The organism is Actinoplanes sp. NPDC051851 (assembly GCF_040681165.1).
In the GTDB taxonomy this organism is placed as follows: Bacteria; Actinomycetota; Actinomycetes; order Mycobacteriales; family Micromonosporaceae; genus Actinoplanes.
Genome location: NZ_JBFAYF010000041.1, coordinates 1 through 57,671, shown reverse-complemented (window position 1 = coordinate 57,671; position 57,671 = coordinate 1). Strand labels below are relative to the sequence as shown.

The 57,671-nt window shown below is 69.8% G+C and carries 50 protein-coding genes and 1 pseudogene (1 of these 51 running past the window's edge); 16 read left to right on the top strand and 35 right to left on the bottom strand.

Going from position 1 to position 57,671, the window contains the following annotated elements; all coding sequences use genetic code 11:
• The 7 genes from AB0M08_RS31895 to mqnC all read right to left on the bottom strand — a co-directional run.
• Window positions 1–457: the 5' portion of an NADH-quinone oxidoreductase subunit C gene (locus tag AB0M08_RS31895; protein ID WP_364501276.1), read on the bottom strand. 239 nt of this gene lie to the left of the window's left edge; only the first 457 of its 696 coding nucleotides appear in the window; its start codon is at window positions 455–457; the stop codon falls past the left edge of the window.
• On the bottom strand, window positions 454–1,125 hold the full coding sequence (locus tag AB0M08_RS31890; RefSeq protein WP_364501274.1) for an NADH-quinone oxidoreductase subunit B family protein: 672 nt from the start codon (window positions 1,123–1,125) through the stop codon (window positions 454–456). The genes AB0M08_RS31895 and AB0M08_RS31890 overlap by 4 nt, the downstream gene beginning before the upstream one ends.
• 7 nt (window positions 1,126–1,132) lie before the next feature.
• The gene (locus tag AB0M08_RS31885; protein WP_364501271.1) at window positions 1,133–1,498 is read right to left on the bottom strand and encodes an NADH-quinone oxidoreductase subunit A; all 366 of its coding nucleotides are present in this window, start codon (window positions 1,496–1,498) and stop codon (window positions 1,133–1,135) included.
• A gap of 84 nt (window positions 1,499–1,582) precedes the next feature.
• Window positions 1,583–2,875, bottom strand: coding sequence for a geranylgeranyl reductase family protein (locus tag AB0M08_RS31880; RefSeq protein WP_364501269.1), 1,293 nt, complete (start codon window positions 2,873–2,875; stop codon window positions 1,583–1,585).
• Between the two features lie 118 nt (window positions 2,876–2,993).
• Window positions 2,994–3,269 carry a hypothetical protein gene (locus tag AB0M08_RS31875; RefSeq protein ID WP_364501266.1) on the bottom strand — a complete coding sequence of 92 codons (276 nt, stop codon included), beginning with the start codon at window positions 3,267–3,269 and terminating at the stop codon, window positions 2,994–2,996.
• A gap of 79 nt (window positions 3,270–3,348) precedes the next feature.
• On the bottom strand, window positions 3,349–4,050 hold the full coding sequence (locus AB0M08_RS31870; protein ID WP_364501263.1) for a demethylmenaquinone methyltransferase: 702 nt from the start codon (window positions 4,048–4,050) through the stop codon (window positions 3,349–3,351).
• 292 nt (window positions 4,051–4,342) lie between these two features.
• A complete protein-coding gene (mqnC, locus tag AB0M08_RS31865; RefSeq protein ID WP_364501260.1) occupies window positions 4,343–5,584 on the bottom strand; it encodes a cyclic dehypoxanthinyl futalosine synthase in 1,242 nt (413 codons plus the stop codon).
• A gap of 107 nt (window positions 5,585–5,691) precedes the next feature.
• On the opposite strand from mqnC, the gene AB0M08_RS31860 reads away from it, so the two are divergent.
• The 3 genes from AB0M08_RS31860 to AB0M08_RS31850 all read left to right on the top strand — a co-directional run bounded on the left by AB0M08_RS31860 (window position 5,692) and on the right by AB0M08_RS31850 (window position 10,646).
• Window positions 5,692–8,655, top strand: a complete 2,964-nt coding sequence (locus tag AB0M08_RS31860) for a DEAD/DEAH box helicase (RefSeq protein ID WP_364501257.1) — start codon at window positions 5,692–5,694, stop codon at window positions 8,653–8,655.
• Window position 8,656: 1 nt separating this feature from the next.
• The gene (locus AB0M08_RS31855; protein WP_364501254.1) at window positions 8,657–9,490 is read left to right on the top strand and encodes an SWIM zinc finger family protein; all 834 of its coding nucleotides are present in this window, start codon (window positions 8,657–8,659) and stop codon (window positions 9,488–9,490) included.
• Between the two features lie 202 nt (window positions 9,491–9,692).
• Window positions 9,693–10,646 carry an aldo/keto reductase gene (locus AB0M08_RS31850; protein ID WP_364501251.1) on the top strand — a complete coding sequence of 318 codons (954 nt, stop codon included), beginning with the start codon at window positions 9,693–9,695 and terminating at the stop codon, window positions 10,644–10,646.
• A gap of 46 nt (window positions 10,647–10,692) precedes the next feature.
• On the opposite strand, the gene AB0M08_RS31845 is transcribed toward AB0M08_RS31850, so the two are convergent.
• The 5 genes and pseudogenes from AB0M08_RS31845 to AB0M08_RS31825 all read right to left on the bottom strand — a co-directional run.
• Entirely contained in the window at window positions 10,693–12,186 is a 1,494-nt protein-coding gene (locus tag AB0M08_RS31845; RefSeq protein WP_364501248.1) for a hypothetical protein, read from the bottom strand.
• A gap of 114 nt (window positions 12,187–12,300) precedes the next feature.
• Complete coding sequence (locus AB0M08_RS31840) at window positions 12,301–13,152, bottom strand: menaquinone biosynthesis protein (protein WP_364501245.1); 852 nt, start codon at window positions 13,150–13,152, stop codon at window positions 12,301–12,303.
• Window positions 13,149–14,408, bottom strand: a complete 1,260-nt coding sequence (locus AB0M08_RS31835; protein WP_364501243.1) for an MFS transporter — start codon at window positions 14,406–14,408, stop codon at window positions 13,149–13,151. Before AB0M08_RS31835 ends, AB0M08_RS31840 begins: the two co-directional genes overlap by 4 nt.
• 48 nt (window positions 14,409–14,456) lie before the next feature.
• Window positions 14,457–15,038, bottom strand: coding sequence for a helix-turn-helix domain-containing protein (locus tag AB0M08_RS31830; protein WP_364501241.1), 582 nt, complete (start codon window positions 15,036–15,038; stop codon window positions 14,457–14,459).
• Between the two features lie 290 nt (window positions 15,039–15,328).
• Window positions 15,329–15,442, bottom strand: a pseudogene (locus AB0M08_RS31825) (helix-turn-helix transcriptional regulator); the annotation flags it as partial.
• A gap of 177 nt (window positions 15,443–15,619) precedes the next feature.
• Here AB0M08_RS31825 and AB0M08_RS31820 point away from each other — a divergent pair.
• Both AB0M08_RS31820 and AB0M08_RS31815 read left to right on the top strand, forming a co-directional pair.
• Complete coding sequence (locus AB0M08_RS31820; RefSeq protein WP_364501239.1) at window positions 15,620–17,647, top strand: AAA family ATPase; 2,028 nt, start codon at window positions 15,620–15,622, stop codon at window positions 17,645–17,647.
• 28 nt (window positions 17,648–17,675) lie between these two features.
• A complete protein-coding gene (locus AB0M08_RS31815) occupies window positions 17,676–18,542 on the top strand; it encodes an LLM class flavin-dependent oxidoreductase (protein WP_364501236.1) in 867 nt (288 codons plus the stop codon).
• Window positions 18,543–18,619: 77 nt separating this feature from the next.
• Here AB0M08_RS31815 and AB0M08_RS31810 read toward each other — a convergent pair whose 3' ends face one another.
• Window positions 18,620–19,042 carry a GNAT family N-acetyltransferase gene (locus AB0M08_RS31810; protein ID WP_364501233.1) on the bottom strand — a complete coding sequence of 141 codons (423 nt, stop codon included), beginning with the start codon at window positions 19,040–19,042 and terminating at the stop codon, window positions 18,620–18,622.
• 239 nt (window positions 19,043–19,281) lie between these two features.
• Here AB0M08_RS31810 and AB0M08_RS31805 point away from each other — a divergent pair, with 239 nt between their 5' ends.
• Window positions 19,282–20,016 carry a VOC family protein gene (locus AB0M08_RS31805; protein WP_364501230.1) on the top strand — a complete coding sequence of 245 codons (735 nt, stop codon included), beginning with the start codon at window positions 19,282–19,284 and terminating at the stop codon, window positions 20,014–20,016.
• A 132-nt stretch (window positions 20,017–20,148) separates the two neighbouring features.
• On the opposite strand, the gene fliQ is transcribed toward AB0M08_RS31805, so the two are convergent.
• From fliQ to mqnE, 4 genes are read right to left on the bottom strand one after another with little or no spacing between them, the layout of a single operon-like run.
• Window positions 20,149–20,427, bottom strand: coding sequence for a flagellar biosynthesis protein FliQ (gene fliQ, locus AB0M08_RS31800; protein ID WP_364501227.1), 279 nt, complete (start codon window positions 20,425–20,427; stop codon window positions 20,149–20,151).
• Between the two features lie 55 nt (window positions 20,428–20,482).
• Window positions 20,483–20,860, bottom strand: coding sequence for a DUF4229 domain-containing protein (locus AB0M08_RS31795; RefSeq protein ID WP_364501224.1), 378 nt, complete (start codon window positions 20,858–20,860; stop codon window positions 20,483–20,485).
• A gap of 15 nt (window positions 20,861–20,875) precedes the next feature.
• Complete coding sequence (locus tag AB0M08_RS31790; protein WP_364501222.1) at window positions 20,876–21,307, bottom strand: hypothetical protein; 432 nt, start codon at window positions 21,305–21,307, stop codon at window positions 20,876–20,878.
• Between the two features lie 19 nt (window positions 21,308–21,326).
• On the bottom strand, window positions 21,327–22,496 hold the full coding sequence (mqnE, locus tag AB0M08_RS31785) for an aminofutalosine synthase MqnE (RefSeq protein WP_364501220.1): 1,170 nt from the start codon (window positions 22,494–22,496) through the stop codon (window positions 21,327–21,329).
• A 308-nt stretch (window positions 22,497–22,804) separates the two neighbouring features.
• Here mqnE and AB0M08_RS31780 point away from each other — a divergent pair, with 308 nt between their 5' ends.
• Window positions 22,805–24,337, top strand: a complete 1,533-nt coding sequence (locus tag AB0M08_RS31780) for a C40 family peptidase (RefSeq protein WP_364501217.1) — start codon at window positions 22,805–22,807, stop codon at window positions 24,335–24,337.
• Between the two features lie 207 nt (window positions 24,338–24,544).
• Here the strand turns inward: AB0M08_RS31780 and AB0M08_RS31775 are convergent, their stop codons facing one another.
• The gene (locus tag AB0M08_RS31775) at window positions 24,545–24,859 is read right to left on the bottom strand and encodes a hypothetical protein (RefSeq protein WP_364501214.1); all 315 of its coding nucleotides are present in this window, start codon (window positions 24,857–24,859) and stop codon (window positions 24,545–24,547) included.
• Between the two features lie 436 nt (window positions 24,860–25,295).
• On the opposite strand from AB0M08_RS31775, the gene AB0M08_RS31770 reads away from it, so the two are divergent.
• The 3 genes from AB0M08_RS31770 to AB0M08_RS31760 all read left to right on the top strand — a co-directional run bounded on the left by AB0M08_RS31770 (window position 25,296) and on the right by AB0M08_RS31760 (window position 29,726).
• Window positions 25,296–26,015: a hypothetical protein gene (locus AB0M08_RS31770; protein ID WP_364501211.1), complete on the top strand. Its 720-nt coding sequence runs from the start codon at window positions 25,296–25,298 to the stop codon at window positions 26,013–26,015.
• A gap of 252 nt (window positions 26,016–26,267) precedes the next feature.
• Window positions 26,268–28,118, top strand: a complete 1,851-nt coding sequence (locus AB0M08_RS31765) for a DEAD/DEAH box helicase (RefSeq protein WP_364501208.1) — start codon at window positions 26,268–26,270, stop codon at window positions 28,116–28,118.
• A 912-nt stretch (window positions 28,119–29,030) separates the two neighbouring features.
• The gene (locus AB0M08_RS31760) at window positions 29,031–29,726 is read left to right on the top strand and encodes a putative glycolipid-binding domain-containing protein (RefSeq protein WP_364501205.1); all 696 of its coding nucleotides are present in this window, start codon (window positions 29,031–29,033) and stop codon (window positions 29,724–29,726) included.
• Between the two features lie 39 nt (window positions 29,727–29,765).
• Here AB0M08_RS31760 and AB0M08_RS31755 read toward each other — a convergent pair whose 3' ends face one another.
• Window positions 29,766–31,058 (bottom strand): hypothetical protein, encoded by a 1,293-nt coding sequence (locus tag AB0M08_RS31755; RefSeq protein ID WP_364501203.1) that lies wholly within the window; start codon window positions 31,056–31,058, stop codon window positions 29,766–29,768.
• Between the two features lie 329 nt (window positions 31,059–31,387).
• A complete protein-coding gene (locus AB0M08_RS31750; RefSeq protein WP_364501200.1) occupies window positions 31,388–31,837 on the bottom strand; it encodes an Lrp/AsnC family transcriptional regulator in 450 nt (149 codons plus the stop codon).
• A 213-nt stretch (window positions 31,838–32,050) separates the two neighbouring features.
• On the opposite strand from AB0M08_RS31750, the gene AB0M08_RS31745 reads away from it, so the two are divergent.
• Complete coding sequence (locus AB0M08_RS31745; protein WP_364501197.1) at window positions 32,051–32,326, top strand: BldC family transcriptional regulator; 276 nt, start codon at window positions 32,051–32,053, stop codon at window positions 32,324–32,326.
• Here the strand turns inward: AB0M08_RS31745 and AB0M08_RS31740 are convergent.
• From AB0M08_RS31740 to AB0M08_RS31730, 3 genes are read right to left on the bottom strand one after another with little or no spacing between them, the layout of a single operon-like run.
• Window positions 32,323–32,943 carry a UbiX family flavin prenyltransferase gene (locus AB0M08_RS31740; protein ID WP_364501194.1) on the bottom strand — a complete coding sequence of 207 codons (621 nt, stop codon included), beginning with the start codon at window positions 32,941–32,943 and terminating at the stop codon, window positions 32,323–32,325. The two genes, AB0M08_RS31745 and AB0M08_RS31740, sit on opposite strands and share 4 nt — an antisense overlap.
• A gap of 56 nt (window positions 32,944–32,999) precedes the next feature.
• On the bottom strand, window positions 33,000–33,917 hold the full coding sequence (gene mqnP / locus AB0M08_RS31735; RefSeq protein WP_364501355.1) for a menaquinone biosynthesis prenyltransferase MqnP: 918 nt from the start codon (window positions 33,915–33,917) through the stop codon (window positions 33,000–33,002).
• Window positions 33,905–35,365, bottom strand: coding sequence for a menaquinone biosynthesis decarboxylase (locus AB0M08_RS31730; RefSeq protein ID WP_364501192.1), 1,461 nt, complete (start codon window positions 35,363–35,365; stop codon window positions 33,905–33,907). The genes mqnP and AB0M08_RS31730 overlap by 13 nt, the downstream gene beginning before the upstream one ends.
• Window positions 35,366–35,463: 98 nt before the next feature.
• On the opposite strand from AB0M08_RS31730, the gene AB0M08_RS31725 reads away from it, so the two are divergent.
• Window positions 35,464–36,312 carry a hypothetical protein gene (locus tag AB0M08_RS31725; RefSeq protein WP_364501189.1) on the top strand — a complete coding sequence of 283 codons (849 nt, stop codon included), beginning with the start codon at window positions 35,464–35,466 and terminating at the stop codon, window positions 36,310–36,312.
• A gap of 299 nt (window positions 36,313–36,611) precedes the next feature.
• Here the strand turns inward: AB0M08_RS31725 and ccsB are convergent, their stop codons facing one another.
• The 6 genes from ccsB to hemL are packed head-to-tail and all read right to left on the bottom strand — an operon-like array spanning window position 36,612 to window position 42,543.
• On the bottom strand, window positions 36,612–37,571 hold the full coding sequence (gene ccsB / locus AB0M08_RS31720; protein WP_364501186.1) for a c-type cytochrome biogenesis protein CcsB: 960 nt from the start codon (window positions 37,569–37,571) through the stop codon (window positions 36,612–36,614).
• On the bottom strand, window positions 37,571–39,211 hold the full coding sequence (locus AB0M08_RS31715; RefSeq protein ID WP_364501183.1) for a cytochrome c biogenesis protein ResB: 1,641 nt from the start codon (window positions 39,209–39,211) through the stop codon (window positions 37,571–37,573). The genes ccsB and AB0M08_RS31715 overlap by 1 nt, the downstream gene beginning before the upstream one ends.
• On the bottom strand, window positions 39,208–39,987 hold the full coding sequence (locus tag AB0M08_RS31710) for a cytochrome c biogenesis protein CcdA (protein ID WP_364501180.1): 780 nt from the start codon (window positions 39,985–39,987) through the stop codon (window positions 39,208–39,210). Before AB0M08_RS31710 ends, AB0M08_RS31715 begins: the two co-directional genes overlap by 4 nt.
• Before the next feature lie 2 nt (window positions 39,988–39,989).
• Window positions 39,990–40,544 (bottom strand): TlpA disulfide reductase family protein, encoded by a 555-nt coding sequence (locus tag AB0M08_RS31705; protein ID WP_364501352.1) that lies wholly within the window; start codon window positions 40,542–40,544, stop codon window positions 39,990–39,992.
• Between the two features lie 2 nt (window positions 40,545–40,546).
• Window positions 40,547–41,203 carry a histidine phosphatase family protein gene (locus AB0M08_RS31700; RefSeq protein WP_364501177.1) on the bottom strand — a complete coding sequence of 219 codons (657 nt, stop codon included), beginning with the start codon at window positions 41,201–41,203 and terminating at the stop codon, window positions 40,547–40,549.
• Window positions 41,200–42,543 (bottom strand): glutamate-1-semialdehyde 2,1-aminomutase, encoded by a 1,344-nt coding sequence (gene hemL, locus AB0M08_RS31695; protein ID WP_364501175.1) that lies wholly within the window; start codon window positions 42,541–42,543, stop codon window positions 41,200–41,202. Before hemL ends, AB0M08_RS31700 begins: the two co-directional genes overlap by 4 nt.
• Window positions 42,544–42,678: 135 nt before the next feature.
• On the opposite strand from hemL, the gene AB0M08_RS31690 reads away from it, so the two are divergent.
• Entirely contained in the window at window positions 42,679–43,005 is a 327-nt protein-coding gene (locus AB0M08_RS31690; protein ID WP_364501172.1) for an STAS domain-containing protein, read from the top strand.
• 44 nt (window positions 43,006–43,049) lie between these two features.
• Here AB0M08_RS31690 and AB0M08_RS31685 read toward each other — a convergent pair whose 3' ends face one another.
• The 5 genes from AB0M08_RS31685 to AB0M08_RS31665 form a co-directional block, all read right to left on the bottom strand.
• Window positions 43,050–43,847, bottom strand: a complete 798-nt coding sequence (locus AB0M08_RS31685; RefSeq protein ID WP_364501169.1) for a hypothetical protein — start codon at window positions 43,845–43,847, stop codon at window positions 43,050–43,052.
• Entirely contained in the window at window positions 43,844–44,347 is a 504-nt protein-coding gene (locus tag AB0M08_RS31680) for a SigE family RNA polymerase sigma factor (RefSeq protein ID WP_364501349.1), read from the bottom strand. The genes AB0M08_RS31685 and AB0M08_RS31680 overlap by 4 nt, the downstream gene beginning before the upstream one ends.
• 86 nt (window positions 44,348–44,433) lie before the next feature.
• A complete protein-coding gene (locus AB0M08_RS31675) occupies window positions 44,434–45,942 on the bottom strand; it encodes a pectate lyase (protein ID WP_364501166.1) in 1,509 nt (502 codons plus the stop codon).
• 91 nt (window positions 45,943–46,033) lie between these two features.
• A complete protein-coding gene (locus tag AB0M08_RS31670) occupies window positions 46,034–46,582 on the bottom strand; it encodes a response regulator (RefSeq protein ID WP_364501163.1) in 549 nt (182 codons plus the stop codon).
• Window positions 46,575–50,972, bottom strand: a complete 4,398-nt coding sequence (locus AB0M08_RS31665; RefSeq protein ID WP_364501161.1) for a HAMP domain-containing protein — start codon at window positions 50,970–50,972, stop codon at window positions 46,575–46,577. The genes AB0M08_RS31670 and AB0M08_RS31665 overlap by 8 nt, the downstream gene beginning before the upstream one ends.
• A 111-nt stretch (window positions 50,973–51,083) precedes the next feature.
• Between AB0M08_RS31665 and AB0M08_RS31660 the strand changes: the two genes are divergently transcribed.
• Both AB0M08_RS31660 and AB0M08_RS31655 read left to right on the top strand, forming a co-directional pair.
• Window positions 51,084–53,132 carry a SpoIIE family protein phosphatase gene (locus AB0M08_RS31660; protein ID WP_364501159.1) on the top strand — a complete coding sequence of 683 codons (2,049 nt, stop codon included), beginning with the start codon at window positions 51,084–51,086 and terminating at the stop codon, window positions 53,130–53,132.
• A 41-nt stretch (window positions 53,133–53,173) separates the two neighbouring features.
• A complete protein-coding gene (locus AB0M08_RS31655) occupies window positions 53,174–53,791 on the top strand; it encodes a dihydrofolate reductase family protein (protein ID WP_364501156.1) in 618 nt (205 codons plus the stop codon).
• Here the strand turns inward: AB0M08_RS31655 and AB0M08_RS31650 are convergent.
• A complete protein-coding gene (locus AB0M08_RS31650; protein WP_364501153.1) occupies window positions 53,788–54,915 on the bottom strand; it encodes an FAD-binding oxidoreductase in 1,128 nt (375 codons plus the stop codon). The genes AB0M08_RS31655 and AB0M08_RS31650 overlap by 4 nt on opposite strands.
• A gap of 70 nt (window positions 54,916–54,985) precedes the next feature.
• Between AB0M08_RS31650 and AB0M08_RS31645 the strand changes: the two genes are divergently transcribed.
• On the top strand, window positions 54,986–57,100 hold the full coding sequence (locus AB0M08_RS31645) for a S9 family peptidase (protein WP_364501151.1): 2,115 nt from the start codon (window positions 54,986–54,988) through the stop codon (window positions 57,098–57,100).
• Window positions 57,101–57,671 lie beyond the last annotated feature (571 nt).

The window sequence follows — 57,671 nt, the reverse complement described above, 5'->3', positions numbered from 1 at the left end:
CGACGGCCGCCTCCAGGCGCACCCTCCGGCGGTACGTCATCGAGGTCAGTTGGTACGCGACGTGGAAGCGGCGCTCGTCGGAACCCAGGTAGTCGACGCAGTCCACCGACGAGCAGAGCTCGAAGCGCAGCGACTCGTCGTCACGCATTACCTGACAGACATCCGTGATTCTCTCGGGCCTGATGTGAAGTGTGAGTTCCGCCCTATCCACGACCACCTTCTCGATGGCCTCGGAGAACGCCGGATAAGCTTCCTCCAACGCGTCATAGACGTCGTCGAAATACCCGCCGTATGGCCGTGGGCTGTCAAAAACAGCAGGCCGGGGGCGGACCAGACGACCGAAACCGGAGACGTCGCCGGTGCCCTTGACGCCGAACATCCCTTTGTCCGGGTTGGGCGGAGGCGGTGCTGTTTCGGGAGCAGAACCGTTACCCTCAGTTCCGGGTTGAATACTCATTTGGCGCCTTCCCGCAAATGCGGCTGGAGCTTCATCCAGTTCTCGATCCGCAATTGCTCTTCACGGCCTTCCTTGACGGCCTGCGTCCATTCCGCGCGGCGGGTTTTGTCCACGCGGTACGACGACGGCATGGCACCCGGGGCGACGATCGGCAGTTTCCCCTCGGCGCGACGCTGTTCGAGCATCTTGCGGCCGTTGGGACCGAGTGGCTGGGCCATGACCTTCTCGCGCATCTTGAGGATGGCGTCGATCAGCATCTCCGGCCGGGGCGGACACCCCGGTAGGTAGATGTCGACCGGAACGATGTGGTCCACACCCTGCACGATGGCGTAGTTGTTGAACATGCCGCCGGACGAGGCGCAGACGCCCATCGAGATCACCGAACGCGGTTCGGGCATCTGGTCGTAGATCTGGCGCACCACCGGGGCCATCTTCTGGCTCACCCGGCCCGCGACGATCATCAGGTCCGCTTGGCGGGGCGAGGCGCGGAACACCTCCATGCCCCAGCGACCGAGGTCGTAGTGCGGACCGCCGGCCGCCATCATCTCGATGGCACAGCAGGCGAGACCGAACGTGGCGCCCCAGAACGACGACTTGCGAGCCCAGTTCGACACCTTCTCCACCGAGGTGAGCAGGATCCCGCTGGGCAGCTTCTCTTCGATTCCCATGGTTATCTCAGTCCCAGTTGAGGCCGCCACGCCGCCACACGTACGCGTAGGCGATGAAGACGGTGACGATGAACAGGACCATTTCCACGAATCCGAACAGGCCCAGCGCCTCGAAGGACACAGCCCACGGGTACAGGAAGATGGTCTCGATGTCGAAGACGATGAAGAGCATCGCGGTCAGGTAGAACTTCACCGGAAACCGGCCGCCGCCGATCGGCTGCGGGGCCGGTTCGATGCCGCATTCGTACGCGTCGAGTTTGGCCCGGTTGAAGCGCTTGGGACCCACGATGGGCGCGACGGACACCGAGAACAACGCGAAGAGCGCGCCGAGGATCAGTAACCCGACGATCGGGACGTAAGGGTTGATCGTCATGTTGTCTCCCGTACGACTGTTAGCCGTTTCACACTAGTTTTACGCTTTTGTGGTCCTTTGTCCGGGGTGCCCGATCTCCGCCGCTCAGACGGCGGGCGCCACCTTGGTCAAGCCGTTGATGATGCGATCCATGGCGTCGCCACCCCGGGGGTCGGTGAGGTTGGCCAGGAGTTTGAGGACGAACTTCATCAGCGTCGGGTGCGGCATCCCGTGCTTCGTCGCGAGCTTCATGATCTGCGGGTTGCCGATCAGCTTCACGAAGATGCCGCCGAGCCGGTAGTAACCGCCGAACCGCACGCTCAGCTCGTCCGGGTACGCCCGCAGCGCCCGCTCGCGCTCCGGTCCCGCCGGACGGGCCAGCGCCTGCACCGCCACCTCGGCGGCCAGCTCGCCGGACTCCATCGCATACGCGATGCCCTCGCCGTTCATCGGGTTGACCATCCCACCGGAGTCGCCGACGAGCATTACCCCGCGGGTGTAATGCGGGACCCGGTTGAAGCCCATCGGCAGGGCCGCGCCGAGCGTCTGGCCGTCCGCGTTGGCCTCGTCCCGCAGGCCCCACTCCTCCGGGGTCGAGCCGAGCCAGTCGGTGAGCAGGTGGCGGTAGTTCGTCTTGCCGAACGCGCTGGACGAGTTGAGGATGCCGAGGCCCACGTTCACCCGGCCGTCACCCAGCCCGAAGATCCACCCGTAACCGGGGAGGAGACGGTTCGGGTCCTGGGCGCTGCGCAGCTCCAGCCAGGACTCCAGATAGTCGTCGTCGGCCCGGACCGCGGAGTGGTAATAGCGCCGGACGGCCACACCGAGCGGGCGGTCGTCGCGCTTGGCCAGCCCGAGGGCGAGCGGGAACTTGCCGGAGACGCCGTCGGCGGCGATCACCAGGGGCGCGCGGTACTGGACCGGCTCCTTGCCGGGACCGATCTTCGCCTCGACGCCGATCACGTAGCCGTCCGCGTCCGTGACCGGGCCGGTGACGTTCACGTCGGTGCGCAGCAGGGCGCCGGCCTCGACCGCCCGCCGGGCGAGCAGGTCGTCGAAGTCCATCCGGGTGCGGACCAGACCGTAGTTCGGGAAGCTGGCGAGCTCGGGCCAGTCGAGCTCCATCCGGACGCCGCCGCCGATCACCCGCAGGCCGCGGTTCTGGATCCAGCCGGCCTTCTCCGAGGTGTCCACACCCATCCGGACCAGCTGGCGGACGGCGCGCGGGGTCAGCCCGTCGCCGCAGACCTTCTCGCGCGGGAACTCGGTCTTCTCCAGGAGCAGCACGCGTACGCCGTGGCGGGCGAGGTGGTAGGCGGCCGCGCTGCCGCCGGGTCCCGCTCCGACCACGATCACGTCCGCCTCGTCGGCGACGGTGGAGCTCTGGTGGTCGTTCACGGTGCAGTCCTCCGATCGTGCAGCGCTCGTGAATTAGTTCACAAGCACTCCTCGATCGGAGTCTAGGCCGACTATCGACGATCTTTGCGTTCAGGTCGGCCTAATTGTTTCGGCGTGGCTAACGAATCGGGTCAGATCCATCCAAAACGCGATCGGCCATCCCACGAGCCGGGCCATCGAGATGATCTCTGATGGTGCCGCCCATCGCCCGGTCCAGGGCGACGATCAATTCCTCTACCAGGTCTTGTGCGAGCGACGGGTCCTGCGCCGCGACCATTCGCAGGCGGGCGGCGAGCTCGGTGGCCCGCCGCTCACCGGCGTCGCCGTCGTCGATCGCGAGGTCGATGTCGGCGTCTTCCAGCTGCCCTACCTCTGCGTGCCCGATTTGCGTCATAACCTGAGCTAACAGCAGATAAGGGACTACGTACGCGAAATGCCGGATTTATTACCGACGCGCGCGATCAGCGCGTCGGTCAGGAGGCCAGGCGGGTCGCCCGGTGCAGCGCCACCACACCACCGGTGAGGTTGCGCCAGCCGACCCTGTCCCAGACACCCGAGGCGAGGATCTTCGAGGAGAGTTCCTGCTGGTCAGGCCAGGCACGGATCGACTCGGCCAGATAGACGTAGGCATCCGGGTTGGTGGCCACGCCGCGGGCCACCGCGGGCAGCGAGCGCATCAGGTACTGCATGTAGACGGTCCGGAAGGCCGGATTCACCGGCGTGCTGAACTCGCAGACCACCAGACGGCCACCCGGACGGGTGACACGGCCGAACTCACGGAGCGCAGCCACGGTGTCGACGACGTTACGCAGAGCGAAGGAGATCGTCACCGCGTCGAAGGTGCCGTCCGCGAACGGCAGCCGCAGCGCGTCGCCGGCGAGCAGCGGCACGTCCGGGCGGACCCGGCGGCCGGCCTGGAGCATGCCCACCGAGAGGTCGGCGCCGACCGCGAACGCACCGGAGCGGCCCAGCTCGTCGGTGGAGACCCCGGTGCCCGCGCCGACGTCGAGAACCCGCTCACCGGGCCGCAGCCCGAGCGCGGTCCGAGTGGCCTTACGCCAGCCACGGTCCTGCCCGAAGGAGAGCACGGTGTTGGTGAGGTCGTAGCGCTTGGCCACGCCGTCGAACATCTCGGCGACCTCGTGCGGCTGCTTGTCCAGATCTGCGCGTGTCACGTGGCCACCCTAGATGCCCTGGAAAAACAGAACGAGCGGGATGGGCAACCATCCCGCTCGCGCCTTGTGCGTTATATATACGACCGCCATCGGTCGGGTCCGACCACCCGTCACCCGGCACGGACCGCGGCAGGCGACGCTTCAGAGTTACCAATCCCTTACGCAGGCAACGTAACCAGCGGGAACGCGCCGGTACAGGCAACAGGCGGGCTCGTTACGAAGGAGCAACCCGGCATCCCCGGTCCGACGATCTGAACCTGGCCGAACGGTCGACCGACACCCCCCAACGGGGTCAGGAAACGTCCACCAGGGGGAGTTGGGTGCGTCCCGCGCCGCCCCCGGGAAGGGCGATCGAGGAGAAGTGCGAGACCACGCGGTCGTCGGTCGGGTCGTCCGCGGCGGTGTGGTGCACGGCGAGCCTGTTGTACCAGGTGTCGCGCCAGGCCGGGATACGGTCGGCGGTACGGATCATCGAGATCAGCTCCTGGAGGTTCGACCGGTGCCGGGCGCCGGCCGAGGAGATCACGTTCTCCTCCAGCATGATCGAGCCGAGGTCGTCGACGCCCATGTGCAGCGAGAGCTGGCCGATGTCCTTGCCCGTGGTCAGCCAGGAGGCCTGCAGGTGGGCCACGTTGTCGAAGAAGAGCCGGGAGACCGCGATGAAACGCAGGTACTCCATCGTGGTGGCCTGGGTGCGGCCCTTGAGGTGGTTGTTCTCCGGCTGGTACGTCCACGGGATGAAGGCCCGGAACCCGCCGATCTCCCGCGACTGCTCCACCGCGTCGTCCCGGTAGCCGTTCGCCACGGCCAGGTCCTGCACCTCGCGGATCATCCGGATGTGCTCGATCCGCTCGAACGCGGTCTCGCCGGTGCCCATCATCATGGTCGCGGTCGAGGAGAGGCCGTTGCGGTGCGCCACCGCCATCACCTCGAGCCAGCGCTCGCCGCTCTCCTTGAGCGGGGCGATCGCCTTGCGCGGCCGCTCGGGCAGCATCTCGGCGCCGGCGCCGGCGATCGAGTCCAGGCCGGCCGTCTTGATCCGGAGGACCGCGTCCTCGATCGAGATCTTCGAGACCTTGGCCATGTGCAGGATCTCGCTCGGGCCGATCGAGTGGATCGCGAGCTGCGGGTACGCCTGCTTGACCGAGGAGAAGAGCTCCTCGTAGTACTCCACCCCGTAGTCCGGGTGGTGGCCGCCCTGCAGCATCACCTGGGTGGCGCCGAGCTCGACCGCCTCGCCACAGCGCCGGAGGATCTCCTCGGTCGGGTGCGACCAGCCCTCCTTGTGCTTGGGCGCACGGAAGAAGGCACAGAACTTGCACGCCGTGACGCAGACGTTGGTGTAGTTGATGTTCCGGTCGATCAGATACGTGACGATGCCGTCCGGATACCGTCGGCGCCGGACCGCGTCGGCCGCCTCGCCCAGCGCATGGAACGGGGCCTCCGTGTAGAGCAGGAGCGCCTCCTCGGGCGTGATCCGCCCGCCGTCGGCACCGCGCTGCAGGATGCTGTCGATCTCCGCGTTCACCGTCACAGTGGGAAGCGTACGTCCACCGGCCGATACACGTCAGCGGCGCGGGTCACGGCCCGGCGCCGGTCCCCTCGGTAGGCTCGACGGACTGCGTCAGGGGGTCGAAGAGGTTGCTCGTCATTCACGGCGGTTGGATGCCCGGCGCGGGCCGCCCAGGCCGTCTGCTGCTCTGGGCCGAGGACACCACGGCGCCACTCACCTCGTCCTCCCGGGCCAGGGTGCGTCCGCATCCGTTCGCGGTGCCGCCTCCTCTCGAGGTCGCCACGACCGGCTCCGTGCTCGTGCGGTTGCCCAGCACCGCGCGGGGGCCGCTCCCCTCCCCGGAGACCGGCGCCGAGGCGACCGGCCGCGGCCTGCGGCTCACCGGCTGGACCGTGCCGGTGATGTCCGTTCCGGCCCAGGAGGCGGTCGCCGTGCTCGGCGCGCTCGCCGATCCCGACCCGGACGGGCCGTGGGTGGCCGGCGCCTCGCTGCGCTACCTCTGCCTGCTCGCCGGGTGGGCCTGCGACCTGGCCCGGCGCGGCCGGATGCTGCCGCAGCTGGTGATCGAGGATCGCGTACCGACGGCCCGATGGCGCTCCGTGATCACCGGTGCCGACCTCGCCACCTACCGTGACTTCGCGGCCGGGATGCCCCCGGTGGTCCGTGCCCTGGACGACGGTCACCCGGCCGGACCGACCCTGCGGGACGCGCTGGAGGCCCTGGTCGACGGTGCGGCGCGGAGCATCCTGCCGGAGCGGATCCTCGGCGGGCACCGGGCCGGGTCCAAGGCGCCGCTGCCGGACAGGTGGATCGCGGCGCTGACCGATACCGATCCCACCCTGCCAGGCGCGGCCGTCGGTGAGCTGCGTGACCTGCGCGGTGCCCTGGACGACTGGATGCGGGCCGCGAACGAGGCGAACGCCCCGGTCCGGGTCAGCTTCCGGCTCTTCGAACCGGAGCCGGGGGAGGACGCGTGGTGGCTCGAGTTCGCCCTCCAGTCGGCCGAGGACTCCGGTCTCTATCTGCCCGCCGCGGCGCTCTGGGCGGGTGAGCGGTTACCCGGGCAGACCCGGCCGGACGAGACGCTGCTCGCCGGGCTCGGGCGGGCGGTCCGGCTCTTCCCGCTGCTCCATCTCTCCCTGCAGGAGCAGCAGCCGGCCGCGATGGCGCTGAGCACCGCCGAGGCGTACGACTTCCTCCAGCAGACGGCGCCGCTGCTGCAGGCCGCCGGGTTCGGGGTGCAACTGCCGTCCTGGGCCGGGCGCAAGGCGGTGGGGCTGAAGCTGACCACCCGCGCCAAGCCGAAGGACAGCTCCGCCAAGGCGATGGGCACCTCCGGGTTCGGCCTGGAACAGCTGGTCTCGTTCCGCCTCGACCTGGTGATCGGCGACGGCGTGGTGAGCGCCGAGGAGCTGGCCGAGCTGGCCCGGCTCAAGATCCCATTGGTCCGGGTACGCGGCCAGTGGGTGGAGCTCGACGACCGGCAGCTCAAGGCCGCGCTCAAGGCGGTCGGCGAACGGCGCGAGGGCGACATCACCGCGGGCGAGCTGCTGCAAGAGGTGGTCGACGGCGGGGACGAGGACCTGCCGCTGATCGAGGTGGACGCCGACGGGATGCTCGGTGACCTGCTCTCCGGCGGCGAGCGCCTCACCCCGATGGCGACGCCTGCGGGGTTCCAGGGTGCACTCCGGCCGTACCAGGAGAGGGGTTTGTCCTGGTTGAGTTTCCTCGGCAGACTCGGCCTCGGCGGAGTCCTCGCCGACGACATGGGCCTGGGAAAGACCGCGCAGACGCTCTCCCTGCTGCTCGCCGCGGGCGGCAGGACGCTGCTGATCTGCCCGATGTCGCTGGTCAGCAACTGGCATAAGGAAGCCGCCCGGTTCGCTCCCGGGCTGACGGTGTACGTCCACCATGGCGGCACCCGGCAGCGCGGGGACGACTTCGCGGCGACCGTGGACGGCGCCGACCTGGTGATCACCACCTACGGCACCGCGATGCGCGACCTCGAGACGCTGCGCTCACCGAGCTGGGACCGCGTGGTGATCGACGAGGCGCAGGCGATCAAGAACAGCGGCACCCGGCAGTCGCAGGCGGTCCGGGCCATCCCGGCGCGGACCCGGCTGGCGCTCAGCGGTACCCCGGTGGAGAACCACCTCGCCGAGCTCTGGTCGCTGATGGACTTCTGCAACCCGGGGCTGCTCGGCCCGATGAAGCGGTTCCGCCGCCGGTTCCAGGAGCCGATCGAGGTACGCCAGGATCCGGACGCGATCGCCGCCCTCAAGCGCGCGACCGGCCCGTTCGTGCTGCGCCGGCTGAAGACCGACAAGTCGATCATCTCGGACCTGCCGGAGAAGAACGAGATGAAGGTGTGGTGCACGCTCACCCCCGAGCAGGCCACCCTCTACCAGGCCGTGGTCGAGGACATGATGGCCGAGATCGAGAACAGCGAGGGCATCCAGCGACGGGGCAACGTGCTCGCCGCGATGATGAAGCTCAAGCAGGTCTGCAACCACCCGGCCCACCTGCTCAAGGACGGCTCCCGGCTGCCCGGCCGCTCCGGCAAGCTGGCCCGGCTGGAGGAGCTGGCCGAGGAGATCGTCGAAGACGGCGACCGGGCCCTGGTCTTCACGCAGTACTCCGAGTGGGGGTCGCTGCTGCAGCCGTACCTCGCGGCGCACCTGGACCGGCCGGTGCTCTGGCTGCACGGCGGGCTGAGCAAGGCCCGGCGGGACGAGATGGTCGAGCGCTTCCAGACCGCGGACGAGCCGATGATCTTCCTGCTCTCGCTCAAGGCGGCGGGCACCGGGCTCAACCTGACCGCCGCCAACCACGTGGTCCACTTCGACCGCTGGTGGAACCCGGCGGTCGAGAACCAGGCCACCGACCGGGCGTTCCGGATCGGGCAGTCCCGCAACGTGCAGGTCCGCAAGTTCATCTGCACCGGCACCCTGGAGGAGAAGATCGACGCGATGATCGAGCGGAAGGCGGCGCTGGCCTCCTCGGTCGTCGGCACCGGCGAGGAGTGGATCACCGATTTGAACACCGACCAGCTGCGCGAACTCTTCGCGCTCGACCCGGGCGCGGTGCGCTGAGATGCCGTTCGATCGGGACCGGACGTTCTACGAGGCGGCGCGGCCGATCACGGTGGACGGCGGGCTCGCCGTCCGCTCGAAACGCGGCAGCATCGGTGAGCAGTGGTGGTCGCGGCGCTTCGTGGACGTGCTGGAGGGGATCTGCGATCCGGGGCGGCTCACCCGCGGTCGCGCGTACGCCCGCAAGGGTCAGGTCATCGACTTCGCGCTGACGCCGGGGCAGGTGGTCGCCCGGGTGCAGGGTTCGCGGCCGGAGCCGTACCGGGTGACGGTTCGGATGGCCGCGTTCGACGACGCCGCGTGGGAGGAGATCATCGAGGCGCTCGGGTCACGGGCGCTCTACCGGGCCGCGCTGCTGGCCGGGGAGATGCCGCACGAGATCGTCGAGCTCTTCGCCGACCTGGGGCTGCCACTCTTCCCGTCCGAACTGGGCATCGACTGCTCCTGCCCGGACTGGGGAGTGCCCTGCAAGCACGGGTCGGCCGCGCTCTACGTGCTGGCCGAGGCGTTCGACGACGATCCGTTCCTGGTGCTGGCCTGGCGGGGGCGGGACCGGGACGTCCTGCTCGACGCGCTGCGCGGCACCGCCGAGTCGGAGGAGGCGTTCGATCCGCTGGCGGTGGACGAGGAGCCGCTGGACTCGCGGCTGGCCGACTTCTACTCCCCCGCGATCAGCCTGGGCCGGCTCCGGGAACGGCCGGCACGCGTCTCGGCCCCGCCCGAACTGCTGATCCGGGCACTCGATCCGCCGAAGGTGTCGGTGCGCCACATCCCGCTGATCGACCTGCTGCGGCCGGTGTACCGGGATCTCGGCACGCCCCCGGAGGAGGCCTGAACCAGGGCCGCGCCCATCGTGGACCGATCGTGGGCGAGTCCACGATGGACGCGGCGGTCTCCTCGCACGCTACCCGGGTTTTCCCGATTTCGCCGCCCGAGAGTGCACATAAGCATGCGAGGCGTCACAACCCGTGTCAATAGATGTTTACCAATGTAAGGGTCTCCGTGATGATCTACCCGAACCGGCATAGGGTCGCCGTATGAGTGACATGAGCTACCGCCGACTCGGCGACTCGGGCCTGGTCGTCTCCGTGGTCGGCATCGGCTGCAACAACTTCGGCCGCAAGCTCGACGCCGACGGCACCCGCGAGGTCGTCGACGCGGCCATCGACGCCGGGATCACGCTGTTCGACACCGCGGACATCTACGGCACCCCGCACGGCAGCTCGGAACAGCTGCTCGGCGCCGCGCTCAAGGGCCGGCGCGACGAGGTGGTGCTGGCCACCAAGTTCGGCATGGACATGGAGGGTGTGAACGGGCGGGACTTCGGCGCCCGCGGATCCCGGCGGTACATCGTCCGCGCGGTCGAGGCCTCGCTGCGGCGCCTGGAGACCGATCACATCGACCTCTACCAGATGCACCAGCCCGACCCGGCCACACCGATCGACGAGACCCTCGCCGCGCTGGACGACCTGGTCCGCTCCGGCAAGGTCCGCTATCTGGGCAACTCGAACTTCACCGGCTGGCAGATCGCGGACGCCGACTGGACCGCGCGGGCCTCGGACCGTACGCCGTTCATCAGCGCGCAGAACCGGTACAGCCTGCTGCACCGCGAGGTCGAGGCCGAGGTGGTCCCGGCGTGTGAGCGGTTCGGGCTCGGCCTGCTCCCGTTCTTCCCGCTCGACTCCGGCCTGCTCTCCGGCAAGTACCGGCGGGGCGAGAAGCCCGGCGCGGGCACCCGCCTCTCCCAGGAGCGGTACGCACCGTGGCTCGCCGACGCCGACTGGGACACCATCGAGGCGCTGACCGCCTTCGGCGCCGACCGCGGGCACAGCCTGCTCGACGTGGCGATCGCCGGCCTGGCCGCCCGGCCCGCCGTGACCAGCGTGATCGCCGGTGCGACCACGGCCGAGCAGGTCCAGGCGAACGCCGCGGCCGGCTCGTGGGAGCTGAGCATCGCCGACCTGGCCGCCCTCGACGAGATCCTCGGTTAACTCCTGCGACGAAAGCAGGGCCGGCCCTGCTTTCTACGAACCAGGCTTACCCGGCGATCGTGATGATCCGGCGGCGGCGAGCCATCCGGAAGGCCACGAAACCGGCCACCAGCAGCGCCGCGCCACCGGCGGCGATCATGCCGGCCGGAGCACCGGTGATCGGCAGGGTGGCCTCGTCCTCCGAGGCCTGCACGGTCAGCTCGGCCCTGTCGTTCGCGCTGTTGCCGTCCTGCACACCGCCGTCGACGGTGACGTAGCCGGCGTCGTGGTCGCCCTCGAGGATCTCGGCGCTGAAGGAGAAGACCTCCTTGCCCCCCTTGGCCATCGGGTCCAACACGATGCAGACGTAGTCACGGCCGCTGAGGCTGGTGTAGTCCTCGTAGTCGATGTCGTCGAGCGAGGTGCCCGGCAGGCACATGTCGTCGATCGCGGTCACCTTCAGGTCGGACGGGATCCGGACCTGCACCGTCTGCATCCAGGTCGTGCTCAGCGGGACCACCGCGGTCGGGCCGAGGTTGCGGGCGCCGACCTTGACCGAGGAGATGTCGCCGGCCTCGCCCTTGAAGACCGCACCGACCGCGGCGCTGTCCGCCGACGACTTCGGCACGCTCACGTAGAAGAGGCTGGTGTTGTCCTCGGGGTTGAGGTCGTCCTTCTCGTCCAGGTCGACGGTGAAGCCGGACTGCAGCGTCGTCAGCTCCAGGTCCGACCCGGTCGCCCCGGCGATCTGCTTGCGGAACTCCGTCGCCGACTTGGCGGTCAGGGCGATCGCCCCGACGATGCCGGCGTACTTGTACGGACCGGCCGCGGTCGCGCTCACGCCGAGCGTGACCGGTGTGTCCGAGGAGACGGCGTACTTGCCGCCGGGCGCCATGCCATCGTTGAGCAGGCAGAACACGTAGACGGCGCCGTAACCGTCCTCGGACTCGGACTCCGTCTGGCAGTTCCGGTACTTCGCCTTGATCGTCAGGGCGTCCTGCGCCGCGAAGACCAGGGCGATGTTGTCGACGTCCACGTTCCCGGTGTTCCGGAACTCGGCGTTGAGCTTCGTGAACCCGGTCCGGCTCAGCGAGATGTCCTTGAGGTCGCCGGTCTCCAGGTCGATGCCGCCCTTGGCGGAACGGACCACGCCGACCGAGGTCTCGTCACTCTCCTCGCCGTCCACGGTCGCGCTGACCGGGAACGAGGTCGACAGGTTGGTCGTCGAGGTGGTGTCGGGCTTCAGGGTGAAGGTCAGGTTCCGCCGCTCACCGGCCGACATGTCGCCCAGCTTGCAGACGCCGTCGGTGCAGCCCTCGGGCGCGACGAAGCCGAGGTCGGCGGCGATCGGCTTGGCCTTGGTGCCGAACGTGACGACCACGTTCTCGGCCGCGCTGCCGTAGTTGTAGACGTCGAACTTGACCGTCTTCGACTGGCCGTCGATGACGGTCACCGTCTCGGGGGTGGAGAGGAAGACCAGCGGGAACGAAATATCGGAAGTGTCCGCTTGCGCCGGCAGGGCCAGCCCGGTGACAGCCAGGCTGGCAGCGGCCGCGGGCACGGCAAGACGGCGAATCAGGGCACGCAAACGCATGGTCACCGACTTCGGATGACGGGCCGCGTCGAAGCGGCTGACAGAGAATCCGGCGAGCCTAAGGCCTCTGATCAGCAAAGATCAAACATCGGCAAAGAGCAGACCATCCACCGGCAACGGCGGCACTTCACCGCGATTCGCCGCACGCCGGGCGAATTCCCGTACGCCCCGCTGCTGCCGCTCGCCGAGCGAGAAGTCGAGGGCCCGGAAGTAGTTCGCCAGGGTCGCCGCGTCGAACGGCTCCCATCGCGCGGCCGCCTCGGCGACGGCGTCCAACTCGCCCAGGCACAGCTCCTTGGACCGCTGGAACGCCTCGTGCACGTCCTTGACCTGACCCGGGTTCGCCGCCGCGAAGTCCCGGCGCACCGCCCAGACCGCGAAGACCATCGGCAGCCCTGTCCACTCCTTCCACGCCTCGGCCAGGTCGATCACCTGAAGGCCGTTGCGGGGCGCCTCATACATCGCCCGGAGCGCGGGGTCGCCGATCAGCACACCGGCGTCCGCCTCCATCAGCATCTGCGACAGGTCCGGCGGGCACCGGAAGTACTCGGGCTCCGCGGCGTACCTCTCGGAGAGCAGCATCTGCGCGAGCAGCACACCCGTGCGCGAGGTGGAACCGAGCGCGACGGGCCGTTCGTCGAGCTCGGCCGGCGGCCGGGTGGAGATCAGGTTGACCGAGAGGACCGGCCCGTCGCTGCCGACCGCCAGGTCGGGCAGGAGCAGCAGCTGATCCGCGTGCTTGAGGTACTCGACCAGGGTGATCGGCCCGATGTCCAGATCCCCGGCGACGAGCGAGGCACTGAGCCGCTCCGGCGTGTCCTTGCGCAGATCGACGTCGAGCAGTGCACCCGAGCGCATCAGCCCCCAGTAGATCGGAAGACAGTTGAGAAACTGGATATGCCCGACCCGAGGCCGACTCACGCTGCCGCTCATGCAGCGACGGTATCCCTGATCTCACCCCGGTCGCTGTGCGGAGGGCGCCCGGGTGTCTCACGTCGCACCAGGGGGAGGCAGATCAGTGCAGCTAGCAGGCCTGCGGCGCCCGCGGCGGCGACCAGGGGGCGCGGGTCGAAACGGTCCAGCAGCGGGCCCGCGACCATGAAGCCGATCAGGCCCGCGCCCTGGACCGCCGCGCCGAAGGCGGAGAACGCGCGGCCGTGCGCGGACTCCGGGACACGGGTCGCGATCATCACGCTGGTGAGGACGTTGACGCCGCCGTTGCCGGCGCCGCCGATGATCCAGAGCGGGATCAGCCAGGCCGCGCCGCTGACCGTCGAGCCGGCCAGCACCGCCGCGCAGGAGAGGGCGAGCAGGGCGAGGAAGGTACGGATGGTCAGCCACCGCTGCGGCATCCGGCCGACGAGCGGGCCGGCCAGCAGCATCCCGACCGTCCACGCGGCGGCGACCAGGCCGTACAGGGTGGCGGAGGCGGCCAGCGTCTCGCGGACGAAGAAGACGTCGACGACGTTGATCGCGCCCACTCCGGCCACCACGGCGGCCGTCGCGACGGTCATCACCAGGATCTGCCGGTCGGCGCGCAGCCGGAAGACCACCGTCCGGTCCTTCTGAGCCGATTCGTCACCCCGTCTTCTCGTACGCACGAGAAGCCCCACGGCGACCAGCCCCAGGTAGGTGCAGGCGTCGATGAGCAGGGGCACCCGGGAGCCGGTCGTGCCGACCAGGAACCCGGCCAGCGCCGGGGCGATCAGCATGCCCAGCATCCCCGCGGTCTGGTTCAGCCCGCTCGCCCTGGCCAGCTCCGACCGGCTGACCATCCGCGGCAGCAGCGCGGCGATCGTCGGCTGGGTGACCGCGAGCCCGCAGGCGAGCAGCGCGACCATCCCGATGATCAGGACCGGGTCGCCGATGAAGGCGAGCGCCACGCAGACCAGGGCCTGGGCCAGCCCCACCCCGACCAGGATCTTCCGGCTGTCCGCGCGGTCCGCCAGGCGCCCGGCCACCGGGGCGAGCAACGCGAGCGGGAGGGCCGCCGCCAGCATCAGCCCGGAGACCGCGAACCCGCCGTGCCCGGACTGCTGCAGCACCAGCGCGAGCGTGGTCGCCGCGAGGAAGTCACCGCAGACGGAGAGAGCCCGCCCACCGGCGACCAGGTAGACGTCTGCCCAACGGCTGGACTCGTCGACGGCGCTCGTGGCGACAGCACGCGACGCGGGAGATCTGAAGGACATACTTCGAAAGTAATCCTTCACATCTTCCGTACGCAAGAAGGCTCTTCGCTACCCCATGGGGAAAGCCGCATATTGGATGACGACCCTGCGGGCTCCCGCCGGCTTCTCCTCGTGCCGATCCCGCACCCGGTACGGTTCCAGCAGCCCTCGCACCTTCTCGTTGATCTCGACCAACTCCTCGGCGGTAACCAGCAGCTGCTGCCCCATCAACGCGCTGGCCTCACGCCACTCGACCGGCTCGTCGTGCTGCCGCGCCGCCCACTCCCGGAGCCGCTCCTGATCTCGATTCATGTAGAGGTCGATCAAGGCTCGCTCCGCCGCCACCGCCTCGGGCTGGCTGGCGTCCCCGTCGATCCACAGGCTGCCACCGGTGCTGCGCCAGCGCCGCTCCCGCCCGTCCCCCTGCCCCGGCGCCTGCTCCACCAGCCCATACTTGGCCAGTTCACGCAGGTGATAGCTGGTCGCACTGGGCGAGAGTCCGACCATCCCGGCCACCTCGGTCGCGGTCACACTCGTCCCGCTGACGTTCAGATGCTCCACGATCTCGATCCGCGCCGGATGCGCCAGCGCCCGCAACGCCCGCGCCTCCGTAACCCGCACATTCGCCCGCCCGGTCTCCTGCTCACCCATGCCCCCATTCTCACCGGAGGCATGGGTGGGTAATCAGGCCGTCCGCAGTCGTTCCACCGGCTTTCCGATGACGTCAGAGATGATGTCGAAGTCCTTACCGGTCACCGGCCGGCCTCGGCACCAGCGCTGTCATCGTCACGATCGGCGATCGCCTCTTCGCATCGAACGAGGTCGGCCACGGTCACCCGAGGTTCGCCCTTCGGGTATGCCTGCGCCAGCACGTACCGCAACAGGTCGTTACGCGTGACACCGACCTTCAACTGCTCATCCCCGAAGTCGGCGATGAGCTTGAGCGTCCCGCCGAGCGCGGCGATGTACCGGGCAAGGACCTCCTGCGTCGAGACGTCGCCCGACTCGATCTGGGACACCCGCGCCACCGAGACTCCCATCCGCGAGGCGACCTGCGGGGATGATCGGAACCGCATAAATGAGTGGACAGAGGGCGATGGTGGCGTAGCGTGGAGGGCCGCTTGACGGCCGTGGTGAGCATGCACCGCAGCGGGCGTCCGTCGCGCCAGGGGTGGCCGAAACGCCCTGTGGATACGCGAGCGCAGCCACCGTGAGTCTGCCGAGGATGAACCGTGTCCGCCTCTGAACTTGATCTCGATACCGAACTCATCGCCGAACGGGAACACCTGACCGAGTCGCGGGCCGCGTTGCGGCGGATGCGAGATCGGGCCCAGTCGCTCTTCGCGACCGGGGACAAGGTGGCCGGGGACGCGTACACCGCCGAGCAGCTGGGGCGGCACATGGCCCGGCGGGTCAAGGAGCTCGCCGACGACCCGGACACGCCGCTCTTCTTCGGGCGGCTCGACATCGACGCGGCGTACTACGTCGGGCGGCGGCACGTCACCGACGACGCCGGGGAGCCGATGGTGCTGGACTGGCGGGCGCCGCTCTCCCGGTCGTTCTACCGGGCCAGCGTACGAGACCCCCAGGGCGTCGCGACCCGCCGCCGGTTCGGGTTCGTCAAGGGTGACCTGACCAGCTTCGAGGACGAGCACCTGGACCGGGGTGAGGAGCTCGGCACCAGCAGCCGGATCCTGACCGCCGAGATCGAGCGGCCGCGCGTCGGGCCGATGCGGGACATCGTCGCCACCATCCAGCCGGAGCAGGACGAGCTGGTCCGGGCCGAGCTGGCCGACTCGATCTGTGTGCAGGGCGCGCCCGGCACCGGTAAGACCGCGGTCGGGCTGCATCGGGCGGCGTACCTGCTCTACCTGCACCGGGAACGGCTGCGGAAGTCCGGCGTGCTCATCGTCGGGCCGAACACCGCGTTCCTCTCCTACATCTCCGCGGTCCTGCCCACCCTGGGCGAGGTCGAGGTGAGACAGTCCACCCTGGACGGCCTCGTCGGCCGGGTGCCGGTCAAGGCGGTCGACTCGGCCGAGGCCGCTGCGGTCAAACATGACGTACGGATGGCCGAGGTGCTTCATCGCGCTCTCTGGGAACGTCTGCGCAAGCCGACCGAGCCGATCATGGTGTCCGACGGGTCGTACCGGTGGCGGATCGACACCGAGCCGCTACGCCGGATCGTCGACGAGGCACGGCGCGAGGAGCTGCCGTACGCGGTCGGGCGGGAGCGGGTCCGCGCCCGGGTGGTCGGGCTGCTGCAGCGCCAGTCGGAGTACCGGACCGGCAACTCGCCGAGCGAGACGTGGCTGCGCAAGATGAGCAAGATCGCGCCGGTGACCGGGTTCCTGGAGGAGGCGTGGCCGGCCTGCACACCGGAATCGCTGGTCGCGGAGCTGCTGACCGACCCGTCGATCGCCGGTGACCTGCTCACCGAGGCGGAGCAGGACGCGATCCGCTGGGTCAAGCCGCCCAAGACGGTGAAGTCGGCGAAGTTCACCACGGCCGACCTGGTGCTCGTCGACGAGGCCGCCGGTCTCCTGGAGCGGGAGAACAGTTTCGGTCACGTGGTGATCGACGAGGCGCAGGACCTGTCGCCGATGCAGGCCCGGACGATCGCCCGGCGCAGCGAGCACGGGTCGATCACCCTGCTCGGCGACCTCGCCCAGGGCACGGCGCCCTGGGCGACCACCGATTGGCGGGACATCCTGGCGCACCTCGGGAAGCCCGACGCGTCAGTGGTGCCGTTGACCGTGGGATTCCGCGTACCGGAAAAGGTGGTGGAACTTGCCAATCGTCTGTTGCCGGCGCTCGGTGTGAACGTGCCGGAGGCGGTCTCGCTGCGGAGCGACGGCGAGCTGTCGGTGATCGAGGTGACCGAGCCCGCCGATCTGGACGCGCGCACGCTGGCCGAGGTGACGGCGGCGCTGGGGCACGAGGGCTCGGTCGCGGTGATCGCGGCGGACGCGGCGGTGGAACGGCTGCGCGGTCATCTCACGGCCGCGGGGATCGAGCACGCGACCCCGGACGATCTCGATGCCGAGGCGCGGGTCATGGTGGTGCCCGCCACGATCGTCAAGGGCTTGGAGTACGACCATGTCATCGTGCACGAGCCCGCCGATATCGTCGCCGCCGAGCCACGCGGGCTCAATCGTCTCTATGTCGTCCTCACCCGCGCCGTGACCAGGCTCTCCGTCCTGCACGCACGGCCGCTCCCCGGGCCGCTGCGATCAGGAGCGGCGCAATTGCCCGGGTGATCGGCGCCGCCCGGCCTACGATCCGTTGATGCCTCGTATCGGTGTGATGTTCGATCGTGACCGTGCCCCCGAAGAGCTGCCGGGCTTCGCCGCCGCCGTGGAGGCCGCCGGTGTCGACGATCTCTGGGTGGTGGAGGACCTCGGCTGGGCCGGCTCGATCAGTGCGGCCGCGATCGCGCTGGCCTCGACCTCCCGGATCCGGGTCGGGATCGGCATCGCGCCCGCGCCGCTGCGGAATCCGGCCCTGCTCGCGATGGAGCTGGCCGTGCTGGCCCGGACGTACCCCGGCCGGCTGGTCGGCGGAATCGGTCACGGCGTACCCGAGTGGATGCGCCAGGTCGGCGCGGAGCCCGTCGCCAAGCTGGCGATGCTGGAGGAGACCGTCATCGCGGTTCGCGGGCTGCTGCGCGGTGAGACGGTCACCGTCGACGGCCGGGAGGTGCACCTCGACGGGGTCGGCCTGGTCCACAAGCCGGGGGTGGTCCCGCCGATCGTCACCGGCGTGGTGAAGCCCCGGTCACTGGAGCTCTCCGGGCGGGCCGCCGACGGCACGATCATCGCCGAGGGGCACGGGCCGGTTCAGATCGCGGACGCGCTCACCCACATCCGCCGCGGCGGGGCGGGGCCGGAGCACGAGCTGATCCTCTTCGCGTTCCTGCACGCGGACGACGACGCGGCGCGGACGGCGGCGCTCACCGACGAGACCCTGACCGTGCAGGCGGCGTGGATGGGCGTACCGAAGGAGGAGCTGTTCTCGCTGGTGGGCCCGGTCGAGGAGATCCCCGGCAAGGTCAAGTCGGTGGTCGACGCGGGGGCCGGCACGATCGTCCTGCGGGTGATGGACCCGGACCCGATCGCGCAGGTCCGGGCCGCGCTCACCGCTCTGGGCCGGTAACCCACACCTTTATCCACAGGCTCGACCGGGTTATCCACAGCTTTTCCCCTCAGGCTGTGGATAACCCGGTGGATAGCTCAGATCGGCTTAACCCAGCGGGACCACTCCGGCTGGGCGTGATAGCCGTGCCGGGCCCAGATGGCCTGGCCACGACCGTTGGCGTCGAGCACCATGGCGTCCGCCCGGGTGCCACCCAGGATGCGGAAACGCTCCTCGGCGGCGGCGATCAGGCGGCCGCCGATCCCCTCGCGGCGGCGAGCCGGGGCGACCGCGAGCCGGTACAGGTGGCAGCGCCAGCCGTCCCAGCCCGCGATGATCGTCCCGACGATCTCGGTGTCGTCCACAGCCAGGATCAGTGCCTCCGGGTCGCGCCGGTAGAACGCCTCGACCACGGCGATCGTGTCCACCGGGCGGCTGTCGTTCTCGGCCGCGTCGTGCCAGAAGTCCAGTACGGCCTTGAGCTCGAACGGCTCGGCCACGCGCAAGATCAGATCTCCCACGGGCGCAACCCTAGGAGAGACGGTCCACCCTCGTGTGGGAATTCCCAGCGTCGACCCCGCCACCCGGACTTCCCACACGAGCGCGGGGTGCACCGAGATCGGCGTAGGCGATCTGAGGGCGTACGGGAAACGGAATTTGATCTTGGGGTTGGTGATGGTTCGGCTAGAAGCTTGACAGTTTCGGGTTGGGGCCTGAGCCCGGATGTCATCATGCGGCCATGACCGTTCCATCTCCTGGCGTGCCCAATTGGGTGGATCTGGCCACTTCCGACATAGATGCGGCTATCCGCTTCTACACCGGTTTGTTCGGCTGGACCGCCCAGATCTCCGGCGATGACTTCGGCGGATACACGACGTTCCTGCTCAACGGACTGCCGGTGGCGGGCGCGGGACCCCTCTTCGGCGAGGGGCAGGCGACCTCGTGGAGCACCTATGTCGCGACCGAGGACGCCGACGTGGTGGCCGCCAGAGTCGAGGCCGCCGGCGGGAAAGTGCTGGTCGCGCCCTTCGACGTGGCGGATCAGGGACGGATGGCGGCATTCCTCGACCCGTCGGGCGCACCGTTCAGCGCCTGGGAGGCCGGGATGATGCGCGGGGCCGAGGTGTTCGACGTGCCGGGCGCGCTGATCTGGAACGAACTCAACACCCGGGATCCGGACGGCTCGGTGTCGTTCTACGGAGCGGTCTTCGGATGGTCGTTCCGGCCGGGACAGGTGGGCGGGCTGCCCTACGTGTACTGCGACCTGAACCGGCAACCGGTGGCCGGGGTGCAACCCATGGTCGGGGAGGGATGGCCCGCGGATCAGCCCCCGTACTGGCTGGTCTACTTCGCGGTCGGCGACTGCGACGTGGCGGCGGAGCACGCGGTCACGCTGGGCGCGCGGATCGTCAGCCCGCCGACCTCGATCACGTTCGGGCGGTACGCGGTGCTGACCGATCCGCAGGGCGGGATGTTCGCGATCCTGGCCCGGTGATGGTGTCTCCGGCCTCGGTCGCGTCTCCGGGCTCGGTCGTGTCTCCGGGCTCGGTCGTGTCTCCGGCTCCGGCTCCGGCACCGGCACCGGCTTCGGCTTCGGCTTCGGCTTCGGCTTCGGCTTCGGCTTCGGTCAGCGGAGCAGGTCGGGGACCTTTTCGAAGAGCTGGATGGTGTACGTCATCATCTGGTGCAGCATCCAGTTGCCGATGAAGAGGAGCGCGACGCCGATCGCGATGGCCTTGGGGACGAACGCGAGGGTCGGCTCCTGGATCTGGGTCACCGACTGGAAGAGCGAGACCGTGAAGCCGACCACGAGGGCCGTCAGCAGGATCGGGGCCGCGAGCTTCGCCGCGATGGTCATGGCTTGGAACCCGAGCTCAACCACCATGGTGTCCGTCATGTCTGTCATTTCGGACACCTGAGGAAAAGGTGGAGTGCAAGCTGGTTGCAGGCCGGTTGCGGGCCTACTTCTGGGCGCTGCTGTCCACCTCTTTGTCCGCTTCTTCGTCTCCTTCGCCCTTTTCCGGCGGCACGGCGGCGTCCTTTTCGAGCGACGCGGCGTCAGCGGCTGCCACCCGGTCGCCGGCAGCGGCGGCCTCGTCGTCGCCGGCCAGGGCCGAGCGGAGACGCTCCTTCTCGGCCTGGCGGCGGGAGGCGGCCGAGCCGAGTTGATCGGCCATCTGGTCGCGCCAGCCACGCAGCATGATCAGCGAGAGGATCGCCGAGATCGCGAAGGCCACCATCGCGGCGACCAGCGGGTTCAGCGGGAAGGGCAGCAGCGCGCCGAAGGCCAGGACGAAGAGCCCGAGCCGGCCGAGCGTGTACTTGAGGGCGGGATTCATGATCACTTATCTCTCTCAGCCGTTCCGGTCGCTGAGCCACCGGAGGCCGTAGAACCAGACGAGGGAGTACACGACGGTAGCGGTGGCCGCGCCGGCGGCTCCACTCACCAGGCTGGGCGTCACCGAGGCGGCGAGACCCGCCACGGTCATCCCGAAGGCCGCGCCGAAGCCGGCAGCCAGCACCACCACCATGATCCGAGGGGCGCCGAAGGCCTCGGCCCGGAACTCCTCGATGAAGAGCCAGACCGGCAGGATCACCGCGAACCAGCCGTTCGACTCGCCGAACGCGCCGACGCCGGTCAACGCCATGATCGCCTCGAAGACCAGCAGCACCACGCCGCTGACGACCAGGCCGGCGAGCGCCGCGCCGAGCAGGTCACCGACGGTCGCCAGCCGGCCTCCGGCATCCCGCCGCAGGCCACGTGCCTTCCTCTGCTCCTGGGTCATCCGGCCACCCTAGGTCGGCTCAGGCCCAGACCCGCTGCGGCTCGCTGCGCCGTGCGGCCAGCGTGGGCGGCTTGTCATACTCCCGGACCACGTCGTAGCGCGTGTTCCGCTCGACCGGCTGGAAACCAGCGTCCCAGATCAGGTCGAGCAGGTCGTCCCGGTGCATGGTGTGGGGCGTTCCGTACGAGTCGGCGTCGTGAGTGATCTTGTATTCCACCACGGAGCCGTCCAGGTCGTCGGCGCCGAAGTTCAGCGAGAGCTGGGCGACCGAGAGCCCGTGCATGACCCAGAAGCACTTCACGTGCGGCACGTTGTCGAAGAGCAGCCGGGAGACCGCGAACGTCTTGAGCGACTCGGCGGGCGCGGCCATCGTGGTGCGCTCCTGGATCCGGTTGCGGACCTTGCCGTCCTGCGCGTCGACGAAGTCGTGCTGGTAGCGCAGCGGGATGAAGACCGCGAAGCCACCGGTCTCGTCCTGCAGCTCACGCAGGCGCAGCACGTGGTCGACGCGGTGCCGGGGCTCCTCGATGTGCCCGTACAGCATGGTGGCCGGCGTACGCATGCCCTTCTCGTGGGCGAGCCGGTGGATCCGGGACCAGTCCTCCCAGTGGCAGGCGTGGTCCACGATGTGCTGCCGGATCTCCCAGTCGAAGATCTCGGCACCGCCACCGGTCAGCGACTCCAGACCGGCGTCCATCAACTCGTCGAGGATCTCGCTCGCCGAGAGGCCGCTGATCTTCTCGAACCACTGGACCTCGGTGGCGGTGAAGCACTTGAGCTTGACGTTCGGCAGGGCGGCCTTCAGCTCGCGCAGCACCTTGGGGTAATACCGCCAGGGCAGCGTGGGGTGCAGCCCGTTGACGATGTGCAGCTCGGTGAGCTGCTCGTCCTCCATCTCCTTGGCCTTGCGGACGGCCTCGTCGATGCGCATCGTGTACGCGTCCTTCTCCCCCGGCTTGCGCTGAAAGGAGCAGTACGCACAACTGGCGGAGCAGACGTTGGTCAGGTTGAGGTGCCGGTTGACGTTGAACATCACCCGGTCGCCGTTCAGCTCGGTACGCCTGTGGTGCGCCAGCCGGCCCAGCCAGGCGAGATCGTCACTCTCGTAGAGGGCGACACCGTCCTCGCGCGTGAGCCGCTCTCCGGCGTAGACCTTCGCCTCGAGCTCGCGCTTAAGCCCGGCATCCATGTGTCGTCCCTCTCTCGCCGTTCGCCATCGACCTCGCCGTCGAGAGTACGTCCAGGGTCCGACAGCCGGGCCTCGCGGTGGCGGTACACACAGGCTGAGCTGGATCGATCCGGTTTCGATCATCTGATGGCGGTCCGCCGAACACCCGTATGACGAAAAATTCTCAGCGTCCTTTCATCTACTTTCGATCGACATCGGTACGGACCCTGGGGTAGGAATCTCTAGGACGACTAGCGACTGTCATGACCGTCGCGGACGGGGAGCTCATGTCGAAGGCACTGCGATACGGACCGGTACCATCACTCTCCGTGCGCTTGCGACTGCGGCCGCTCCTCTTCTCGGTCGCCGTCGCCACAGCGCTGGCTGCACTATTCCAGCCGGTGCCGGCCATGGCGTCACCCGCCGACAGCACGTCGACGACCACCACGGTCTCCGTGCCCGATGTCGGGTCCCGCCCCATACAGCTGGGCTCCCTCGTGCTGCCCGGCACCCCGGCCTCCACCACGACCACCGCGATCCCCGGCTCGGCGACCAGCCCGGTGCTGGCGCAGATCGAGAAGGGCCGCGCCGAGGTGGCCGGCCTGGGCGACGACCTGATCAAGGTGAAGCAGGACCGCGACCTGGCACAGGCCCAGGTCACCACGACCACACAGAAGGTGACCGAGGCGCAGACCGCACAGCAGTCCGCGCAGAGCGAGGCGGCCACCGCGGCCAGCAACGCGATGCAGCAGGCCGCGGCGCTCCCGCCGGGCGCCAGCCTCGACTCCGGCCTGCTCGACCTGGACACGCTCGCCCGGATGCAGCGTGGCGAGACCGCCGCCGACGACAGCGCCGCCCGGCGCCTCGACGCTGCGCAGATCACCACGCAGATCGCGCTCGACGAGCAGACGATCGCCACCGAGAAGTACGCCGACCTGCTCGCCGAGTACACGAAGCTTTCCGCCGAGCTCACCGCGAAGCAGGCCGCCCAGCAGAAGCTCGAGCTGGAGCACGCCGACGAGCTGAGCGCTGCCGAGAGCACCGAGAACGCCGCCGACCAGGCCCTCGGCGCGGAATACCTGGCCGGTTCGGCGAGCGGGCGCGGTGCCGACCCGAGGGCGATTCAGGCTCTTCAGTACGCGCTGGCGCAGCGCGGTGACCCGTATGTGTGGTCCGAGGAGGGCCCGGACGAGTTCGACTGCTCCGGCCTGATGTACGCGGCCTACCACTCGGTGGGCTACCCGCTGGTCCGCGTCTCCCGTGACCAGTACTACCAGACCCGTAACAAGGTGGTCGACCGGTACAGCCTGCTCCCCGGCGACCTGCTCTTCTTCAGCTACTCCAACAGCTGGACGGGCATCCACCACGTCGCCATGTACGCCGGCAACGGCATGATGGTCGAGGCACCGCGGACCGGTCTGAACGTCCGGCTGGTTCCGGTCCGGTGGAGCCGGCTCTTCCAGGCCACCCGGGTCTTCGGCTCGGTGGAGGGCGGCGACGACTCGGTGACCCTGGGCACCCCCGACCCGGAGGATCCGGACAGCGGGACCACGACCAGCCCGACGGCGAGCCCGACCAGCACGACGAAGTCGCCGAGCCCGTCGGCCACCACGAAGTCGCCGAGCCCGACCGCCACGACCAAGTCGCCGAGCCCGTCCACGGGTACGACCTCGCCGTCGGTCACGCCGACCACGACGTCGCCGAGCCCGACGCCGACGCCCAGCCCGTCGCCGAGCACCACGAGCGCCGAGCCGACCGAGTCCGCGTCCGCCACCGAGTCCGCCACCGAGTCCGCCACTGAGTCCTCTTCCTCGGAATCGTCGGCTTCGTCGGAATCGGTGTCGGCCTCGGCGAGCAGCTAGCGTCGGCAGGCCAGGGGGTCGGCACGCCAGGGAGCCGGTGCCGGCCTCATCGAGCTGCTGGCACGGGCATGCCATCCTGCGATTAGCCCGGAAGTCGTGTAGTAAGGATCCGGCGGGTTCCGTCCCCTCGTCGAGCGAGGATCGGACCCCTGCCGGGTGCGTTCACACCGGCTGATGTGGCACGGTTAAGGTCAGCGACCGACGTCCTCACCGTCGGCAGCGGCGGTCGGGAGGGGCCATGGACGAGCAGCACGCGAGCGAGCCGTCGACCGCCACGTCCGAGGGGTTCACTCCGCCACCGCCGCCCAAGCCGGGGACCGCGCTCTGGGGTGGCGCCTCCGTTCCCGCCCCGCGGGTCTCCGGGTCGGCGCCGGTCTCCAGTCCCCCCGCGGCCGCGCCCAAACCGGCGGCGACCGTGGCCAAGCCTGGTTCGGAGTCGTCGCCGATCTCGGCACCGGTGGCCAGCACGCGAGCGTTCGGATCGGCTCCGGTGTCGAGTCCGCCGGCCTCGCCGCGGTCCACCGCCGTCTACGGGGCCTCGACGACCGACATGACCACGGCCATCTCCGAGCCGCCCGCCAAGTCCCCAGCCGCCGATTCCCCAGCCGCCGAGCCCTCGCCCGCTGAGCCCTCGCCCGCTGAGCCCTCGCCTGCTGAGCCCGGCCTCGTGTCCTCTAAGCCTTCCGAGCGTTCCGGGCCTTCCGGGCCTTCCGAGTGGGAAGAGCCGGAGAAGCCGGACGAGCCGGAACCCGCGGAACCGGAGCCCGCCGAACCGCGGCCGGTTCCCGTCCCGGCGAAGCCGGTCGAGCCCAAGCCGGCCGATCCCGAGCCGCCGGCGCCGCCGACGCCCCTGCCCGATCCCGGGCCCGGCCCGCTTCCCACACCGAGCCCCACTCCGGTGCCGCCCACCCCGGATCCGACCCCGAGCCCCTACCCGCCGCCCGGTCCGGTTCCGCCGGTGCCGAGTCCGGTTCCGCCCAGCCCGGTCCCGCCGGGTCCCGGGCCGTCGCCCGTTCCGCCCGGCCCCGGGCCCAGCCCGGTGCCCGGTCCTGTTCCACCGGTCTTCCCGCCACCCCTGGTGATCGACAAGACCGACGCGGCAAGCAACGGCCTGCCCGCTTACACGATGCCGCCGTCGAGCGGCCCGACGGGAGTCCTGCCGCCCATGTCCTACGGCACACCCGGCTACCCAGCCAACCCGGGCAACATCGAGATGACCCAGCCGGTCGGCATGGTCACTCCCGGCAACATCGACATGACCATGCCTGTCAACATGCTGACTCAGGGCAGCCCGGACATGACCATGCCGGTGAACAACATCGACATGACCATGCCGGTGAACATGGTGCCGCCCGGCGCCTCACCCGACGCCACCATGCCGGTCTCGGTGCCCGGACAGCGTGGTCACGACCACTTCGGCACGCTGTACGGCACCGGCGGCTACCCGGCGCTCCAGATGCCCATGCCGATGCACGACCCGGTGGAGAACTCCGGCTCGCTGACCGGCCACATCCTGGCCCAGGGCTGGCACGACGCCCCGGTCGACGAGCGCCGGAGCAACTTCAAAGTGGTGCTCGCGATGCTGGCGGTGCTCGGCCTGCTCGTCACCGTGAGTCTCGTGTTCGTCCTCACTGCGGGCAGCGCGTTCACCGACATGCTCGGTGGGCTCTTCAACTGACCCCGACCAGGGCATTGCCGCTCGACTGAACACGCCCTAAGCTTGCGAGGTTGTACTGCGGCGTGAGCCTGCCCACTACCGGCCCGGAATGCGGTCGGCGGGTTTGGCGTTGACCCGTACACTTATGGAAGTTATTGACGCGGCGTGCCCACCCGGTGCACGCCACGGGCGTTCTTGCGGGCAATTCAGCGGTGGTTGGCAACCGACCGCGGCGGGCCATTCGCGAGCATGCGCCCCCGTAGAGAGGTTCTCTTGACCACTTTCGCTGACCCCAGCACGTTCCCGTCCGTACTCGAGACCCCCACCGACGCGACCGTCGAGCCGGAGAGCACCGACGCTCCCGCCGCCGCCCCGGTGCGTAGCTTCGCCGATCTGGGCCTGCCCTCCGAGATCGTCCGTGTCCTCAACCGTGAGGGCATCAGCACCCCGTTCGAGATCCAGGCCGCCACCGTGCCCGACGCGCTCGCCGGTCGCGACGTGCTCGGCCGTGGCCAGACCGGCTCCGGCAAGACGCTGGCGTTCGGCCTGCCCGTCCTGGCTCGCACCGCGCAGGGCGGCAAGGCGCGCCCGCACTACCCCAAGGCCCTGATCCTGGTGCCGACCCGTGAGCTCGCGATGCAGGTCGCCGACTCGCTGATGCCGATCGGCCGCTCCGTCGGCGTGTTCCTGAAGACCGCGGTCGGCGGCGTGCCGTACGACCGCCAGATGGACGCCCTTCGCCGCGGCGTCGAGGTGATCGTCGCGACCCCGGGCCGGCTCGCCGACCTGATCGAGCGGGGCGCCTGCCGCCTCGACGACGTCGAGATCACCGTGCTCGACGAGGCCGACCAGATGGCCGACATGGGCTTCCTGCCCGAGGTCACCGACCTGCTGGCCAAGACGCCGGAGACCGCGCAGCGGCTGCTCTTCTCGGCCACTCTGGACGGTGACGTCGACACCCTGGTCAAGCGGTTCATGCACGACCCGGTGACGCACTCGACGGCTCCGGCCGAGGCGAGCGTGTCCACCATGGAACACCACCTGCTGCTGATCCCGCCGGCCGACAAGTTCCCGATCACGTCGTGGATCGCCAACCGGGAGGGCAAGACCATCGTCTTCGCCCGTACCCAGATGGGCGTCGACCGGCTGGTCGAGCAGCTCGCCGCGGTCGGTGTCCGGGCCGGTGCCCTGCACGGCGGCAAGACTCAGCGGGTTCGTACCCGTACGCTCGCCGAGTTCAAGGAAGGCCGCACGAACGTGCTGGTCGCGACCGACGTGGCGGCCCGTGGCATCCACGTCGACGGGATCTCGCTGGTCGTGCACGTCGACCCGCCGAAGGACCCGAAGGACTACCTGCACCGCGCCGGGCGTACGGCTCGGGCCGGCGAGTCCGGCGCCGTGGTCACCCTGGTCCTGCCGAAGCAGCGGCGTACCACCCAGGCCATGATGGCCAAGGCCGGCGTCAACCCGGGCGAGGTCCGGGTCCGTCTCGGCGACGACAAGCTGGCCGAGGTCACCGGCGCTCGCGAGCCCAGCGGCGTCCCGGTGGTCGACGAGCCGGAGCCCCGGCGCGAGCGTTCCGGCGGTTCCCGTCGCTTCGGCGACCGCCCGCGTGGCGACCGTCGCTCCTTCGGCGACCGCAACGACCGTTTCGGCGACCGCCCGGACCGCTTCCGTGACCGCCCCTCCGGCGACCGCGGCGGCTATGGCGACCGTCCGGCTCGCGACCGCGGCTCCTTCGACCGGGGCGGCTTCAACGACCGGCCGACCGGCGACCGCCCGCACAGCGACCGGAACGACCGCAACTCCAGCGACCGCCAGAACGGCGACCGTCGTTTCGGCGACCGCCCGCGCGGCGACCGTTCGTGGTCCGACCGCAACAGCGACCGCCCTTCCAGCGACCGTCCCTCCGGCGACCGTCACTCGGGTGAGCGTCACGCTGGCGGCGACCGGCCCACCGGTGACCGCGCCCGCACCGACCGTCACACGGGCGACCGCCCCTGGTCGGACCGTCACTCGGGCGACCGTCCGGCCGGCCAGCGCCGCGACCAGCGCACCGACCGTCGCGAGGGTGGCCCGTCGTCGGGCCGGTTCGGTTCCTCTCGCCCGGTCCGCAGCTACTGACCCACTTTCGGAAAGGCCCCGGCACGCTTCTTGCGCGCCGGGGTTTTTCTTTTCCCGTACGCCCTCCGCAGCTCCCGTACGCCCTCCCTCAGTACCTGTTACGCCCCGTACGCCCTCCGGAGCGCCGCCTCCCGCAGTCCTCGGAGCTCGCCCGCGCCGGGGTGTTTCGTCTGAAGCAAGCGGGCCGCCGGTGGCCGTACCCGGTCCCGCGGGTGGAGTTCATTCCCGCTCCGCAGACGGACGGCACGAGCAGCGCGACACACGCACACCAACGGCACGAGCAGTGGCTACACGCGCACACCAACAGCGCGAACGGGACGGCGCACGCACACCAACAGCGCGAACGGGACGGCGCACGCGCACGAACAACCGTGAGAAGGGCGGCAGGCGCACACGATCCGCGACCGTGTACTCGCACAGCCGCCAGAGGGGCGCCAGAACGACTCAACCAGCGACCGCGAGCTCCCGCCGCCCCTGCAAGCCATGATCGTGAACCTGGACCGCCCCGCCGTGACGCCCGGGACCGCCCGGGAAACGGTGTAAACGGCACCGCATCGATCGCGGAGTGCCAGGTCAACGCCGTCCGCGCACCGCCGTCACGGCGATCGGTGGACAGTCCGTGACGCCCTGCCGATTTCCGCGAGAGGGTGGCACATGTGATGGCGACGGGGACTTGAGTCTGCCCCTGGGACAAGGCCTAGCCTCGATGCATGCCCACCGCCGATGGGCTGGGTGGCCACCTTGTTGAGGGCGGGAGAGCGGGAACGGGCCGACTTGTTGAGGGCGGGAGAGCGGGAACGGGCCGATGGGAGTGGGGAGAGGAAGGGGGCAGTGCGCCGACGGCGAAAAAGCGGGGGTGAAGGTGGGGAAGTGCGGGGCTTGAGAGCGGTGGGGAGCGGGTAGCTTGCCGGTATGTCGGTTCTGCCTGCGGGATTGTTCTGGGCGCGGAAGGACGTGCCCGGCAGTGAGTACGTCCGGCTGAGTGCCAAGGGCGGCCCACACGCCGGGGACACGTCACGTTCCGAGGACAGGACAGGCGCCGGGAACGGGACGGGCATCGGGGAGGGGCTCTACGCGCAAGGAAGCGTGGTGGCGGCGGCGCCGGTGGGGTTCGTGTGTGAGTACGAGTTGCGGACCGATCCGGGGTGGGTGACCTCACGACTGGACGTGCGGGCGCAAGGGGCGGGGTGGGCACGAGCGGTCCGGCTGGAGTTGGCGGCGGGGCGGTGGCGAGTGACCGCTTCTGAACAGGGGGACCTGGATTCGGCGCTGGTGGCGGCCGGGCACGCGCGGGCCGGGCAGCCGGGGATGGAGGATCCGGACCTCCTGTACGGGGCCTTCGACGTGGATCTCGGGCACTCGCCGCTGACCAACACGCTGCCGATCCGGCGGTTGGGACTGCTGGGGAGTGAGGGTGTGGCGCACCGGCTGAGTGTGGCGTGGGTGCTGGTGCCGAGTCTGGAGGTGGTGCAGGCAGACCAGATCTACACGGCGATCGGCGAGAACCGGGTTCGGTATGCCAGCGAGACCTTCAGCGCGGATCTGACCCTGGACGACGACGGCTTCGTGCTCGACTACCCCGGCCTGGCCGAGCGGGTCGGCATCTGACAATCCCCGGCCCGGCCGGAGCAGACCGGCGCCTGATGATCAGACGCGGGCTTTGATCCATGTCAGGCAGCCCTTGTCTACCGTGCTGAAGGGCTTGCCGAAAGCGCTGCGCGATGCCTCGTCGGGCTTCTTCGCCTCGCGGAGGACCAGGGCGGTGAATGTCAGGAGTTTGCGTTCGCCGTACTTGTCGGCCATGCAGGCGGCCGCGTAGTGGCCCATCGCGTAGAGGGTGTTGACGGTGAGGTCGTCGGCGTCGTCGGCCAGGGACGGTACGGCGATCGTCTTCGGGGCGCCGCGCTTGCTGAACGACTCGGCCAGGACGTCGTGGTTGCCGGTGGCCTGGGGCTGGCGAGGGTACGCGCCGATGTACTCCGCGATGCCCTCGATGAGCCACTGGTCGTCGCCGGTGTCGCGCTGGGTCAGGCCGGCCAGGGTCGCCACGTGGGCCAGTTCGTGCTGGACGATGACGCGGAGCTGGCGGGTGGAGCCGAGCACCTCCGAGGAGTGCAGCAGTACGTCGGAGCCGGCGGCGTTGAGCGGGACGGTGTACCCGATCGCCCAGTCCGCGTCGAAACCGCCGTACCAGGTCTTCCAGGCCTTCTCGTCGGCCAGGTAGACGCGGTACTTGGCCTTCTGCCGGTTGTCGATGTAGCCGGCGTACCGGTCGGCCACGGCGGCGGCGAGCTCGGCCTGCCGGAGGACCGTCTTGACGTTCTTCGCCTGGCTCTTCGGGGCCGCGACGATGACCCGCTTGCCCTTGGCGATGGTGAGCGTCTGGCTCTCCCACGGGGTCGGGCTGAGGTACTGGTCGGTGTTGCCGCCGACGAACTTGGTGATGACGTACCGGCCGTCGCGGAGGGTCAGGGTCACCGTCTGGAACTCGCGGGGCGGGCCGTCGTCGGCGGAGCTGCGCCACTCCGGGCAGGCCGCGCCGGAGAAGCAGTACGCGAGGTCGGCGTCGATGTTCACCGCGCCGTCGGCGGCCTTCGTCTCGGCCGGGTAGGTGTGGTACTCGACGTGACTGACCTCCAGGCCGCGGAGGTTGCGGTAGATCATCCGGTACTTCGTGGTCAGCGTGGAGTCGACCGCGGCGAGCCAGCCCTTCTCGTCGCCCTTCAGGTACGCGGCGGCCTGCTTCTCGAGGACCGTCTGCGCCTGCTCGAACGGGGTCAGCGGACGGCTGGACTTCACGGTGGGCGTCGCGGCGGCCGGCTCCTCGACGTCGGGGCGGACGAGCAGCACACCGGCACCGAGCCCGAGCGCGATGGCGAGCAGGACGGCGACGGCGAGCGACTTCCGGGAACCCCGCGGACGCCCCGGCCCCGGATGCACCCCAGAACCGGGATACGCATCAAAACCGGGATACGCACCAGGACCGGAATGATCGACAGCCCCGAGATAGGCACCGGAACCGGGATGGGCGACGGGCGTGGGGTACGACGCAGCCGGCCCGGGATCTCCAGCCGGCGCGGGATACGAGTCCGGAGCCGGGTACGCGACCGGAGGGTACCCCGGAGGCACAGGCGGCTGCCGGTCCACCGGAAGCGAACGATCTTCCACGACCGGGATCTAATCACGTTCGGTCGATGCGGTCCTACCCCCCGGACGGACGGTTCCGCCAGGAAAAGAACGGTTCCCCGCAAGCCGGACTCCGAGCAGGCTCACGCCCGGCCCGGTTGAGGACGGTTCTCCCATTTTGTCGAGAGCGCTATGGCGGTACGGGTGGTCGCGACCCCCGGAGTCCGGTTCACCCGGACTATCAGTTGCTCCAGTTCCGCGATCGAGCCGACCCGCACGATGAGTTGATAAGACTCCACTCCCGCCATGAAATAGCAGCTCTCCACCTCGGGCATGGCCCGGACGGCGGCGAGCACGTCGTCGGTGTCCGCACCGGAGTCCTCGATGATGCCGATCAGCGCGGTGACGCCGAGCCCGACGGCCTCGTGATCGACGTCGGCCCGGTAGCCACGTATGGTGCCGGCGTTCTCGAGCTTACCGACTCGTTCGTGCACCGCGGGGGCGGAGAGGCCGACCTTGCGCGCCAACTCGGCGTACGACGAGCGTGCGTTCTCCCGTAGCAGGTCGATCAGCCGGAGGTCGATGGAGTCCATGGCTGAAACCCTAATCGGGTGGCGCTCCCACACTCACGCCCGGTAGCGGCGAATGGGCGGCAGGATAATGACCACTGTCGCAATCGGGGCTTTTTCCGCATTTCACGGACTTGGTTCAGGGGCGGTGCTCTAATGGCTTTACGTCCCGATCGAGCATGCCGACACTCAGTGTGACCACCGGCCGCTCCAGAAATCAGAACCGAGGAGGGGGTTGTGGACACTGGAGATCGTCTGCTGACTCCGGGCGAAGTGGCCGCATTATTTCGCGTCGATCCGAAGACGGTCACGCGATGGGCTGCGGCCGGGCGCATCGGCAGCATCCGTACTCCGGGTGGACACCGCCGATTCCGCGAGTCAGAGGTCAAGGCTTTACTCGAAGGCGACGGCGTGGTCGAGGAGATGCGCGAGGACGACGCGGCGAACAAGCCGCGTAACACCGGCCCCGCGAATCCCGGTGCGGGTTACGGCCCTCCCAACGGTCTCCGCTAGCGTCCGCCGCCCAGCTCTCCGGTCCACCGCCGGAAGAGCGTGTGTTCCACACCGAGTGCGTCCAGCACCTTGCCCGCCACGAAGTCGATCAATTGTTGTGCGGTGGCCCGTGCGCCCGACCCGTAGAACCCGGGGCTGGCGGGCAGGACCACCGCACCGGCATCGTGCAGGGCGATCAGGTGCTCCAGGTGACTCCGGGTGACCGGAGTCTCCCGGGGTACCACCACGGTGCGCCGCCGCTCCTTGAGATTGACCTCAGCCGCTCGCTGCAGCAGGTCCTTCGACAGACCGATGGAAATGCCTGCACAGGCGGCGGTACTCGCCGGCACCACCGCCATACCGCGCGCCGGGTACGAGCCACTGCTCGGCCCGGCGGCCAGGTCTCCGGCAGGCCAGTAGGCCAGGTCGCCGAGATCCCGGCCGAGCCATCCGGACACGTCGTCCTTCCAGTGCGCGTCCCGGATCGTCGCGCCGGTCTCGTCCATCAACGTCAACCGGGCAGCCCGGGAGACGATCAGGTCGACGGACTCTCCGGCCTCCAGCAACGCGGTCAGCACCGCGCGGGCGTACGGGGTACCGGAGGCGCCGGAGACACCGATGATCCAGGGTTCACGCATGTCAACCAGTGTGCCGCTAGCCGACTGTGATCCGAACCGAGGTGGGGAACGCCTCATTACCGGATGATCAGGTCGAGCAGGGCGAAGGCGAAGAGCGCGATCGCGATGAAGCCATTCGTGGTGAAGAACGCGCGGTTGACCTTGGAAAGGTCCTCCGGGGTCACCACGACGTGCTGGTAGACGAGACCGGCCGCGGTCACCGCCAGGCCCACCAGCCAGAACCAGCTCATCCCCACCATCTGGCCGAAGAAGGCGTAGAGACCGAAAGAGATCACGTGCGTCACGGTGGAGATGTGCAGCGCGGTGGGCACCCCGAAACGGGCCGGCGTGGAGTGCACGCCGATCTCCCGGTCCACCTCGACGTCCTGGCAGGCGTAGATGATGTCGAAGCCGCCGATCCAGAGGCCGACCGCGACGCCGAGCACCCAGGCCGGGCCGGAGCCGCTGAACGTGCCGGTGATCGCGAGCCAGGCACCGACCGGCGCCACCGCCTGGGCGAAGGCCAGGACGTAGTGCGGGAAGTTCGTGAAGCGCTTCGCGTACGGGTACACGACGAGCGGGATCACCGCGAGAGGCGAGAGCAGCAGACAGAGCGGGTTGAGCAGGCCCGCCGCCACGACCAGCACGACCAGCGAGATCAGCGCGCCGGTCCACGCCGTGCGGACGCTGACCGCGCCGGTGACCAGCTCCCGGTTCTTCGTCCGCGGGTTCAGCGCGTCGATCTTCCGGTCCAGGATCCGGTTCGCGGCCATCGCGAACGTCCGGCCGGAGACCATCGCGATCGTCACCAGCACCAGGTCGCCCCAGTGCCGGCCGGTGCCGTCCCGGTCGATGGCGATCAGCGCGGAGAGGTACGCGAACGGCAGCGCGAAGATCGAGTGCTCGATCATCACCAGCCGCAGGAAGGCCTTGATCTTGCCCGGCGAAGCCGGGGACGACGCTGACGGCGACGCAACCTCTGTCACAGCCCGTATTCCTTCCACCGCTTGTCGACCAGGGAGACCACCTCGGGAGACATCACCATCTCCTCCGGCCAGCCCCGGGTGTACCCCTCCGAGGGCAGTTTGCGGGTCGCGTCCACGCCGGCCTTCCCACCCCAGAACTGCTGGTACGACGAGTGGTCCAGGTGATCCACGGGCCCCTCGGTGAGCAGCAGGTCGCGGGCGTAGTCCACGTTGCCGAACGCGCGGAACGCCACCTCGTTGTAGTCGTGGACGTCGCAGTCCTCGTCGACCACCACGATCAGCTTGGTCAGCGACATCAGGTGGGCGCCCCAGATGGCGTTCATCACCTTCTGCGCGTGCTTCGGATAGCGCTTGCGGATCGAGACGATCAGGCAGTTGTGGAAGACACCGGCGGCCGGCATGTCGTAGTCGACGATGTCCGGGATCAGGATCTTCGCGAGCGGCAGGAAGATCCGCTCGGTGGCCTTGCCCAGGCCGTGGTCCTCCTGCGGCGGCTGGGAGGTGACGATCGAGTGGTAGACCGGGTCCTTCCGCATCGTCATGCACTCGATGTGCAGCACCGGGAACGGCTCGACCGGCGTGTAGTACCCGGTGTGGTCGCCGAACGGGCCCTCCGGCAGCCGCTCGCCCGGCTCGAGGTAGCCCTCCAGGATCACCTGCGCGCTCGCCGGAACCTGCAGCGGCACGGTCAGGCAGTCGACCATCTCGACCCGCTCGCCGCGCAGAAAGCCCGCGAACAGGTACTCGTCGATGTCGCCGGGGAGCGGGGCGCTCGCCGCGTAGCAGACCACCGGGTCGGCACCGATCGCGATGGCGACCGGCAGCCGCTGGCCGAGCCGCTCGGCGACCGCGTGGTGCGCGGTGGAGTCCTTGTGGATCTGCCAGTGCATGCCGAGCGTGTTCTTCGAGTGCTGCTGGAGGCGGTAGAGGCCGAGGTTGCGCTTGCCGGTCTCCGGGTGCTTCGTGTGGGTCAGCCCGAAGTTGTGGAAGATGCCGCCGTCGCCGGGCCAGACCTGCAGGCCGGGCAGCAGATTCAGGTCCACCTGGTCGCCCCTGAGCACGACCTCCTGGCAGGGCGCCGACTTCACCTTCTTCGGCGGGACGCCCTTGAGCTGCAGCACTTTGGCGATGCCCTCGCGGATGCCGGACCAGCCGACCGGGAGCTCCGGCTTGGCCAGCGCGCCGATCCGCTCACCGATCTCGTTCAGCGAGTCGACGCCGAGGGCCATCGCCATCCGCTTCTCGGTGCCGAACAGGTTGATCGCCACCGGCATCTCGCCGCGGGTCGGCTTCTCGAAGAGCAGGGCCGGACCGCCGGCCCGGACCGTCCGGGTCACCACCTCGCTGATCTCCAGCGTCGGGTCCACCGGGACGGTGACCCGGCGCAGCTCACCGGCCGATTCCAGGGCGGCGAGAAAGCTCTGCAGATCGGTGTAGGGAAACCCACGGGACGCCATGCGCATCAGTCTCGCACCGCCCGCGAACGGTTGTTCACCCACGGCCCTGGATAAAGGGCGAGCGTCACTGACTTCCGGGCGCGCCGTTGATCGCAGGTGTGAGGAACCTGGCACGGTGGTGCGCTCTGGCCGGACTGCTGGTCGCTCTCGGGGTCACCGCGCCGGCCCAGTCCGTCCCGCGGCGGCAGCTTCCGCTCTGCACGGCGGGTGCGGCGTCCACCCGGCCGCCGACCGGTCCGGCCGGTGCGGGCTCACCGCGCGCGTGCCGGGCCGTGGTCCGTGAGGCGGCCGCGGTCCCGATCCTGCCGACGCCCAGCGGCTATCACCATCTGGGCGCCGCGACCAGCGACGAGTGGAGCGGCGTCTCCGGCCGCTTCTCGGTGGTGGACAGCGAGATCCGGGCGAACACCTACGATTTCACGGCCGCCCGCTTCATGGTGAAACGCGACCTCGGCAGCGGGAAGATCTCCTGGCTGGAGGCGGGCTGGGCGGCGACCGGGTGGTCGTCGCCGGGCAAGCCGCGCATCTACACGTTCAACACCAACAGCAAGGCGTGGCAGTTCTACGACCAGTATTCGATCAAGCCCGGCGACACCGTCTGGCTGGATCTGCACAGCGACACGGTCGGCGTCTGGCAGGCCTGGCTCTGGTGGAACAACCGCTGGAACCTGCTCACCGCCCAGAAGCTGGCCCTCGGCGCGAGCGCGCTCGTCGAGCAGTACGTCGAGGTACACGTCGACGCGAGCAAACCGACCGAGATCGTGATGCCCGCGGTGAAGGTCGACAACGTCCAGCTGCGCCCGATCGGTGGCGGCACCCCGCGTTACTGGCGCGACGACGTCCCGACCCTCACCGGCACCCTCCCCGGCCAGCAGATGATCCGCGGCGGTTTCTGCCTCAACTGGCTCACGCGATACGACACCTGGACCGCCGGAAACTGCACCTGAAAACCACTTCTCCGGTACGGCCACGATGAGGCGCCGTGAGCAGTCCCAGCGCGACCTGCCCTGCCCTCTCCGGGCCGATGCGCGCCTCCCGCTCCTGGCTGGTGCTCAGGGGTGTCTCGCTCCGCTGAGACACCCCTGAGCACCAGCCAAAACCCGCGGGCGCGCTACGGCCTGGAGTGGGCACGGGCGTCGCGAGGGCGGGGCACGCTACGGCCGCACGCGAAAGGCGGCCCCGTGTGGGGGCCGCCTTTTGAGCGCGGAGTGGGCCGGGACGGCGTACTGGAGAAGGGGGTTGATCTTTAATCGCCGGCGTTGGCGTAGGAGTGCAGGCCCTCGAAGAACAGGTTGACGCCGAAGAGGTTCATCAGCATCGTGACGAAGCCGAGCAGGGCGATCCAGGTGGCGGTGGTGCGCTTGACGCTCGGGGTGGCGCGGGCGTGCAGGTAGGCCGCGTAGACGACCCAGGAGATGAACGCCCAGACCTCCTTCGGGTCCCAGCCCCAGTAGCGGCCCCAGGACGCCTCGGCCCAGAGCGGTCCGGCGATCAGCGCGCCGAACATGAAGAGCGGGAAGGCGAACGCGTGCAGGCGGAAGGTGAGGCGCTCCAGCATCGCGGCGTCGACCGGTACGCGCTTGCCGAGGGTGTACGGGAAGCGGCGCTTACCCTCGTCGTGGCCGTTCTTGATCAGGAACATCGCGGCCGGGACCGCGCCGATCAGGAAGATGCCGGACGAGATGATCACGGTGGAGACGTGGATGATGAACCAGTACGAGTTCAGCGCCGGGACCAGCGGGCCGACCGGGGTGTAGGCGACCATCGCGGCCGCGCCGAGCAGCACCACCAGGGCGAGCGTGGCGAAGAGGCCGAGGTGCCGGACCACCGGGCGGCGGAGCAGGACGCCCGCCCAGACCGCCGAGCCGACGAAGGTGGCGGAGAGGATGTACTCGTACATGTTGCCCCAGGGCATGCGGTCGGCCGCGATGCCCCGGGTGGTCAGCGTGCCCAGGTGCAGCACCAGCGCGACCAGGTTGAGCGCCACCGCGATCTGACCGGACCACTCGGCCCTGCCCTTGGCCGGCTTCGGCGCCTCCTCGGCCACGACGGCCTCGACCGGCGCTCCCGCACCCACGAGCTGACGGGCCGCCGCCTTGCCGATGTGGCTGCGCCTGCCGAAGGCGTACTCACCGGCGTAACAGACCATGGCCGTCAGATAGGCCAGCACGGTCAGCGCCATGAGCTGATTGGACAACTCCGCCATCAGGGCGTTCCTTCCTCAGGATCTCTTCCCGGCACCTGTTTGCTTCCCGGCGCCTGTTTGCTCAGCGTCGCGAACTCATCAGCGAAGCCCGGATAGTCGGTACGGGGCAGACCACCGGCTTCGATCACGCTACCGCCGGCTTGCCGATCGTCGGCGGGGAGGACCCGGAACCAGACGCGGCGGCGGTGCACGAAGAGCGACAGCATCAGGCCGATGAGCCCGGTCACCGCCCCGGCCAGTACCGACGTCTGGGTCGGGTCGTAGCGGATGGAGAGCGTGGCGTACTTGCGGGTGCCGACGAACTCCAGCTTGCTGCCGTCGTCCAGGGTCCAGGACTCACCCTTGTGCAGGGCCTGCGGGCGGTCGCCGCTGATCTTCTTCAGGTCGCCGCTGCTGATCTGGTCGCGGTCGAGCGCGTAGACCGAGCCGGGGATGCCCACGTCCAGGCCCAGGTTGCCGCGGTACGCCGAGAGGTAGAGCACCGGGTCGTCCTCGGCCGGGTAGGTCGAGCTGGCGCTCCCGTCGGTGCTGGCGGTCGGCAGGTAGACGCCCTCGAAGCCCATCTGCTGGGTATCGTCCCGCTTGCCGGTATCGGGGTCGATGTTGACGTCCGGGAACTGCGCGACGCCCTCGCTGGTCAGCATGGCGTCGGTGGGGAGGAACGGGACAATCTTGTCCTGCGAGACGCCGTACTTGTCGGTGTAGCGCAGCTCCAGCGCGTAGCCCTGGCCGAGCAGGTGCACGTTGGCGTGCTTGAGGCGCAGCGGGTCGTTGACCGTGAACGTGCGCGTCTGTTCCGCACCGCCGTCCTCGGTCACCTTCGCCGTGGCGAGGAAGGACTTCGCCTGCCCGGTGCTCTGGTAGGTGGCCTTGAAGTCGGCGAGCGTGATGCAGAAGTCGGGCAGGTCGGCGGCGTCCACCCGGGGGCCGAGCGAGGAGTCGTCGTACTGGGTGATCGAGTCACAGAACGCCTGGTCGTCGCCGGTGACCAGGATGCGGTTGCCGTGCCAGCCGTACCAGTGACCGAAACCGACCCCGATCAGCACGGTCAGCATGGCGAAGTGGAAGAACAGGTTGCCGGTCTCCCGCAGGTAGCCCTTCTCGGCGGCGATCGAGAACCCGCCGTCCGGCAGCTCGCGCAGCCGGGTCCGGAAGCGGCGCTGGCGCAGCGTGCGCGCGAGGCGCTCGGCCGCCACGGCGGGCTCCTCCTCGCTCGCCGTCGCGGGCGCGTGGTGCGGCAGGCGGTCCATCCGCTTCGGGGCTTCCGGCGGGACGGTGCGCATGGCACGGATGTGATCGCGGAGCCGGGGCAGCACGCACCCGATCAGCGAGGTGAAGAGCAGCAGGTAGATCGCGGCGAACCAGGGCGACGCGTAGACGTCGAAGGCGCCCAGCCGGTCCAGGATCGGCGCCGACTTCGGGTGGTTCGTGAAGTACTGGGTGACCCGCTCCCGGTTGACCGAGCGCTGCGGGTAGACCGAGCCCGGCACCGCCGCCACGGCCAGCAGGAAGAGCAGCACCAGCGCGGTCCGCATGCTGGTCAGCTGCCGCCACGAGTTGCGCAGCAGGGCCCAGACGAGGTTGGAACGCCGTGGCGGTGGGGCCTCCGCCTCGGCCGGCCGGTCCTCGACGATCGTCACAGCAACGTCTCCCCACTGAAGTTCACCGAGGTCATCAGCCAGGCGAGGAAGTAGTTCCACTGCCCGCTGACCAGGGCGATCCCGACGACGATCAGCAGCGCGCCGCCGATCCGGGTCACCCAGCGGCTGTTGCGGCGGATCGCGGTGAAGACGCCGATCAGCTTGCGGAAGAAGAGCCCGAAGATGATGAAGGGCAGGCCCAGACCGAGGCTGAAGGCCAGGGCCAGGATGATCGCCCGGTCGGTCTCCCCGGTCGTGGTGGCCAGGCCGATCACCGCGGCCAGGGTCGGCCCGGTGCAGGGGATCCAGGAGACCGCGAAGATCGCGCCGAAGACCGGGGCGCCGATCAGCCCGGCCGCCGGCAGCCGGGTGATCCGGGCCTCACGCTGCAGACCCGGGATCCAGCCCAGGTACGCCAGTCCGAGGCCGATGATCAGCACCCCGAGGATCAGGTTCAGCGTCTCCCGGTTGGAGGCCAGGGTGAACGCGACGTTCGCGACCAGGGCGGTGATCAGCGTGAAGACCACCGCGAAGCCGAGCACGAAGAGCGCGCTGCCGGCGAGCACCCGGCTCTTCAGCGTGAGGGTCTTCCGGCTGGTCGCACCCATCGCACTCTCCAGGTCGTTTCCGGCCAGGCCGGTCACGAAGGAGATATAGCCTGGTACCAGCGGGAGCACGCAGGGCGAGAGGATGCTGACCAGGCCGGCGATGAGTGCCGCACCGATCGCGAGCAGCAGCGGTCCGCCGGCCGCCGTGTCGTGGAAGGCGTCGCCCATGCTCAGCCGTTCCCTTCTGCCGCCACCCGTTCCACGAGGGGCTGCAACTCACCCGCGGTGGTGGAGCGCCGCAGCGCGACCGCGATCCGGCCCTGCCGGTCCAGGATCAGGGTGGCCGGGGTGCTGGTCTGGGTCACGTCGAACTTCAGCGCGACCTTGCCGGAGAAGTCGTAGACGCTCGGGTAGCTGACCCGGCCCTTCTCGAAGGCGATCGCCGAGTCCCGGTCGTCCCGCGAGTTGATGCCGAGGAACGCCACCTCCTTGGCCTTGGTCGCCTGGTACGTCTTCTCCAGGTCGGCGGCCTCGGCCCGGCACGGCGAGCACCAGGAGCCCCAGAAGTTGACCACGACCACCTTGCCGGCGTCGTTCTTGATGTCGTACGCCGAGCCGTCGAGCAGCTCACCGGTGACGTCGCCGACCTGCGGGCGGTCCGCGACGTCACACTCGACCACGCCGTTCGTGGTGGTGCACTTCTTCGCCCAGTTCTCCCCGCCGCAGCCGGCCAGGGCACCGGCCGCGACGAGCGCGGTGAGCACGGCCGCGGTGCGGCGGTACACGGTCACGCCCCCTTGGCGGTCTTGGCGGTTGCCGAGAGTGCGACCAGGTGGGCGGCGGGTTCGCTGTAGTCGATGCCGACCACCTTGGACCCCTCGAACCGGAACGAGGTGAGACTGGCCAGGCCGCACTCCCGCTTGCGCGGGTCGTGCCAGAGGCGCTTGCCCTCGACGTACCGGCGGAGCGTCCAGATCGGGAGCTGGTGCGAGACGCAGACCGCCTCGTGGCCCTCGGCGGCGACCCGGGCGGCCTGCACCGCCGCGAACATCCGCTGGGCGATCACCAGGTACGCCTCACCCCAGGACGGGGTGATCGGGTCGCGCAGCACCCACCAGTGCCGCGGGTTGCTGAACGCGCCGTCGCCGACCGAGACCCGCTTGCCCTCGAAGTAGTTCGAGCTCTCGATCAGCCGGATGTCGGTCGCGGTCTCCAGCTCGAACTCGGCGGAGATCGGGGCGGCGGTCTCCTGCGCGCGCTCCAGCGGGCTGGCGACCACGTGGGTCACGTCCCGTCCGGAGAGCGCCTCGGCGGCCGCCTTGGCCATCTGGTGTCCCAGCTCGGAGAGGTGGAAGTCGGGCAGACGGCCGTACAGGATCTTGGTGGGGTTGAAGACCTCGCCGTGCCGGAAGACGTGCACGGTGGTCTTGGTCGGCTCGCTCAACGCTGTCCCTCCGCTGCTGCTCGCGCCGCGTGTGGCAATGCCGTCGCGATCTGTTCCAGGGCCGCGTCGTCGATCGCGGTCGACACGAACCACGACTCGAAGGCGCTCGGCGGCAGGTAGACGCCCCGGGACAGCATGGTGTGGAAGAAGGCCTTGAACGCCGCGGCGTCCTGGGTCTTCGCCGAGTCGTAGTCCACGACCTCGGTCTCGGTGAAGAAGATCGAGAACATGTTTCCGGCGTACGAGAGACGGTGCGGCACCCCGGCCTCGGTCAGCGCGGCGCCCGCCAGTCCGCCGATCGTGGTCGCCAGTTCGTCGAGGCGCTTGTAGACGTCCGCACCGGCGAGCCGCAGCGAGGTCAGGCCGGCGGCGCAGGCGAGCGGGTTACCGGAGAGCGTGCCGGCCTGGTAGACCGGGCCGGCCGGGGCGAGCCGCGACATGATCTCGCGACGGCCGCCGAACGCCGCGGCGGGCAGGCCACCGCCCATCACCTTGCCGAAGGTGAAGAGGTCGGCGTCGACCGGGTGCAGCCCGGCCCAGCCACCGGCGGAGACCCGGAAGCCGGTCATCACCTCGTCCACGATCAGCAGAGCGCCGTGCCGGTGGGCGATCTCCGCGAGTCGGGAGTTGAAGTCGTCCCGCGGGGTGACCACGCCCATGTTGCCGGGCGCCGCCTCGGTGATGATCGCGGCGATCTCCGGGCCGTTCACGGCGAAGGCCGCCTCGACCGCGGCGACGTCGTTGTAGGGCACCACGATCGTCTCGGACGCGGCCGCGCCGGTGACACCGGGCGAGTCGGGCAGGCCCAGCGTCGCGACGCCGGAGCCGGCCGCGGCGAGCAGCGCGTCGACGTGACCGTGGTAACAGCCGGCGAACTTCACGATCTTCGACCGGCCGGTGTAGCCGCGGGCCAGCCGGATCGCGGTCATGGTCGCCTCGGTGCCCGAGTTGACCAGGCGGACCTCCTCGACGGCGGTGCGCCGGACGATCTCCTCGGCGAGCTCGACCTCGCCGGCGGTGGGCGTACCGAAGCTGGTGCCGAGCGACGCGGCCCGCTGCACCGCGTCGATGATCTCGGGGTGGGCGTGCCCGTGGATCAGCGGGCCCCACGAGCAGACCAGGTCGACGTAGCGCCGCCCGTCCGCGTCGGTGAGCCAGGCGCCGCTGCCGGAGACCATGAATCGGGGCGTGCCGCCGACCGCGCGGAACGCACGCACAGGTGAATTGACCCCGCCCGGCACGATGGCCTGGGCGCGGTCGAACAGGGCCTGGGAGGCCGGGGCGTCCTCCGGGTACGGAAGACCCGCGGCGGGATATGTCGTGGTCACAGCGCTTCCCATTCTGTCAGCGGGTACGGATGACGATGTCGAGAGGGTTCTTCACGTCACCGGGGGTAGCAGCCGGGATGTCGGGAACGGCCCGGTCTGCCCGCGCCCGAGGGGCTGATCCGCCCCCGAGAGGATAGGCTGACCTGCGTGGAGCGACCCGAGCTGTCCATCACGGTTCAGCGCGCCCCCGACGAGGTCACGATGCAGCTCGCCGGGGAGATCGACGTGCTCACGGTCACCGAGCTGTCCACCCTCGTCAACGATCTGCTCGCCGCCGAGCCGCCCACCCGCATCGTCCTGGACATGGCGGGCGTGACGTTCTGTGACTCGCAGGGGCTCGGCACGCTGGTCGTGCTCAGCCGGAAGGCACAGCACAACCAGTCGGTGCTCTCGCTGGCGAACGTCGGCGACTTCCTGATGCGGGTGCTCGACATCACCGGGCTCCGCTCGGCCCTCATGATTAGCACGAGCTGACGATAGCCCCGGTCGCCTGTGGACCGGCTGAAAGTCCCCGGGTCCTACTCGAACGCGCCGGTCACCGCGAGATCGGCGCCGGACTCGCTGGTGGCGGTCGCGCCGTAGGCGTCCGCAGTCGCGTCCCTGCCGCCCTCGGCGTAGGTGTACCGCGCGAAGAACGTGTACGTCCCCGGCTCCACGCTGTCGCCGGAGGAGAGCACGAAGTGGTAGACCAGCGCGTCCGCCTCCTCGGTGACGCTGCTGTTCACGCTCGCGCCGGGCACCTGCTGGCTGCCGCCCCGCGAGGCGAGACCGTCGGTCTTCGTCACCCGGATGATCACCTCGAGCGCGGTCAGCCGCTCGGTGGTCTTGATGGTCACGACGCTGTTCGCCTGGGTCTCGCCGCCCACGTCGACCGAGCCGTCGGACCAGAGCGGTCCCTGCGAGGGGCCGGCCACCGTGGCGGAGGCGCTCGGCGAGGCCGACCTGCTGGGCTTCCGGTCGCTCGACGACGTGGTCGCCGGAGCGCTGCTCGGAGCCGTCGAGGCGCCCGCCGACGGCGGCGCGCTCTCGGTGACCGCGGGTGCCACGGACGCGGTGACCGCCGGAGGCGGGGGCGGCGGGGTCCGGTCATCGCCCATGCCCCCCGCGAGCGCCCACTGGGCGAAACCGCCGCCACCGACGACGGCGGCCACCGCGACCGCGGCGCCCGCGATCCTGATGCGCGGACCGCGGCGCCTGGCCGCCTCGTTGCGCATCGCCGTACGTGTGAGCCGGTCCAGCATCGCGGCCCGGTTCGGCTGGTGGGCCGCTGCCTCCGCGCGCAGAACCGCGCGCAGCTCGTCCTCGCTGAGCATCATCGCGCCGCCTCCCAACCGTTGATTCGAGCCAGACTTCCGCCGAGCAGCTCGGCCAATTGCTTCGCACCGCGCGAGGTCGCGCTCTTCACCGCACCCTCGGAGATCCCGAGCGTGATCGCGACGTCGCGCTCGGACATGTCGAACGCGTACCGCAGCACCACGCAGGCGCGCCGCCGGTGTGGCAGCCGCCGCAGGGCACTGCGGACGTCCAGCACCACCGGCACGTCCGATTCCGGGGCCCGTTTCAGGACTTCCAGGGAGAAGAGCCGTTCCCTGCTCCGCTTACGGATCCAGTTGCGCGCGAGGTTCATCAGGATGCCGTGGCCGTACGCCCCCGGGTCGTCCGCCGCCTGGACCCGGTCCCAGTGCCGCCACACCTCGGTCATCGCGTCGGCCGCCAGATCGTCGGCGGTCGACGCGTCACCGGTCATCAGGTATGCCAGCCGCGACAACGAGTCGTGGTGCCGCTCGAAGTACGCGTGGTAGGCGGCGTCGCGCATCGGCACCCTTCGAGTCACGTACGGACCTCGCATCGTGGAAAGCGGTGGCCGCCGGGTTCCCTCCCGGCCCCGGCGGCCACCGGACATCACTTGAAGGTGATGTCGGAATCCGAGAATTTGCAGAAGGTGCCGTCGGCGCCGGTCCCGAGCTCGGTCGGCTCGGCGCCGGTGCTGTTGCCCTTGAACCGGACGCAGACGTCCAGATCGTCGGCGTCCACCACGGTGATGTTGGAGAGCGTCGCGGTGTCGCCGTAGTTCGAGTTGATCCCGACCAGGGCCTTCGCGTCACCGGTGGCGATCACGTTGTCCATGATCACCGTGCGCTTGTACTGGGTCGAGCAGTTGCCACAGGAGCGGTAGAGCTTGCCGTAATCCTCGACCTGGAAGTTCTTGATGGTGACGGTGCCGCCGCCGTTGTGCTGGAAGACCTTGTCGTCGGCGCCCTTGGCCCCGCCGCCGTTGACGGTGACGACGACCGAGTTGCCGCCGCGGAAGGTCGCGGCGTCCTCGCCGACGTTCTCCCACCAGACGTTGGTCAGGGTGCAGGAGCCCTTGCAGTGCACGCCGTCGGCGGCCGGGTCGCCCAGGATGACGTTCGACAGGGTGGCGCCGTCGGCGAGCTCGAAGAGCGGACCCTGGTCCTCGTCCTGCGAGTCGGTGCCGAGGTCACCGCTGCCGTAGTAGCGGACGTTCGCACCGTCGAAGGAGCCGGAGACCTCGATGGTCTCGGTGACCGCCTTCGAGCCGGTCGCGGTCGGCCAGGTGGTCGACGCGGTCGCGGTGGCGCTCGCCGTCGCCGTCGCGGTGGCGGTCTTCGTCGCGGACGCCGTAGCGGTCGCGGTCGCCGTCTTGGTGGCGCTCGCGCTGGCCGACGCCGTCGCGGTCTTGGTGGCGCTCGCGGTGGCCGAAGCCGACGCCGACGCCGACGTGGTGGCGGTCGAGGTCGAGACCGGGCTGACCGCGACGTCGTCGAACTCCGCCGACGCGTAGCTGGTGACCAGGCCGATCCGGCCCTTGGCGGTGAGCGTGCCGGTGCCGCCGCCGATCGCGGTGCCGTCCAGATAGCCGGTGATCGTGCTGCCGGAGGCGTCGATGCGCAGGGTGTGCCAGGCGGTGACGCTGCCGGCCGAGGCCGAGGCGAGCGTGGTGACCGTGCTGCCCTTGACCGACTGCAGCGCGACCTTGCCGGTGCCGAGCAGGGCGAGCCGGTACATGGTCGACGAGCCGCTGGCCCGGGTCGCCACGCCGGCGAGCCCGGTGCTGCCGACGCTGACGCCCTTGACCCTGGCCTGGACCGAGTAGTCGCTCCACGACGTCTCGCCGGCGAAGACCCGGGCGAGCTCGCTGGTGGCCTTGGACTGCTGGTACACCTTGGACCCGTCGGAGACGACGGCCCAGGTGCCGCCGGACTTCGCCCAGTCGCCAGCGCCGTCCTCGAAGTCGTCGCTGAAGAGCGTGCTGGCCGAGGCGGAGGGGACGAGGACCGCGACGAGCGCGGTGACCGCGCCGGCGGCGCCCGCGGCGCCGAGACCCGTGATCATCCGGCGACGACGCCGGCGGGCGGCGAACTCGTCGTCGGGATGTGCGTGCCGCATGTTGCTCCCTAGCTCCTGGGGGAAGACTCTCGACCGCTTGTGGTGCGGGCGATCAACTTCGTTGCCCCAGGTGACCCAGGTCACATCCAGCTCAACTGCCCCAGCGGGCCTTCTCCAGCAGATCCAGCGCGTCGGCCGCGGCGGACTCCCCGCCGGCACGCAGCACCCGGGCCGCCTCGTCGACGGTCTCGGTCAGTCGCTGCCACTGGGCGTCCCGCTCCCGGGTCGCGTCGGCCTGCGCCCGGAGCTGCTGATTCTTCGTCCAGAGCTCGACGAAGACGGAGACCTTGGCGCGCAGCACCCACGGGTCGAAGGGCTTCGTGAGGTAGTCCACGGCGCCGACCGCGTAGCCCCGGAGAGCCAGCTGAGCGTCCCGGTCCGCGGCGGTGAGGAAGAGGATCGGCACGTGCCGGGTCCGCTCCCGCCGCTTGATGTGGCTGGCCGTCTCGAAACCGTCCATGTTGGGCATGTGCGCGTCCAGCAGGATCACCGCGAAGTCGTCGGTGAGCAGCTGCTTGAGCGCCGCCTCGCCGCTCTCCACGGCCACCGGGGTCACCGGCAGGCCCTGCAGGATCGCCTCCAGGGCCAGCAGGTTGTCCCGCCGGTCGTCGACCAGCAGGGCCTTGGCGCGCTCACCCACGCGTGCTCCCCTCCGCGTTCACCCAGCGCGCCATCAACTCGATCAGCTCGTCCAGGTCGACGGGCTTGGTGATGTAGTCGCTGGCGCCGGCGGCGATGGCCGACTCCCGGTCACCGGGCATCGCCTTCGCCGTCAGGAACACTACCGGTAGGTCCCGGAAACGCTGATTCCGCCGGATTCCCCGGGTCGTCTCGTACCCGTCCTGATCCGGCATCATCGCGTCCATCAGCACGATGTCGACCTCGGGATGCTCCTTCAGCTGGCGTACGCCGTCCACCCCGTTGTCCGAGTACAGGACGTTCAGGCCGTGCATCTCCAGGGCACTGGTCAGGGCGAACACGTTGCGTACGTCGTCGTCGATGATCAGCACGGTGGCACCGTCGAGCGCCCGGCCGGCCGGGTTGGTGGGCGGCGGCGGCTCCTCCTGCCGGGGCGTGACCAGCGGCGGCATGTCCATCAGCGGCATCGAGAACGGCGCCGTGGGATGGACCGGGATCGCCTTGGCCGGGCCGCTGGGCAGCGCCGGCATCGGGATCGCGTCCGGCACCAGGGCCTCCGGCATGTAGAGCGTGAAGGTCGAACCTCCGCCCGCCACCGAGACCACGGTGATCGTGCCGCCGAGCAGGGCCGCGAACTCCCGGCTGATCGACAGGCCCAGGCCGGTGCCGCCGTACTTGCGGGTGGTGGTGCCGTCGGCCTGCTGGAACGGCTCGAAGATGATCGCCAGCTTCTCGTCCGAGATGCCGATGCCGGTGTCGGTGACCGCGAACGCCACCACCTGCCGGGAGGCGACCAGCGAGGGTACGTCCAGGTCGGTATCCCGGGAGGCGGCGTAGATGCTCAGCGTCACCGAGCCGGAATCGGTGAACTTGACCGCGTTGGAGAGCAGGTTGCGCAGGATCTGCTGAAGCCGCTGTGGGTCGGTGACGATCGAGTCGGGCAGCTCGGGCGCCACGTCGACCCGGAACTCCAGGCCCTTCTCCTCGGCCTGCGGCAGGAACGCCTGCTCGACGTAGCTGCGGATGCCGTCGAAGTCGACCACGTCCGGCTCGACGTCCATCCGGCCCGCCTCGATCTTGGACAGGTCCAGGATGTCGTCGATCAGCGAGAGCAGGTCCGAGCCCGCACTGTGGATGGTCCGGGCGAACTCGATCTGCTTGTCGGTCAGGTTCCGGTCGGTGTTGTCGGCCAGCAGCCGGGCCAGCAGGAGCAGGGAGTTGAGCGGCGTACGCAGCTCGTGGCTCATGTTGGCGAGGAACTCGGACTTGTAGGTGTTCGCCCGGGACAGCTGCTGCGCCTTCTCCTCCAGGCCGAGCCGGGCCAGCTCGATCTCCCGGTTCTTCAGTTCGATGTTGGCCTTCTGGTCGCTGAGCAGCTTCGCCTTGTCCTCCAGCTCGGCGTTGGTGCGCTGCAGCTCGGCCGACTGGTCCTGCATCTCGCGGGCGAGCCGCTGCGACTGGGCGAGCAGCTCCTCGGTACGCCGGTTCGCCTGGATGGTGTTGAGGGCGACGCCGATCGTGGCGACCAGCCGCTCCAGGAACGTCAGGTGCAGCCCGGAGAACGCGGCCACCGAGGCGAACTCGATCACGCCGAGCATCTCGCCCTCGAAGAGCACCGGGAGCACGACCAGGTCGTTCGGCGGCATCGCGAGCAGGCCGGAGCGCATCGTCAGTATGCCGTCGTGGGTGGCGCGGACGCGTATCGTCCGGCGGGAGACGGCGGCCTGGCCGACCAGTCCCTCCCCGGGGCCGAAGGTGACCTCGTGGTCGCGGGCCACGTACCCGTACGCCGCGGCCAGCCGCAGCCGCATCACCGCTTCCTCGTTGTCGACCAGGAAGAACGCGCCGAGCTGCGCGTCCACCAGCGGCGTCACCTCGGTCATGATCATGCGGCAGACCTCGCCGACGTCCCGCTGGCCCTGGAGCAGACCGCCTATCCGGGCGAGGTTCGAGTCGAGCCAGCCCTGCTCCGCGTTCGCCTTGGTGGTGTCGCGGAGCGTCACGATCATCTGGTTGATGTTGTCCTTGAGCTCGGCGACCTCGCCCTGGGCCTCGACCGCGATGCTCTGGGTCAGGTCGCCCCGCGTCACCGCGGTGGAGACCTCCGCGATGGCGCGTAGCTGGATGGTGAGCGTCGACGCGAGCTGGTTGACGTTGTCGGTCAGATCGCGCCAGGTGCCGGCCACCCCGCGCACCTGGGCCTGACCGCCGAGCCGTCCCTCCGAGCCCACCTCGCGGGCCACCCGGGTCACCTCGTCGGCGAACGACGACAGCTGGTCCACCATCGTGTTGACGGTGTTCTTCAGCTCCAGGATCTCGCCGCGGGCGTCGACCGTGATCTTCTGCGACAGGTCACCCTTCGCCACCGCCGTGGTGACCGAGGCGATGTTGCGCACCTGACCGGTCAGGTTGGACGCCATGTAGTTGACGTTGTCGGTCAGGTCACGCCAGGTGCCCGCCACCCCGCGCACCTGGGCCTGACCGCCCAGCTTGCCCTCCGAGCCCACCTCGCGGGCCACCCGGGTGACCTCGTCGGCGAACGACGACAGCTGATCCACCATCGTGTTCACGGTGTTCTTCAGCTCCAGGATCTCGCCCTGGGCGTCGACCGTGATCTTCTGCGACAGGTCACCCTTCGCCACCGCCGTCGACACCTGGGCGATGTTGCGCACCTGACCGGTCAGGTTCGACGCCATCGAGTTGACGTTGTCGGTCAGGTCACGCCAGGTACCCGCCACGCCCCGCACCTGCGCCTGACCGCCGAGCTTGCCCTCGGTGCCCACCTCGCGGGCCACCCGGGTCACCTCGTCGGCGAACGACGACAGCTGGTCCACCATCGTGTTGACCGTGGACTTGAGCTCCAGGATCTCGCCGCGAGCGTCGACGGTGATCTTCTGGCCCAGGTCGCCCTTGGCCACGGCGGTGGTCACCGACGCGATGTTCCGCACCTGACTGGTCAGGTTCGACGCCATGTAATTCACATTGTCGGTGAGGTCTCGCCACGTACCGGAAACGCCTTTGACCTGGGCTTGTCCGCCGAGTTTGCCTTCCGATCCGACCTCGCGGGCGACGCGTGTCACCTCGTCGGCGAACGAGGAGAGCTGGTCCACCATGGTGTTCACGGTGTTCTTCAGCTCCAGGATCTCGCCGCGGGCGTCGACCGTGATCTTCTGCGACAGGTCACCCTTCGCCACCGCGGTCGACACCTGTGAGATGTTGCGCACCTGCGCGGTCAGGTTCGCGGCGAGCTGGTTGACGTTCTCGGTGAGGTCGCGCCACGTACCCGAGACGCCTCTGACCTGGGCCTGACCACCCAGCCGGCCCTCGGTGCCCACCTCCCGGGCCACGCGCGTCACCTCGTCGGCGAAGGACGAGAGCTGGTCGACCATGGTGTTGACGGTGTCCTTGAGCTCCAGGATCTCGCCCTGCGCGGCCACCGTGATCTTCTGCGACAGGTCACCCTTCGCCACCGCCGTCGACACCTGGGCGATGTTGCGCACCTGGCTCGTCAGGTTGGAGGCCATCGAGTTCACCGAGTCGGTGAGGTCCTTCCAGGTGCCCGCCACGTTCGGCACCTGGGCCTGGCCGCCCAGCTTGCCCTCGGTGCCCACCTCGCGGGCCACCCGGGTCACCTGCTCGGCGAAGAGCCGGAGCGTGTCGGTGAGCCCGTTCATCGTGTCGGCCAGCTCGGCGACCTCGCCCCGGGCGGAGACCGTGATCTTCTGCGACAGGTCGCCGCGCGCCACCGCGGTCGCCACCTGGGAGATCGAGCGCACCTGGTGGGTCAGGTTCGACGCCATGGTGTTCACCGAGTCGGTGAGGTCCTTCCAGGTGCCGGCGACGCCCCGGACGTCGGCCTGGCCACCCAGCTCACCCTCGGTACCCACCTCGCGGGCCACCCGGGTCACCTCGTCGGCGAACGAGGACAGCTGGTCCACCATCGTGTTCACCGTGCGGCCGATGCGCAGGAATTCACCCCGCAGCGGCCGTCCGTCCATCTCCAGTGCCATGTGCTGCGAGAGGTCACCCTCGGCCACCGCGCCGACCACCCGGGAGATCTCGGTGGTCGGGCGGCCGAGATCATCGATGAGTGAGTTCACCGAGCGGACGCTGTCCGCCCAGGAGCCGTCGAGGCCCTCCTCGTCGAGCCGCTCGGTCAGCCGGCCGTCCCGGCCCACGATCCGGCTTATCCGGCGCAGGTCGAGATTCTGGCGTTCCTGCAGCGAGACCACCTCGTTGAAGGCCTCGGCCACCGATCCGGCGGGACCACTGCGCCGGGGCAACCGGACCTTGAGATCGCCGCGACGGACCCGGCGCAGCGCATCCTCGAGCTCATCGAGCAGAGCGGTCTCGTCGGGCCCGCCGACGCTGGCTTCCTTGGCCGCAGTCATGCTGTCCTCACTCGCTGTTCACTGCCGGGACTACCTATCCTCTCTCGCCCGACCGGGTCAATGCGAGAGACGACTTTGTGCATACACCCACCCACGGGAGAGGATGCATGGGTGCCAGCCGAGGTCGGAACCAGGACCAGCATCCCGTCGGGTGCCGTTCCCGGAGCGTTCGTGCGCCGCGCCCGGCTCCCCAACGACCGGCGCACCCCGGCCGCGGCGCGTGCCCTGGTCCGCGAGGTGCTGGAGGAGGCCGGGCTGATCGTCCTCCTCAACGAGGCACTGCTGCTGACCACCGAGCTCTCCACCAACGCGGTGGTGCACGCCAACACGGATCTGGACATCGAGGTCACCGCCGACACCGGCGGGCTCACCGTCACCGTCACCGACTTCGCGCCCGGCCCGGTCGAGCAGCTCGCGGTCGGCCCGCGCAACGAGAGCCCGGACATCGGCGAGGTGGCCGAGCGCGGGCGTGGCCTGCTGCTGGTCGACCACTTCGCCAGCCGCTGGGGCACCGTGCACGAGGGCGACGGCAAGGGCGTCTGGTTCCACCTCGACCACCACTCGCCGGACGGCGACTCCGCGGTACGCGCACCGGCCGGCGACGAGCCCAGCCTCGGCGCGCTCACCGGACTGCTGCGCAGCGGCGCCGACCGGCATTCCGAGGACGGTCTCGGCGACCTCGCCTCCGACCTGCTCTCCCGGCTGGCCCGGCTGACCGGCGCGGCGGGCGGGGTGCTCCGGGTCGACCGCGGCGACGGGATGGGCCGCCAGCTGCTCGGACGGTACGGTCGTGCCCCCCGCGACAACGCCGACACCATCCGCGTCCCGCTGACCGTGCACCGGCCGTACACCGGTGAGCTGGAGCTGGACGCCTCCCCGATCGGGTACGCCCAGTCCCTCGCCGTGATGGTCGCCGAGCGCTTCTCCCTGCACCTGGAGAACGACCGGCTGCGCCGCGCCGACGTACGCCGCCAGACCTGGATCACCTTCCTCGCCGAGGCCAGCGAGCTGCTCGCCCAGTCCCTCGACGTGAACCTGACGATGGCCCTGATCCCGCAGCTCGTGGTCCCCCGGCTGGGCCAGTGGTGCGCGGTGCACACCACCGACGCCTGGGGCCGGCTGCAGCTCGCCGCCGCCACCCACGCCGAGGAGGGCACGCTGGCCCAGCTGCACGCCACGCTCGCCGACTCCGGCCCCGAGTCGATCCTGGCCCGGCTCGAGGAGGCGTCCCGGCTCGGTACCCAGGTGATGTTCGGCGCGCCGATGGAGGGCTTCGCGGTGCCGCTGGTCGCGCGGGGCGCCCGGCTGGGGACCCTCGCGGTGGGGCGGCATCTCAGGCACCGGCACGACGCGGACGAGGTGGCCGTCCTCGAGGACGTGGCCCGGCGCGCGGCGCTGGCGATCGACAACGCCCGGATCCACGACGAGCGGCGCAGTGTCGCCCGTACGCTCCAGGCCTCGCTGCTCCCGCCCGCGCTGCCGCACGTCGAGGGCATCGGCTTCGCCGCCGAGTACGTACCCACCGGCTCCGAGGTGGGCGGCGACTTCTACGACGTGATGCCGTTCGGCGGCGGCGGTGGCGACGACCAGTGGCTCGTGGTGGTCGGCGACGTCTCCGGCAAGGGTGTCCAGGCGGCCACCGTCACCGGCCTGGTCCGCGACGTGATCCGGATCCTGGTGGACGACGGCAAGACGCTCAGCGAGATCCTCTGGCGGGTCAACCGGACGCTGGTGCAGCGCGGCGGCGGGCGGTACTGCACGCTCGCGATGGCCTCGGTGACCCGGCACGAGGACGGCACGCTCGGGGTCTGCCTGCACCTGGCCGGGCACGACCGTGCGGTGCTGGTCCGGGCGGACGGCAAGACGTCCTTCGTCGGCGAGGGCGGCACCGCGCTCGGCCTGCTGGAGACGATCACCTCGCCGGACGCCGGGCTCACGCTCTTCCCGGGCGACTCGCTGATCTTCTACACCGACGGGGTGACCGAGCGGCGGCGCGGGCGGGAGCTCTTCGGCCCGGCCCGGCTGCGTGAGGCGGCCGCTCCGCTGGCGGGCTATCCGGCCGACGTGACGGCCGCGCGCCTGCGCTCCACCACGATCAACTTCTCGGTGGAGGAGCCGCGCGACGACATCGCGATATTGGTAATCAGGAACGACGCCTGAAAGGCCCTTTTTGTCGGCCTGAAAGTGGCATCGTGTTGGTCATGGCGAAGACGCAGTATTACACCGCCACCAGCATCGACGGCTACATCGCCGACGAGAGCAACAGGCTGGACTGGCTCTTCGAGGTGGACGAGGGCACCGAGAACCCGTTCGGCGCGTTCTTCTCCGGCATCGGCGCGTTCGCCATGGGCGCGACCACCTACGAATGGGTGCTGGAGAACGACAACCTGCTGGAAGAGCCGTCGAACTGGCACGACATGTACGGCGACGTGCCCTGCTGGGTCTTCACCCACCGGGATCTGCCGCCGGTGCCGGACGCCAACATCTTCATGATCAGCGGGGACGTCCGCCGGGTGCACGAGGCGATGCTCGTCGCCGCCCAGGGCAAGAACGTCTGGCTGGCCGGCGGCGGTGACCTGGTCGCCCAGTTCGCGGCCGAGGGCCTGCTCGACGAGATCATCCTGGGCATCGCGCCGGCCATCCTCGGCGGCGGCATCCCGGTGCTGCGCCACCGGCTCCGGGTCGACGACCTGATCCTCACCGGGGTGCAGGAGGTGGGGCAGTTCGCCTACCTCACCTACGCCGTCGGCGACGTCGCCCGGCTCGGGCGCCACCTGGTCAACGAGACCGTCACCCGACTGCCGGTCGCGCCGATCTAGAACAGGTCGTGCGGGCGCGCCATGGTGACCTCCTCGGCGACATCCGGCGGCGCGGAGACCACCACGATCTTGCCGCCGCGCGCGACCAGCACGTAGTCCAGACCCTCCACGATCGACGTGATCCGCGCCGGGGTCAGCCCGGCGGGGAGCACCGCGTGGATCGTGCCGGTACCGGCCGAACCGCGGATCGGCACCGGTTTGCCGCAGAGGTCGCGGAGCGCGTACGACACCGCCTGCAGACCGGTCGGCTCCACCGAGATCCGGATCGCGACGTCGCCGGCGGTGAAGGGGTACCGCCCCCACCAGGGCGGGACCTTGTCGGTGATGACCGCCTGCTCGCCCCAGGACTGGGTGATCTTCCCGGCCCGGCCGATCGCCTCGCCGTCGTCGCCCTCGATCAGCAGCGCGACCGTACCCGCGCCGTTGCCGGCCAGGTTCACCTCGACCGCGCTGAGCTCGGAGTCCCGCAGCAGCGCCTGGTTGACCAGGTCGGCGACCTCGGCCGGGGTGGTCACCACGCGGCCGACCCAGAGCCGGGTGGCCGGCAGCGGCTCGACGGTCAGCACCGCAGAGGTGATCACGCCTTCGATGTCGGCGATCGGCGGGCGGTCGCCCTCGCCGTCCGAGTCGGCCTCGATGCCGTCCACGTCCACGTATCCCACGCTCAGGGTCTGCTCGGCGGGGCTGTGGAAGCGGTGGCTGAGCGGGCCGGACTCGTTGACCGCGAGCATGCCGCCGATCGTGGCGCCGGGCGACGGCGGGTCGACGGCGAGCCGCTTGCCACGCAGGGCGAGCGCGGCCTGAACCGCGGTGACCGAGGTGCCGGCCGCGACGACCGCGGTGGCGCCGTGGTGGTCCCACATCCCGTTCAGCCGTCCGGTGTCGACGATCAGGTCCAGCCCGGCCGGCGGCCGACCCCAGTCGATCTTGCTGCCGGCGCCGCGCGCCCGGACGGTCAGCCCCCGCTCCCGGGCGAGGCGCAGCGTCGCGGCGACCGAGCGCGAGGTCGACGGGACGGCCACGTAACCGGCACGGCGACCGGCGACCCGGTCCACCGACCGCGCCTGGCGCGCGAAGCCCGGACCACAGATGGCCAGCAGCTCTTCGAGAAGGGACTCACTCACGTCCGAAGCCTCCCCACCAGACCGGCGTACAGAGATCCCTGAAGATCGTCCACTCTGGCATATCGTACACATGTTCGAACCGGCGAGGTCCGATCCGGTACCACGAGAAACCGGTAACGTATTTCTGGTGACGATTCCACCGGTGGCCCGCCAGGCCCCCTCCGACCGCACCTTCCACGGCGACACGGTCACCGACGAGTTCGCCTGGCTGATGGCGAAGGACGATCCGGCGACGACGGCGTACCTGGAGGAGGAGAACGCCTGGACGGAGAAGGCCACCGCACACCTCTCCGACCTGCGCGAATCGGTGTTCCAGGAGATCAAGGCGCGGACCAAGGAGACCGACCTCTCGGTGCCCAGCCGCAAGGGCGGCCACTGGTACTACTCCCGCACCGTCGAGGGCAAGCAGTACGGCATCCAGTGCCGCGTCCCGGTCCGCCCCGGTGAGACCGCCCCGCCGGTCGCAGGCGCGCGGCCCGACGAGGAGGTCCTGCTCGACGGCAACGCGCTCGCCGAGGGGAAGGACTTCCTCGCACTCGGCACGTTCGACGTCAGCCCCGACGGCACCCGCCTGGCGTACTCGACGGATTTCGACGGCGACGAACGCTTCACCCTCCGAGTGAAGGACCTGACCACCGGCGAGGACCTCGCCGACGAGGTGCCCGACACGTTCTACGGCAGCGCCTGGTCCGCGGACGGCAGCGCGCTCTTCTACATCACCGTGGACGAGGCCTGGCGCCCCAACCGCGTCTGGCGGCACGTGATCGGCGAGTCCGAGGACACCGTCGTCTACGAGGAGGCGGACGAGCGTTTCTGGGTCGGCGTCGAGCTGACCCGCAGCGAGAAGTTCATCGTCATCGACGCTCAGAGCAAGATCACCTCCGAAGTACGCGTCATCCCGGCCGACCGTCCCCACGCCGAGCCCGCGCTGATCGCCGAGCGCCGGCAGGGTGTCGAATACACAGTGGAACATCACGGCCACCGTTTTCTCATCCTCCACAACCGGAACGCCGAGGACTTCGCTCTCTCCTATACCTCGGTGGACGCCCCCGGCGACTGGGTCGAGCTGGTCCCGCACCAGCCCGGCACCCGCCTGGAGTCGGTCGACGCGTTCTCCCGGCACATCGTCATCTCGCTGCGCCGTGACGGGCTGACCGGCCTGCGGGTGATGTGCGACGGCAGCACCGACGCGTACGACATGGAGTTCCCCGAGCCGCTCTACAGCGTCGGCCTGACCGGCAACCCGGAGTACGACACCGCCACCGTCCGGATCGACTACACCTCGCTGGTCACCCCCGACTCGGTCTACGACGTCGACCTGGTCACCCGGAGCATGACCCTGCGCAAGCAGAAGCCGGTCCTGGGCGGCTACTCCCCCGACGACTACGAGCAGTTCCGTGAGTGGGCCACCGCGCCCGACGGCACCCGCGTGCCGATCTCGATCGTCGCCCGCAAGGGCACGGTCCGGGACGGCTCGGCGCCGGCGGTCCTCTACGGCTACGGGTCGTACGAGCACAGCATCGACCCGTACTTCTCCATCGCCCGGCTCTCCCTGCTCGACCGCGGCGTGGTCTTCGCCGTCGCGCACGTCCGGGGCGGCGGCGAACTCGGCCGGAAGTGGTATGAGGACGGCAAACTGCTGGCCAAGAGGAACACCTTCACCGACTTCGTGGCCTGCGCCGAAGCCCTGGTCCGCAGCCGCTGGACGTCGGCCGCGCGCCTGGTCGCCCGGGGCGGCTCGGCGGGTGGGCTGCTGATGGGCGCGGTCGCCAACATCGCCCCGGAGGCGTTCGCGGGGATCCTCGCCGAAGTGCCGTTCGTCGACCCGCTCACCTCGATCCTCGACCCGTCGCTGCCGTTGACCGTCACCGAGTGGGAGGAGTGGGGTAACCCGCTCGAGTCCGCCGAGGTGTACGCATACATGAAGTCGTACAGCCCGTACGAGAACGTGACGAAGCAGCACTACCCGAAGATCCTCGCGGTGACCAGCCTGAACGACACCCGCGTGCTCTACCACGAGCCGACCAAGTGGATCGCCCGGCTGCGGTCGGTGGCCCCCGAGGGGACGTACCTCCTCAAGACCGAGATGGGCGCGGGCCACGCGGGGCCGAGCGGCCGCTACGACGCCTGGAAGGAAGAGGCGTTCAACCTCGCCTGGGTGTTGGAGGTCGTCGGGGGGGCCTGACTCTCGCCCTGGGACGGTTGGGGCCGTGGGTGCGCATGCAGGGCGGTGGAGCGTCTATGCCCTGCATGCGCACCCACGGCCCCAACCTTGCATGGTTTCAGCTTGCCCTCCGGCTGTGGTCGCTGATAGCTGGGTGCATGGCTGAGCTGGGACTTCACCTCCCACCCCGTGGTCTGGCTACCGCGCGCAACCCGCCCTGAGCCCACCCCTCACCCAGGCCCAGCCAGCCGACAGTCAGGCAAATAGACCACGCCGCTCCCGCCCAGCCAGAGCAACCAGCCAAAACGCCCAGCCAGGGCAACCGGCCAGGGCAACCGGCCAGGGCAACCGGCCAGGGCAACCGGCGCGGTCTATTCGCTTGCCCCGGCAGCCAGGCCGGCCTGCGTGAGGCGCGGGCTCGGGGCGGCCCCCGCGCGGTAGCCAGACCACTCGGCGAAAGGTGAACGATCAAGCTCAGCCATGCACCCAGCTGGTGAGCAACCTGTCGCCTGGCCGAAAGCGATCACCCGGCAAGGGTGGGGCGGTGGGTGGGCACGCAGGGCATAGACGCTCCACCGCCCTGCGTGCCCAC

Excerpts from the sequence above, each read along its gene's own strand:
- AB0M08_RS31890 (WP_364501274.1), bottom strand. The coding sequence starts at position 1,125 with ATGGGAATCGAAGAGAAGCTGCCCAGCGGGATCCTGCTCACCTCGGTG.
- AB0M08_RS31885 (WP_364501271.1), bottom strand. The coding sequence starts at position 1,498 with ATGACGATCAACCCTTACGTCCCGATCGTCGGGTTACTGATCCTCGGC.
- AB0M08_RS31875 (WP_364501266.1), bottom strand. The coding sequence starts at position 3,269 with ATGACGCAAATCGGGCACGCAGAGGTAGGGCAGCTGGAAGACGCCGAC.
- AB0M08_RS31855 (WP_364501254.1), top strand. The coding sequence starts at position 8,657 with ATGCCGTTCGATCGGGACCGGACGTTCTACGAGGCGGCGCGGCCGATC.
- AB0M08_RS31850 (WP_364501251.1), top strand. The coding sequence starts at position 9,693 with ATGAGTGACATGAGCTACCGCCGACTCGGCGACTCGGGCCTGGTCGTC.
- AB0M08_RS31840 (WP_364501245.1), bottom strand. The coding sequence starts at position 13,152 with ATGAGCGGCAGCGTGAGTCGGCCTCGGGTCGGGCATATCCAGTTTCTC.
- AB0M08_RS31835 (WP_364501243.1), bottom strand. The coding sequence starts at position 14,408 with ATGTCCTTCAGATCTCCCGCGTCGCGTGCTGTCGCCACGAGCGCCGTC.
- AB0M08_RS31830 (WP_364501241.1), bottom strand. The coding sequence starts at position 15,038 with ATGGGTGAGCAGGAGACCGGGCGGGCGAATGTGCGGGTTACGGAGGCG.
- AB0M08_RS31815 (WP_364501236.1), top strand. The coding sequence starts at position 17,676 with ATGCCTCGTATCGGTGTGATGTTCGATCGTGACCGTGCCCCCGAAGAG.
- fliQ (WP_364501227.1), bottom strand. The coding sequence starts at position 20,427 with ATGACAGACATGACGGACACCATGGTGGTTGAGCTCGGGTTCCAAGCC.
- AB0M08_RS31795 (WP_364501224.1), bottom strand. The coding sequence starts at position 20,860 with ATGAATCCCGCCCTCAAGTACACGCTCGGCCGGCTCGGGCTCTTCGTC.
- AB0M08_RS31790 (WP_364501222.1), bottom strand. The coding sequence starts at position 21,307 with ATGACCCAGGAGCAGAGGAAGGCACGTGGCCTGCGGCGGGATGCCGGA.
- mqnE (WP_364501220.1), bottom strand. The coding sequence starts at position 22,496 with ATGGATGCCGGGCTTAAGCGCGAGCTCGAGGCGAAGGTCTACGCCGGA.
- AB0M08_RS31760 (WP_364501205.1), top strand. The coding sequence starts at position 29,031 with ATGTCGGTTCTGCCTGCGGGATTGTTCTGGGCGCGGAAGGACGTGCCC.
- AB0M08_RS31750 (WP_364501200.1), bottom strand. The coding sequence starts at position 31,837 with ATGGACTCCATCGACCTCCGGCTGATCGACCTGCTACGGGAGAACGCA.
- AB0M08_RS31740 (WP_364501194.1), bottom strand. The coding sequence starts at position 32,943 with ATGCGTGAACCCTGGATCATCGGTGTCTCCGGCGCCTCCGGTACCCCG.
- AB0M08_RS31730 (WP_364501192.1), bottom strand. The coding sequence starts at position 35,365 with ATGGCGTCCCGTGGGTTTCCCTACACCGATCTGCAGAGCTTTCTCGCC.
- ccsB (WP_364501186.1), bottom strand. The coding sequence starts at position 37,571 with ATGGCGGAGTTGTCCAATCAGCTCATGGCGCTGACCGTGCTGGCCTAT.
- AB0M08_RS31710 (WP_364501180.1), bottom strand. The coding sequence starts at position 39,987 with ATGGGCGACGCCTTCCACGACACGGCGGCCGGCGGACCGCTGCTGCTC.
- hemL (WP_364501175.1), bottom strand. The coding sequence starts at position 42,543 with ATGGGAAGCGCTGTGACCACGACATATCCCGCCGCGGGTCTTCCGTAC.
- AB0M08_RS31685 (WP_364501169.1), bottom strand. The coding sequence starts at position 43,847 with ATGATGCTCAGCGAGGACGAGCTGCGCGCGGTTCTGCGCGCGGAGGCA.
- AB0M08_RS31680 (WP_364501349.1), bottom strand. The coding sequence starts at position 44,347 with ATGCGCGACGCCGCCTACCACGCGTACTTCGAGCGGCACCACGACTCG.
- AB0M08_RS31675 (WP_364501166.1), bottom strand. The coding sequence starts at position 45,942 with ATGCGGCACGCACATCCCGACGACGAGTTCGCCGCCCGCCGGCGTCGT.
- AB0M08_RS31665 (WP_364501161.1), bottom strand. The coding sequence starts at position 50,972 with ATGACTGCGGCCAAGGAAGCCAGCGTCGGCGGGCCCGACGAGACCGCT.
- AB0M08_RS31655 (WP_364501156.1), top strand. The coding sequence starts at position 53,174 with ATGGCGAAGACGCAGTATTACACCGCCACCAGCATCGACGGCTACATC.
- AB0M08_RS31645 (WP_364501151.1), top strand. The coding sequence starts at position 54,986 with ATGTTCGAACCGGCGAGGTCCGATCCGGTACCACGAGAAACCGGTAAC.